Raw genomic sequence first — 57,671 nt, 5'->3', positions numbered from 1 at the left:
TTTTCTTTTTCAATGTTTTCTTTTACCTATAGCATGGATGGAATGCCGAGTGGAAACTTTGGCTTTTGGCAATTAACACCTGTCTTATTCATGCTAGTTTACGGCCTACTGCTCATAGCTATTCTAATTTGGAATGTGTTTCAAGGTGTTAAAGTATTGAAGTGAATGTTTACGAAATCGTTCATTCGGGAAGAAAGTAAAATATGCTTTGTTTAGGGGTGAGCAGTAATGAATATTGGAAAGTTAGTAAAAACCGCCATTAAGTTGGCACCTATCGTTTATCCGATTGTCCGAAAAGTAATGAAAGAAAAAAAAGCAACCAGCACGACAATTCCAAGAAAATAATTCGACAGCCTGCAACCGTTTTTTAAGTTTGCAGGCTTTTTTGTTCAGCTCATTATGATATAGTATGATATAGAAAAGAATGAACGGAAGAAAGGATTTGAACTTAATGATTGCAAAAACTGAACAGGAAATTGAAGCGTTAAAAAAAATCGGTAAGATTGTCGCTGAAATTAGGGAAGCGATGAAAGAAGCGACTGTCCCTGGTAAAACGACGAAAGAAATTGATGAAATCGGTGGTCGCCTGTTCGAAGAAAAAGGTGCCATTTCAGGTCCTATCGCAGAATATGATTTCCCTGGTTTTACATGCATCAGTGTTAACAGTGAAGTTGCACACGGCATGCCTGGTTCCCGTGTCATAGAAGATGGGGATCTCGTTAACATTGATGTCTCAGGGTCCTGCAATGGTTATTTTGCTGACACTGGCATTTCATTCGTTGTCGGTACACCCGATGAAAAGAAACAACAATTATGCGATGTGGCTAAAAGTGCATTTGAACGTGCAATGACGAAAGTTAAAGCAGGTTCTAGCTTAAATCAAATCGGTAAAGCAGTTGAACGTGAAGCAAAAGACCATGGCTTAAAAGTGATCAAAAACTTAACTGGCCATGGCATCGGCAAAGCGTTGCACGAAGAACCTTCGCATGTACTTAATTATTATGACGCTTGGGATAAGACACTTCTACAAGAAGGTATGGTTCTTGCAGTTGAACCGTTTATTTCTGAAAAAGCAGATCATATTATCGAATCAGGAGATGGCTGGACGTTCATCACACCTGACAAATCACTTGTAGCTCAAATCGAGCATACAATTATCGTCACAAAAGGCGAACCAATCATTTTGACACAACTATAATAATTAGAAAAGGTCTGTTTCTAGAAATCCAAAGTACTCGGATTTCCAAACAGACCTTTTCTTATTTCTTTTTAGGAGCAGCAATTGTTTTTGAATTTCCTTCTGCTAAGTGGCCTTTATACCACACTTTTTGAACCGTTTTAATTCCCTTAGTCAACTTACGGTAATCCCGCTCTTCTGGGTATGACAACAATGTCAATACTTCCCCGTCTCCGCCTGCCCGTCCTGTTCTGCCTGAACGGTGTAAATATTGTTCAACCGTATGTGGCACGTCGATGTGAATCACATGCGTTAACCCATCAATGTCTAGCCCCCGTGCCGCAAGATCTGTTGCTATCAAAATTTTCAACTCGCCTTTACGGAAACTATCCAGTGTTTGCTGTCTCTCAAATTTCGTCATTTCTGAATGAAGAACCGCAATCGGTGCTTCGTTATATTTGAGCTTCATTTCTTTCATGCGAAGCTGATCCACATTATTAATAAATGCAAGAGCACGAATTCCCTTCAAATAAGAAATCCCGCGCAGTACATCCGTTTTATCCCTTGCATCTGTCTTCACAAACGAATGGACGACCTTACCCGATTTCGGCATTTCTTCAGCGCCAACTTGGATACGAATTGGGTCATTCATAAATTTGCTAGCGACAATTTCAATTTCATCCGTAATTGTTGCAGATACGGCAACAACTTGTCTTTCCGGATTTGCCGCTTCAATCATATTTTTTACAGTGACCCGATGATCGCGCGCTAAAAGTTGATCGCCTTCATCAAGAACGATGTGACGAATATCGTGCATTTTCAACTTTCTGACCTTGATAAGTTCAGCCAAACGGCCGGGCGTCCCAACAACAATCGTTGGCTTTTTCTTCAATTGTTCAATCTGACGCTGCATATTAGCTCCGCCAATTAGTTGCGTAACCGTAATATTTGTTCCTGTCACCCATTCTCTGATAACGTTGACGATTTGCATCGACAGCTCCTGCGATGGTGTTATTACAAGCGCCTGCGTCTGGTTTTTATCGCCATCAACCAACTGCATAAGTGGTAAGACAAATGCAAGAGTCTTACCTGATCCCGTCGGCGACTCAGCAACGATATCTTTACCTGCCAGCATTTCAGGGATCATTTTCTCCTGGATTGGCATCTCGTACTCAAACTTCCATTTTTCTTTAAACATTTCGTCCATATTTTCTAAGAAGGACATCATTATCCCCACTTTCACTCTATTCCTTTCAGTTTATCATAATAGGCTCTGCTACACTCTATTTCTGACAAAACTGATTAAGGTTTTCTCCGTGCGTTGACACGCTGTTCGAACGCGTATGCATAACCAATTAATTTAGGTTCAGTAAATGCTTTCCCTGAAAATGTAATACCAAACGGTTCACCTGCCTTGGAATAGGCTGCTGGAACGGTAACAGATGGATAACCGGCTGCTGCTCCGAAACTGCATCCATGATCTTGTGGAAATACTAGTGCTTGAATAGTATGCTCATCAAATGCTTTGCCAAGTGCAATGTCTCCAGCCAGATGACGATTACGAAGAAGTGCCTCAATATAAGCACGTTCCGTCAATGTTCCGCTTGTTCGCTCCACTTTTTCCAGCATTACTTGACCGAATTTTAATGTTTCTTCTGCATGTTTATTGTTGAAATCGATAATATCGGATAATGTTCGAATCGGATTGGTTACCGGTGTCTTTCCCAAATACGCATTCAAGGACGCTTTGAATTCGTAGAGAAGCACGTTATAGCCAAGATCATTTTCCATTGTTCTTAAGTCTAAATCATCTATTATAACGGCACCCGCCGCTTCAAGTTCTTTAAGCGCGGCATCAAAAAGGTTCAAACGTTCCGTAGATGCTTCTCGTTCAAAAATAGTTCGTGCAACGCCGAGACGGACACCTTCGAGCGCTCTTGTATCAAGAACAGACGTCCAGTCAATTCCTTCTAAACAGGATGCCCCTGCTGTTACAGGGTCTTCTAGATCCTCGCCAATCAGTAGACTGAATGTAATTGCTGCATCGTGTACCGTCCTTGCCATAGGTCCCGGAGTGTCCTGTGTGCTCGAAAGAGGAATCACTCCTGTACGGCTAATTGTTCCTACAGTCGGCTTAATACCGACAAGCGAATTCTGCGCTGACGGATTAAGGATAGACCCCGTCGTCTCCGTACCGATTGCCACAGCTGCCATATTCGCGGCAATACCTGCACCAGCTCCCGAACTCGATCCTCCAACTTCAAATAAACCATATGGATTATTCACTTGGCCTCCACGTGAACTCCAGCCATTGGTCATCCGATCGGACATAAAATTTGCCCACTCTGTCATATTCGTCTTTCCGAGAATTATGGCTCCCGCATCACGTAATTTCTTAACGAGAAAAGAATCTTCAACCGCATAGAAATCCTTAAGCGCAAGTGACCCGCAGCTCGTATGCATCATGTCACGAGTCCCCATATTATCTTTCAATAGAATCGGAATACCGTGAAGAAGTGAACGTATCCCTTTTTCGCGTCGTTCCACGTCAAGTGCTCTTGCAATCTGCACAGCTTGTGGGTTCAACTCAAGCACTGCATTTATATTTTTATTCCTATGTGAAATTGTGTCAATATACATAAACGTAAGCTCTTCAGCCGTTAACTCTCCGCTACTCATTTTTTCCTGCATGGCAGAAATTGTTGCCTCATCTAGCCACTCGCTTTGAAGTTTTTTCAATTTGTCATCTAGCATCGGATTCCCCCACCAATCTGAATCTTATGGTACTAGTTTACCTCAATTGGGTAAAGTTAATCTTCAATCTGGGTAACTTCATCACCATTGATTCTTCTCGTATCCTCGGAGACTTGAAGCGGGGAGCTTACTGCCCGTTAATGCGGAATATACATAAACAGTGACATGCAAATACGCAGGCTAGATGGAGTTGTTCAAGCAGACACGGTATTATGTAGTGGCGTTTAACCCATTATTTTTACTCCTTCGATCGTTCCATTTCAAACATAAAAACCGTTAATTTTTCACATCAGCAACCATATATGCGATAATTAGAATAGCAATTGGATGAGATAATTTCTGTCCTATTCATGGAGGGATTTAGGTTGACGATTTTCTTAACAGGTTCTACTGGTTTTCTTGGTGGTAAATTACTAAATAACTTACTCGAAACAACTGATCATACATTATTCGTACTTGTTCGGGATATGGAAAAGGCTGAACGACTTGTGGCGGGTCTTTCTGGGAATGCCGCTACCAGAATCAGGCTTTTAAATGGCGATATTACACAACCACTATTCGGACTTTCTGACGATGTCATTCAAGATTTGAAAGGCAAAGTCGACCTTTTTTATCACATCGCTGCTCTTGTAAAATTCGATGAGGAATTACGTGAAGAGCTCTTTGCGGTCAATTATGGTGGCACAGAGAACGCACTAGAATTAGCTAAGTTATTCAAAGTAAAACAATTCATTTATATCAGCACCGCTTATACAGTGGGGAAACGCGCGCATGGTGTAGAATCACTCTATCCAATCGATGCAAACGTTCATAATCCTTATGAGGAAAGCAAAGTAAAATCCGAACATCTTGCCCTTTCCTATTCGGATTGTATGGATGTATCCATATTCCGTCCTTCAATTATTGTTGGTGATTCAGAAACAGGCGAAGCCGATTCCGAGTTCACTCTTTACGGTTTTATGCGGGCACTTGATGTGTTCAAGCGTCGTATTGCTAGATCTGTTGACAACGCCAATGTTATTTACCGTGTCGTCGGTAGTAAAAACGCAACATCGAACTTTGTTCCAGTCAATTACGTCGCTGATATTTTAGCATTGGCTGCAAGTAAAGCACAAGCCGGCAAGATTTACAACATCACAAATCCCTCGCCTGCGACAAATTATAATCTTCTATCACTCATTAAAAACGCACTCGATTTTCAGCAATTAGAAATCATCGAGAATGCAGAACCAGGAATGCTGACAGCTGACGAAGAGAGGCTGAACGGCATGATTAGCGTATTCAATGCCTACTTATCTCGTTCATTCGATTTCGATGACAGCAACACACAGCGGCTTATCGAAGGAACTAATATCAGGCATTTGGATATGGATGAACAAACGACGCGATTGATCATTGAAGCTTATTTCGCCGTTTCAGAGTGAAATTTCATGAAAACAAAAATGGACTAAAACCGTAACAGGTTTAGTCCATTTTTTATTGTGCAACCAGTTACTTAATTCTAATACTTCAACCTGTATACTATGTCACTTAGATCCTATTTTCTAAATTACGAGCAGTCGTACTCTTTTCAACATCCTTGTTTTCTTTAAAGGTTCCTAACGTTTTATCGAATGAAGTATGAGTGACGCCAAACCAGTAATTTTCGTTTTTAAAATGATGCAGAAGATGGTGCTTCTTAATATTTTTCCCCATATTAGTACGCGGTTGTATTGGCTTATGGGCGACATAATGTTTCCATTCATAATAGAGGAAGTAAGCCACCAAACCCGTCGCGAATGCCACCGCTAGGCTCGCACTCCCCGTTACAAGGAATACAATAAGTCCATAAATGATAAATCCTGGAATGCTGAACCATAACGGCAAAAATAATAATTTCAAATCATCCGGATCGACATGATGATCATAATGTAATCGCTTGATCATCTTCAGCATGAACGGATTTTCCGGGGTTTTAATATGAAATAAAAACCGATGAATAATATATTCACTTGTTGCATACGTCATAATTCCCACAGCTAAAGCAACCCACGTCCAAATATCGAGTATATGTGGCACGGTTAAAGAAGCACAAATTAACAAAATAAGCAGCATAACCGTGACGTCAGGGAAAGTTCCAAATTCCTTTAAGTATTTCTTCATTTACAATCATCCCCTTTTCTTGTAATTATATATAAATAATTCGGAAAATTCAATGTAATAAAAAATCCCCTATACGTTTCGCATAGGGGATTGTTTTATTACCAAGTACTATTTTTATATTTTCGATAATAATTAATTTGTCTAGCGAATAAATACAGCTTACGCTTGAAATGGCGGTCTTTTTTATAAAACAAAGGATTGCCGTATTTACCTGCTCTAAGCAATGCTTTCACATCTTTGAGTACTTCTTGGTTTGACACAAATTTCTTCAGCACGATTTTAGGTACGACAGTAAACAGGAATTTCTCATTCAGTAGGGTTAGCTCTTTTTGTTGGCCATGAATGACGTCATCGACTAGATACTTCGCCATATTATGTCCGCAAGCCGTAATATAGTAGCTTGATCGTCCTTGTCGTATATTCACCTCGAACACTTTGAACTTACCGTCCCGCTCGTCATACTTCAAATCAAAGTTCGCGTAACCGACGTAATTCAATGCTTCAAGGAAGCCTTTTAGTTTCAACATCATCTCTTCATTATAGCGGGTGATAAGTGCTGTATAATTCCCTATTGCAGTAACGGTATGCTCTTGCAACACGACTTGTGCGAAAGTTATCAGCTCAGCCTTTCCATGACTGTTCATATAGAATACAGAATCCCACATATATGTATCGTCCCCTGGGATATAGTCCTGGATAATGAGATCCTCTCTATAGCCGCCCGCTTTAATCGTTTTGATAACGTTGTGGATTTCATCATATGAATCGACCTTATACACTTTTTCCATGCCCGCAAACGGATTCTTATAGTACTCGACACCGTTGCTTGGTTTGATAATGATTGGGAACATGACCTTTTCTGTAAATGGCTTTTCATCTTGGCAAGAATAGTAATATGTTGCTGGTGCTTCGATACCATGTTCGGCGCATAACTTATAGAAATTCGATTTAACAAGCACATCGTTCATAAGTGGTTCCGAAATATAATTAAATACAAAATGACTTTTCAGCTCGTCCGCATTTTCAATAATCATTCGGACGTAAAGATCATTCGTTCCAATGAGTAACATTTTTTTCCCTGGTTCCGCATACTTCTCCGCAACCTCTTGCAAGAAGCTCACGAATACTTGTTTTTCAGGCAGTTTCGGATTGAGTTCTATCGTCTTTATAATTGAGCTTAAACTGGTGAATGATAAAGGTTCTTTTCCTACTAGAATTGGGTTGATCCCATACTCTTCATGGAATGATATCGCCATGTTGTAAGCATTCATGTCTGTTCCGATAATGATTGGTATGAAATTATTATTTGTCATTTTGTCCTCCAACTATCTTTTCTACTCATAAGTGTATGGCTCCTGTTTTTCATTGTCAAGAAAGCGCATTATGGGCTGGGCCATAACAAAATCCAGTACTTCCCCGAAAGGCTAGTACTGGACTGCTATTCACACTATGGATTACTCCAGTACCAGTTGAATGGGTGCCTCGACCGGCCATATTGAATAATCAGTAATGATGCCGTCAACATCGTATTGATAAGCTTTGTCCACCCATCCCTGATTTTTCGTAGACCAAACTAATACTTTTCCACCTTGATTATGTATTTGATTGACCACACGTTTATTGACATATGAGACGTTAAAGTTAATGTACGTCGCAAAGGATGTCAGATCACTTATCTTTTGGGATGACAGAGATTGAATGGATGGTCTCATGAGTAATGCCACTTCTAATTCAGGAAGCAACGTGTTCATCTTTCTCATCGATTCGATATCGAAAGATTGAACTATAATGCCGTTCAAATCCTTATATTCACTTAACAAATCTACTACTTTCTCTTCGATGCCCGGATACTTAGATGGTTTCTTAATTTCTATTAATAAACCAACTTCCCCATAAAATTCATCGAGCAACTCATTTAAGGTAATGATTTTTTCGCCGGCAAATGCAGTATGAAATTTCCCTCCTGCATCTAGCTCTTTTAATTCGGCAAGCGAGAAATTTTTCACATAGCCAGAACCGTTTGTTGTCCTGTCCACTTTGTCATCATGGATAATTATTAGCTCTCCATCTTTCGACAAATGCACATCACATTCTAAAAAGTCTGCCCCAAGTTCTAGCGCTTTCCGAAAAGCGGACTGCGTATTTTCCGGAGCAAAATTGGAAGCCCCACGGTGCGCAACGCTAATCATTCCGTTCATTTCTATATGATTAAAAGGTCGTGCTTCGTAACCAACTAGAAGTAACATACATATACTTACAAAGACGAACAATAGCTTCTTTTTCTGTATCTCCCCCATAATTAAAACCTCACACCAAATGACGAATACCGACTATTCTAATCATTCTTTTTATTTATTATAGCATATGTGCAAGGTCCTGTAACTGTTAATTCCTACTAGGCTTAAAGATACAAAAAGTTCCAATAGAAATATACGTTTTTTTATATAAATACACAGATTTGTATAATCCTATTTTATTTAATAAGGAAAAGGAGCTGTGAAATATGGCTACAAAACCACCTCGATTGCAGCCGGGAGATACTGTTGGGATTGTTACATTAGGTAGTCCATTGGCAGCAAGTAGAATAGATGAAGGGATAACAACTTTGCAAAATATGGGATTTAAAGTTCTTGTAGGCGAGCATGTCTATTCAGCGAATGGATTTATTGCAGCGACACCCCAACAAATGGCGTCAGATTTGATGAAGATGTTTCAGAATAAAGAAGTGAAATGGATATTGCCTTCGAGGGGCGGCGTTGGTGTAGCAAGTATACTCCCCTTCCTCAACTTTTCTATCATTTCTCAAAATCCCAAAATTGTCTCAGGCTACAGTGACATAACAGTACTCCTGAATGTACTGTACGAATATGCGAACTTAATTTCATTTCATAGCCTTCTCCTGCTAGACTTCAATTCAAATACTCCAGCATATAACTTTAATCAGTTCTTCTCAGCAACCACAACATTAACCGCACCTTGGGGAATCATAAATCCGCCTGGTATGTTACTCGAAAGCCTGGTTCCAGGAAATGTAACCGGCCCCGTAATCGGAGGTAATCTTACTTCTTTCATAGGCACATTAGGAACTTCTTATGAAATAAATACGGAAGGTAAAATTATCGTACTTGAAGAAACGCATGAACCAATTAACAAAGTCTACCGGTATTTGAATCATCTTTTATTAGCCAAGAAATTTGATGATTGTATAGGGATAATAATGGGGGAATGTACGAATTGTCAGGATGCATACGGAAAGTCTTATCAAGATCTTATCAACGAATTTCTAGTTCCTTTAGGTAAACCACTTATGTCCAATCTGGCAACTGGACATGGCCTATATAAAGCAGCGATACCTATCGGTGCGACCTTGAATATGAACACTTTTAACCGTACATTGACTGTGATGGAGCCGGCTGTAAGCCAGCAATAACATATGTCTGAATTCTAATTTCAACTTATTTAAAATGGTCACAGCATGAATTCATTCTACTTCAAATACTATCGTTAATAATGAATAGTCCATGTCGATATTTATAACGCGAACATTGGATGAAATCTCATATTGGTCACGGATTATTATAGAACATCCCTTTCAATAAACATTATGCCTTACTTTGCATGTAAAAAATGCCAACCACTCAGTCTAATAATTGATTTGAATTCAACTACCCCCCTATTTTTTTAGGGGGGTAGTTGAATTTTTTAAAGTTATTCCGTGAAATTACGGAAGTTGTTCTTCAGCCATCATTACCTGCTAAAACAATAAGTCCCCCTATCTGCATACGTGCATTAACCCACCGCGATATTTCAAGGAAAATGAAGTCCGTTAACCAAGTCGTAGTTAGCGCCTTGGTTAACAGTTTTAGAAAAAGTGTGTCATTCGTCGATAATGGGACATAATAAAATTAATATCTATGACGGTATAATGCAATGGATAAAGTTTAAACATCCTTATCCACTAGCGCCTTACTGTGAATACTCCCAAAATTATCATTAAAACCGGACTTTCCAAATGGAGGTAACCCAATATACTTAGCATAATACTTGTAAGCGCTTTAAATTACCCTTGCATTTACTGATTACTTTTTTTATAATAAATATGAAAATCATTTACATACAGGAGGTACCAATGATGAGTAGTTTCTTCGAGAAAGCACAACAATTTGGTAAATCATTTATGCTGCCCATAGCTGTATTGCCCGCAGCAGGTTTACTTTTAGGGATTGGCGGTGCTTTATCTAACCCCAATTCAATAAAAGCTTATCCATTTTTGGACGTATCTTGGCTGCAATCCATTTTCACCATTATGGCAAGTGCAGGAAGCGTCATATTCGCAAACCTTGCACTTTTATTTGCGATAGGTGTAGCGGTTGGTTTAGCCAAAAGTGATAAAGGAACCGCTGGACTTGCAGGAATGCTCGGTTTCCTAGTCATGAATGCAACTATCTCAGCATTATTATCAATCATGGGAATTCTCAATACTGAAAATCCCGCATCTGTTGGACAAGGATTAGTACTTGGTATTCACACGTTAGAAACAGGTGTCTTTGGCGGTGTAATGGTTGGTATTTTAGTCGCTTTTCTTCATAATCGTTATAATAAGAAGCAACTTCCTCCATTTTTAGGTTTCTTTAGCGGATCACGATTTATTCCTATCATTTCTGCATTTGCATCTATTTTTCTTGGGGTGCTAATGTTCCTAATTTGGCCATTTATTCAAGCTGGTATTTTTAAAATGGGTGGATTAGTAGAGGCAACTGGTTACATTGGAACATTTATTTTTGGATTTGTGTTACGTTTATTAGGTCCATTCGGTCTTCACCATATATTCTATATGCCTTTTTGGACGACTAGTCTAGGCGGTTCACTCGTTATCGATGGACAACTTATTGAAGGAACACAGCGAATCTTCTTTGCACAGCTTGCTGATCCTACCCTTGAAAAGTTTTATAGCGGAACATCCCGCTTCATGTCTGGACGCTTTATTACGATGATGTTTGGACTTCTTGGGGCAGCTTATGCAATTTATCGCACAGCAAAACCTGAAAACAAAAAAATAGTGGCAGGATTAATGGGATCTGCTGCATTAACATCCTTCTTAACAGGTATTACAGAACCCATTGAATTCTCATTCTTGTTCATTGCTCCTTTACTTTATGTTTTACATGCCTTTTTGGACGGATTAGCCTTTATGATGGCTGATATTTTCCAAATTACAATAGGGCAAACATTTTCTGGAGGATTTATCGACTTTGTCCTATTTGGAATTTTACAAGGTGATGCGAAAACAAATTGGATAATCGTTCCACTAATCGGTATTCCATGGTTCTTTGTTTATTACTTCTCATTTACATTCTTTATTAAAAAGTTCAATTTCAAAACGCCTGGTCGCGAAGATGAAGACCTAAAAATTACGCCAACAATGGAAAACACAAGCGAAAGAGCACAAACAATTATTACTGCATTAGGCGGCGCAGATAATTTAACAGATGTTGATTGCTGTGCTACTCGCTTGCGTATTAGCGTCAATGACCCAAGCAAAGTTGATGAAGCACTCTTGAAAGAAACAGGAGCAAAAGGTGTTATTATGAAAGGTAAGGGTGTCCAAGTCGTTTATGGACCGCATGTTACCATTATTAAAAATGAAATCACAGAAATAGTTGGTGAGTAATTATGTTGAATAAAATTAAAAATGGGCTTGTTGCTTCATGCCAGGCCCTTGAGGATGAGCCTCTTCATAGTTCGTTTATTATGGCAAAATTAGCGCTTGCTGCCGACCTTGGCGGAGCTGCTGGTATTCGCGCAAATTCTTTGCGCGATATTCAGGCTATAAAAAAAGAAGTTTCTTTACCTGTTGTGGGAATTGTAAAACGCGATTATCCTGATAGTGATGTTTTCATTACTGCGACAAAAAAAGAAGTCGATGAATTAATTAAATCTGGCTGCGAAATGATTGCTATGGATGCTACATTACGTCAACGTCCAAATGGTGAGCAGTTAAAGGATATTGTTGATTATCTAAAAACGAATCACCCACATATCCAATTAATGGCTGATATTTCAACTTTAGAAGATGCACTCGAAGCGGAACGTTTAGGATTTGATTGTGTTTCTACCACTCTTTATGGCTATACAAAAGAAACCAGCGGATGTAAACTTTATGAAAATGATTTTGAGTTCATTAAGATCGTTCTAAATAACATTCGCATTCCGGTTATAGCTGAAGGTAATATTCTTACACCTGAAATGGCAAAAGTAGTAATATCTCTTGGCGCTTATTCCGTTGTCGTGGGAGGGGCTATTTCAAGACCCCAGCAAATTACTAGGCGGTTTGTAGACGAGATCAAAGGAGTGTAATGAATGGTTACACTATTGAAGGAAATTCAATCTAGATATTCTTCTTTCTCCGAAAAAGAAAGAGGTCTAGCCGATTATTTTCTTTCCTCGCCAATTGAGGCTTCACAAAGCAATATTAAAGATATTGCTGCCAAGACTGATATTTCTGTTGCGACGATTACACGTTTTTGCAAAAAGGTTGCTTGTAGAAACTTTGTCGAGTTGAAAATAAAATTAGCGCGAGAAGCATATCAGGTAGGTAATGATAAGGTTGACTCAAAATTAAAGCGGCAATATGAGGATATTCTAAATGATATTCAAGGACTAAGTGGAAAAGATTCGTTAAATGAGGTTATGCAACTCATGCAAGAAGCGAATAAATTGTATATTTATGGATTAGGCAGTTCAGGACTTGCTGCGCAAGAGTTAAATTATCGTTTAAGTAGAATGGGCTTTGCATCAGAAGCTGTAACCGATCCACACTTAATGATCATTAGGAGTACACTAGTCCAAGACGGTGATTTACTTCTAGCATTCTCTCGCTCTGGACAGACCAGAGATTTATTACATTCCATTAAAGAAGCTAAAAATAATGGCGCAAAAATCGTCTCGTTCACCGCTTATGGCGATACTCCGCTAACCAAATTATCCGAAGCCGTATTATGGACGATACACCCTTTACGTACCGGATATATATCTACTGGTTTGGATTTGAGTGTTCTTTATTTGATTGACCTGATTAGCTTATTTTTATTAAAGGACCAAAAAGTTAAAGAAACATACGAAAAAACAGTAACTGCCATTTCCTCTGAAGCATATATCGAAAGTAATTAGTAAGTTTATAATTTGAGATTAAACCAAATAAGGTATCTGGTTCTAAAACAATTCGGGATTGTTTTTAGAACTAGATACCTTTATTCTATAAAGTTGATCTTCAATCAGAGGGGATTTTCTTCATCCCCCACTGATTCTTCTTATGTCCTATACGCCCGACTACGTTAACCGCGTGGCCATAACATCACAGACACACCAATTATACAAATTAAAGCACCAATCCAATCAAATGTATCCGGCATCTTTTTTTCGACTCCCCATCCCCAAAGGACAGATAGTACAATGAATACACCGCCATAGGCAGCATACACCCTACCGAAAGTCGGGAACTGTTGGAAAGTGGCAATCACCCCGTACATCGCTAAGACAAATCCTCCAATGAGCCCTAGGTAAACTGACTTCCCTTCCCTTAGCCATTGCCAAATGAGATAACCTCCACCTATTTCCGCTAGCCCCGCAAACAAAAATAGCAGTATTACTGTAATCAAAATATAATCCCCTTTCAAAAATCTTAATTCGCAGGCTATGAAATTTTTTATATAGCGAAAGAAATCAGTAGTAACATAGCTAAAAGGGCACCGTGCTAGTTACTGGCAACAATTTGGACAATCTCTAGGAGCACATAGGATATGAAGATTCCCTGTAAGGCGGCTTCGCACAATTTTCATAGAAAAAGAATTAATTATAAAATCCATAGGTAACAGCTTATACATTATATCGCGGCAATGAATAACCTATAGTATGTAGTGGTTAAGCCACCATAAGGAGGTTTTTATTGTGCCACAGAGAGGAAATGGACGATTTCGTTTTTGTGTTTTTCCAGGTTATAACTGGTGTGGGCCTGGTTGTAGTGGACCCGGCGCTCCTATTAATGAGGTAGATGCAGCTTGTAAAGCACATGACGATTGTTACCGCAGGGGCGGATGTCCATGTGAATGTGACCGTGAATTCATTCGTTGTCTACGTCAAAATATAGATCCATGCACTAAAAAAGGTAGGCACGCCCGTATGCTCTATAATTATATGAAGTTACAAACATTATTTACTTGCAACTTTTATAGATAATAGATGTTATGGCGGCTTACGGCCTAGTTTTCACATGTCAGGTGACTGACCAGCTAAAAAAAGGTACTAGATTCTAAAACAACACTAGATTGTTTTAAAACCAGGTACCTTTTTCAAAGAGACATTGAATGCCCATACCTCGCCAAATACTCTTCCTTCTCTTTATAATCCGGCATAATACTTCCAACACGTCTCCAAAATGATCGATCATGGTTCATATGCAATAAATGACAGAGTTCATGGATTATCACATAATCAATGACTTCAATTGGAGCCATGGCTAGACGATAATTAAAGGTTAGCTTTCTATCCGAACTACAACTACCCCACTTGGCTTTAGACTCTACTATTTCAATAATTTTCGGCTTAACTTTCAGTTGTTTTTCATATATTTTTATCCGTTCTCCTACAATCTTCTTACAGCTATTGATATAGAACTTCTTTAGATTCCTTTTAAGCACCTCTTCATTTAACTCGCTACTATCTATTAATTCATGAAGATGACACTCTTTCCCAAGGTATAAGAACTTCCCTTGAGCATGATACTCTCTTGCCTTAGGGGTTTCTCGAGCTACATCAATTTCATGGATTTTCTCTAGTATTCTTTTCCCGTTACTCTCTATTGCACTGACAATAATTTCTTTGCTTGTGTCTTTGGGAGCTTTAACAGTTATAAAACCAAATGAATCAATATGAATGGATAGCTTCTTCCTATTTCCATACTGAACATCAACTTTAATCATTTTATTTTCAATTTCAACCTTCATATCTAGCATCACCTTTATACATTTATTCCTAACCCTTGTTTTTAACTTATCCACTATTTTCTTTCTATTCTTAGCCACAATCCATCGATTCATTCCCTGATACATTCATCTTAGTGGGTATTAACCATTCTGGCAACAAACGCTTCGTAGAATAAGATAGTTTAGCTCAACTTGATAACGCCTCAGCAAAGCAATACGAAAGTATTCCTCCATTAGGAATCCGCACTTCAAATCCAGACGCGTTAAAGATTACCAAATAACGCCCCTCCCCGGAAAACTTCCCATTTGAGAAGAATCCTAAGAGCCAAAAATAGCTACATACTGATTTTGCAAAACAAATCTATTATCATTCCATCCTAATGTGTTCATAATATACCCTAAAGAATCTGCATTATATCTTCCCGCAATTTTTTGATAAGCTAAAAGCTCATAAACTTTATTTGAATCAAAATCTACTGGATATAAACCGCTCAAAGGGTTCACAAAACCAGTTATTGGTTTTTTCAATTTTCCATTCCCATAATATATTTCAGATAAATACTCAGCACCTCTTGTAGATATGTCGATAATGTACTTTTCATTATTCACCTTGCTGACAATTTCAACTTTATAATTGTCTTGATACGTAACGTCATATTGGTATCGATCATTATATACATTAAAATCAAAAATTAATTTTGCTTTATTGCCAACAAAGGAAACAACATAATAGTACATTGTTCCACCACTACCACCTGTAGCAATACTTATTAATATATCAGCTACACCATCCCCAGTAAAATCACCTAAGAATAAGGAAGGATTATAGCCAACATTTTCCCGCAGCGGGATACTTGTTGACACACCTGTTCTTCCATCCTTAACATGAAGGGTTATATTTTGTGTAAATGGACTATCTGGAGTCTTTATTCCAGTTAAATAGACATAATCACTTACTCCATCTCCGGTAACATCTCCCTGAGCAAACGCAACAATACTGGGTTGACTCCTACTAGCTGGTGAGTTATAAATATTCATAACGTTCCCCTTTTCATTATGCCTTTATTTATATCTATCCTATGGTTTAACGGAATGTTTGCTACAAGTTGTATAACATTTCACATGTGTTGATTAACCAAAACCAACCAGTAAGTAACTTAATCCTCCCTTGGCCACTACTTGTATGGTTGCGCTTTTGGATTGCTTTGGATTGAATGACTTCTATTACAATTACCGAGATATCTGGATGTGTAGGGATGCGAATTTGTCGCATCCCTACACACTTTTTTCCGTTAATCGTATGGTGGTCCTTCATCCGTCGCTCTCCAAATGTATAAGTTCAAGTAGTGCTGAAGTTTTTTGGGACGAAAGAATAGCTGACTTCCTACCTGGAGAAAAGCCGCCAAAAATGCAATTTTGGCGCCTGATGCTTTCTCTATGGTTTTTTCTTTTTTATTTTAAAGTAGTGTCACCTTCTATAAGGCATCACATGATTAGATGTATACTCTTTGTTAAAAGTCAGTAAGAAGCACATTATATAACGTGTATGAGTGCCCGAAATTGCATATTCGGGCACTTACACTCTCAATAGAATGTCATCTACTCTTTACTTTCAAAACAACCGCATTTTTCACTTGATCATTGTAGGAACGCGACAGGCAACTATTCGCAACAGTATTACTGAAAAGAGTGTTGCTAGAAGTGACGTAGTCACTTCTAGCAATACCTGCCCCACAGTAAAAATGTCATAAATAGTTAGCCGCAAGCGAGCAGGAAATGGTCCAGTGAAAATGGAGGATATCAAGCCCTCCTCACCAGTATGTTATGTGAGAAAATGGTTAATTGGCAGACGTAATAACACTTTAAAGAATATAAATTTCCCATTAAATTCAGAACTTTTTTTGAACTCAGCACCTTTCACTTGCAATTGCTTTAGAATAGGGGTAAAGTTTGTCTAATTAGAAATTCACTTATTTCAAAATTTTTGAAGTAAGGATAGAGGCGCAAAGACCATCAGTACACAATCAGAGGATAATGAGATCCTATGACAATTGTGGAAAGGGGAATTTGCCGAAGTGGAGAGAATCTCATTTTCTTGAAGCTGGTTCTGTGTTGAATAAACACAGGATTGTCATATAGGAAACTATATGGAGGGCTATCTTATGCAAAGAAATAATTTATTATTTCTACTGCAACAACGAGCCCTCGTTGTTGCTTTTTTGCGTTAATTCACTAACTGCCCTTCTTCCTCTATTTTTTTAAAATAAATTATAGGATGTGGAGAAATAATGAATTTCGGACAAGTATTAACTGCAATGGTGACTCCTTTTGATGAAAATGGTGAAATTGATTTTCAAGCTACAAAAAACTTAATTAATTATTTAATTGCTAATGGAACAGATGGCTTAGTGGTATCTGGTACAACAGGAGAGTCTCCGACGTTAACGGATGATGAAAAATTGAATTTATTCAAGTTTACAGTCGAAGTTGTGAATGGGAGAGTTCCAGTAATTGCTGGTACAGGCTCGAACAACACGAAAGGATCAATTGAGCTAACAATACTTGCAGAAGATGTAGGTGTCGATGGTATTATGCTTGTTGCCCCATACTATAACAACCCATGCCAAGAAGGATTATATCAACACTTTAAGACAATTGCGGAGGTCACATCTTTACCAATTATACTTTATAATGTTCCCGGACGCAGTGTTGTCAACATATCTGTTGAAACAGTCATTCGCCTTTCAAAAATCCCAAATATCGTTTCTATTAAAGAAGCAAGCGGTAATTTAGATACGATGGCCGAAATTATTACTGATACACCTGAAGATTTTTCAGTGTATAGCGGTGATGATGGTTTAACGATTCCAGTTTTATCGATCGGTGGAGCTGGTGTCATTTCTGTAGCATCCCATGTTTTAGGGAATGAAATGCAAACGATGATTGGACATTTCAAAAGTGGCAACGTCCAAGAGGCAGCTAGGGATCATCGCAGACTACTGCCAATAATGAAAGCACTTTTTGCTGCCCCAAATCCATCACCTGTAAAAGCAGCTTTGATTTTAAAAGGAATCCCTGTCGGTGGTGTCCGCCTACCTATGATTCCTTTAAACGATGAACAACTAAGTTCTCTGCAACAAGCACTAAATATCCATGAAAAAGTAACTATTTAAAAAGGTTGTGAAAAGTTCCAGGTTCTAAATCAATTCACAAATCAATAAGAACCTGGCCCCATCACTTTTTATCCTTGTCTAGGATCCCTTATTTTAAAGTTAACTGGATTAATACTTGCTGATTGTATTTCTGCATTATACAAATGGGCATTTCAGCTAGTTTAAGTGGGAACTTTTCACATCTATCAGTAACCATCACTGTCAAAAAAAACAAATGAAGGCACAGAGATTCAATAGAGAACCTCTGCGCCTTCATTTGTTATTTAATGTCCCTTTGCATGCTAGCTTTCATATCGGATATTTACTTCGAAAGCTTATGTTCTTGGATAAAACCTTTTAAAATTCCGCTTAAATTAGGGCTACCCACTTCATCTAAATCATAATGTACACGCGTATATGGTTTATTAATAGAAATGATTCGAGATAAATCCATCGGTGTTCCAATGATCACGGCATCACAGTCGGCATTATTGATGGTTTCTTCAAGATCTTTCAATTGCTGTTCGCCATACCCCATTGCTGGAAGAACGTTTTGAATATGTTGATATTTGTTAAACGTTTCAATTAATGAACCTACTGCAAATGGACGTGGGTCAATCATTTCCTTCGCACCTAAGCGCTCAGCCGCAACTGTACCCGCACCAATTTTCATCTCTCCATGTGTCAACGTAGGACCATCTTCAACGACTAATACACGTTTACCAATAATACTTTCTGGGTTATCTACAGTAATCTTTGACTCAGCTTTAATAATTGTGCTAGTAGGGCTTGCAATTTTGATATTGTTTTCTACGATTTGAATGGCTTCTGCTGTTGCACTATCAATTTTGTTAATGATAGCAACATCGGCTGTTCGTAAACTAACTTCACCAGGATAGTATTTCAACTCATGACCTGGACGATGCGGATCCAAGACAGTAACCGCTAAATCAGGCTTGAAGAAAGAGAAATCATTATTTCCTCCGTCCCATAAAATAACATCACAGCCATCCGGATCATTTTCAGCTGCCGCTAAAATATCTGCATAATCAACACCAGCATAAACAATATTTCCACGGTCCACATGTGGTTCATACTCTTCCATTTCTTCGATTGTACAATTATGTTTCTTCAAATCCTCCACTGTCGCAAAGCGTTGAACACGCTGAGCATTTAAATCGCCATAAGGCATTGGATGTCTCACTGCAACAACTTTTAAACCATGCTCCAATAATGTTTCGATAATTTTACGTGACGTTTGGCTTTTCCCGGTTCCAGTTCGCACAGCACAAACCGAAATAACCGGTTTATTGCTCTTTAACTGCGTGCCTTTTGGTCCAAGTAGCGTGAAGTCAGCACCCGCTGCATTCACAATCGCACCAACGCCCATCACAGCATCGTAACTTATATCGCTATAAGCAAAAACACATTCATCAACTTGTAACTCTTCAATCAGCTTTGGTAATTGGTCTTGTGAATAAATCGGAATTCCTTCAGGATATAGTTCACCAGCTAATTCACTTGGATATTTTCGTCCATCTATATCAGGTATTTGCGTTGCTGTGAAAGCAACAACGTTATACGCTTCATTATCACGATAAACCGTATTAAAATTGTGGAAATCTCTTCCTGCAGCGCCTATAATAATTGTATTTTTTCTTTTCATCAGTATTCACTCCTATAATTGCAACGTTTTTATAATTATAACCTTTAGTGCATTTTAATACAACATTTTTTTAATATGCAAAATATAAAAAAAGATACACCACTATTCCCGATGTATCTGCTCTCTTTTGGCTTCTCTTAAAAGGTACCAGTTACCCAAACTTTAAATTTAGACCCTTAGCAAGCCACGGAAACCCCTGGCGGCATAGTAGGAATCCGCTCCATTGTGATACACAAAGATTGTATCGTAGCGATAATCACAAAAGATGGCCCCACCTAGCTTTCTAATATCAGCTGGTGTTTGCACCCAGCTCGACGTTTTCAAATCGAAATTTCCAACTTCCTGCAGCTCCCGGTATTGTTGTTCCGTTAAAAGCTCAATGCCCATGTCGGCAGCCATATCAATAGCATTATTTTCTGGTTTATGTTTTTTCCTTGATTCCAGCGCTTCAAGATCGTAACAAACACTTCTGCGGCCTTTAGGGCTTTCTGTTGAACAGTCATAAAAAATATATTCGCCCGTCTTTTTGTCATGACCAACAACATCCGGTTCTCCTCCGGTTATTTCCATCTCATTAAGCGACCACAGTTTTTCAGTATTAGCTTCCAGCTTCTCTTGGACTTTAGCCCATTCTAGTTCTGTATGGCGATTCATATTTTGCTCAAAACGAGCTTTCAATGTTTTGAGTAATTCGTCACGTTGTTCAAGTGATAACTGCTTGTTTCCCTTGGTCATATTGATTTCCTCCTAACTTTTTCATCCCTACTAATTATGTACCATATCAATTAGCTTAACCCTACTGGAACTTCAATTCCTTGTCTGCGCTCATTGTCTCATGAATTCCACCAATTTGTGCCATCACAAATGTTCGATATATGGTTATGATATTTGCTTAAACCATTCAATATAAAAGGTGAAGAATCAAGTTAAAATTGATTCTTCACCAGTCACATAATACTTTATTTCAAATCTCCAACCAAGCCACACACTCCACATGACTCGAATGTGGGAACATATCAACCGGCTGAATTTCCTGCGTGCGATAACCGCCATCTTCAAGTATACGTAAATCCCGTGCAAGCGTACCAGGATTACATGATACGTAGACAACACGCTTCGGTTTATATTCCAAAATCGTTTTCAATAGCTCTTCGTCGCAACCTTTACGTGGCGGATCGACAACCAGCACGTCGAATCGTTTGCCGTCTGCATACCATTTCGGAATGACGACTTCAGCGGGACCTGCTTCAAAATGAGCATTACTGATGCCGTTCAATTCCGCGTTACGCTTAGCGTCTTCGATCGCTTCAGGAACGATTTCGACGCCGTATACTTCTTTCGCTTTTTGTGCGATGAACAATGAGATTGTACCGATACCACAATACGCATCGATGACCGATTCTTCTCCCGTCAGCTGTGCGTATTCTAGTGCCTGTCCATAAAGAACTTCCGTCTGTTCAGGGTTCACTTGATAGAAAGAGCGTGCAGAAATTTCGAAATCGATGTTGCCAATTGAATCGACAATAACCGGTTTTCCGTATAGTAAAACAGTTTCATCGCCTAAAATAACGTTCGTTCTCTCGGTGTTAAAGTTTTGCATAATTGACGTTACATTTGGAACAACTCGTTTAATAAGTTCTATGGCTGCATCTTTTTGTGTGAATTTCTTTTTGCGTGTTACTAAAATAACCATCACTTCACCTGAAGCACGTCCTGTACGGACAATTAAGTGACGAAGCAGACCAAGGTGAGTTTTTTCATCATAAGCATCTACACCAATTGCGTGTAGCTCATATTTCAACATAGCCATTAGGTCATCTGCCTCGTGACTTTGGATGAGACAGATGTCTGTGTCGACGATGTCATGTGTACGCGATTTGTAAAATCCAGAAATAACTTTACCGTCGCGCTCACTGAAAGGTATCTGTGATTTATTGCGGTAGCGCCAAGGATCGTCCATCCCTTTTACTGGGTGCACTGGCACATGCGGTAGTTTTCCAATGCGATCCATAACATCGCGTACCGTTTTACGTTTTTGCACCAGTTGGCCTTCGTAAGACAAGTGTTGCATCTGGCATCCTCCGCATTTTGAGAACACATTACAAGGCGGTTTTACACGGTCAGGCGATGCTTTTGTAATGTTTAACAGTCTGGCAAAACCGTAACTTTTCAATGTTTTACCTACTTGTATATCAACTTCTTCACCTGGCAGCGCGCCAGGGATGAAAAGCGGATAGCCATCCACTTTGGCTACACCCGAACCATCGTGCGTTAAATCTTCTACGTAGACGTTGAGACGGTCGTTTCTATTTACACTATATGACATTATATTTTCCTCCAAATTTCAGATGTCTTTAGTTTACCATGCTAAGGCTGAAAAAACAGATGTCGCGAGGGCATCTATTAGACAATCCGTGTACTTTACGGTGGGAAATGGTTGATCAGCACTCACATTTGATCGCTCAACTTGCTTATATGCTTGGTCGCCATACTTATATGATCGGTCGCCCCTCTTTTTAATCGTACAACAAAAAAACAGACGCCATAATCGACGTCTGCTCTCCTTTACTTCTCGTTTTCAATCTGTTTCTTTACAGCCCCGTCCATCGGTCCAATAACGAACGCAACGACGAGTCCCCCAATGAGGACGATGAAGGGTGCATAAAACATTAGAAAGTGATTCATGTTCTGTTCCTCCTTATGCGTGGTAGTCGCCTTTTCCGCGGACGTAGTCTTTATCGAAAAGGAATAGGCGCATGAGCAAGTACAACGACGGAATCAGTAGCCCAAGTCCCATGATGAACACGACAATGAGCGAAATGGCCATGGCTGGATTCGTGAAGCTGTCGTAAATCGTCAAGTATGGGTACAACAAGTATGGATAATGGGACGCACCATAGCCAAAGAAGGCAAATGCGAACTGCCCTACAAGTAACAGGAAGGCGAGTCCGTAATTACGGCGTTTCCAGATTAACCACAGCGTTCCGATAAACATAAGGAACGATATGAGGAACATCGGCCAAAAGTTTTGGATATTGCTGTAATGTTCGGGATTATGATTTCTGAGTTCAACAATGATACCACCTGCGGTAATAATCGTTGGCAATGCCCAGATAAGCGCATATTTCCGAATCATATTTGTCGCTTCCGTGTCACGTGCTTTATTCGCATACCAGGTCAAGAATACCGCCGATATATAGAGCGTTGCGGCGATGCTCAGCACAACTATCGCCCACGTTAACGGACTGGTGAACAGTTTCCAATAATCGAGAACGGGATTACCGTTCACCATGTCGATAAATCCGCCTTCAGAAATGGTTAATACGATGGATAGTGATGCTGGAATAAGTATTCCAGCAAGACCGTACATAAACGAATATCCTTTGTGTCCACGCGCGCCATACGTCTCAAATGCATAATAGGAACCACGGATGGCCAGTAAGATAATCCCGATGCTGACGGGGATTAATAGCGTCGTTCCATAATAAAACGCTGTTTTCGGGAAGAATCCAATGATCCCGACAAAGAAGAACACCAAGAAAACGTTTGTTACTTCCCATACAGGCGATAAATAGCGCTGGATGATATTCGTTAAAATATGCTGACGGCCAGTGAGCGTGCTGTAAGCATTGAAAAAACCTGCTCCAAAATCAATGGCACCAATCAGTATATAACCGAAAAGGAAAGTCCATAGAACGGATATGCCAAGTATTTCGAGTGTCATAGCACGTCGCCGCCTTTCTCCGTATCACGATCTTCAATTTCACGTTCAACTGGATTATTGCGGAACATTCTTCTCAGTACAACTACACTACCGACCCCAAGGACTAGATAGAGCAAGCAGAACAGAATAAGCATCGAGTCAACATGTCCGCTCGTTGTAGCGGCGTCCTGCGTTCGCATGATACCTCTTAGAATCCATGGTTGTCTCCCCACTTCAGCGAGCCACCAACCTGCTTCAATCGCTACTATTGATAGCGGACCGCCGAGTACGATAAGCCAGCGGAACCATTTCGTCGAAACCATTTTCCAACCTCGTTGAACACCTAACCAAAATACGCCGGAGAGAAGGGTCATCCAAATACCAATCGACACCATTATGTCAAATAAATAATGGATATAAAGGGGCGGAACTTCATCCTCAGGGAATTGATCCAAACCAGCTACCTCTTGCGTAAAGCTACCGTGTGCAAGGAATGATAATGCGTACGGTATTTTGATGGCGTATTTAACTTCTCCATCTTTGAGAACGCCGTACATGATTAGCGGTGCATTTTCACTCGTTTCAAGATGCCATTCAGCGGCAGCCAGTTTTTCAGGCTGATACTCCGCTAAATATTTCCCTGAGAAGTCACCGATGATTGCTGATGCAATTGCAAACACAAGGCCGACTTTCATCGTTAGATATAGTGCTTTTTTATGATATTCGTGATTCGAACCTTTCAACAGACGGAATGCCGCGATCGCTGCAAGCACAAAAGCAGCTGTCATATAAGAAGTCGCAACAACATGTGCCACTTTCGTAGGCATCGCCGGATTAAACATCGCAAGAAGCGGATTGACGTTAACAAATTCACCGTTAACGATATCAAATCCTCTTGGTGCATTCATGAATGCGTTAACGATTGTGATGAATACCGCAGAAAAGGATGCACCGATGGCAACCGGAATAAGTAACAGAAAATGTTTCTTCTGGTTCTCAAATCGATCCCATGTATATAAGTAAATGCCAAGGAAGATGGCTTCGAAAAAGAACGCAAATGTCTCCATAAATAACGGCAGTGCAATAACGTTCCCTGCAAGTTCCATGAAATTAGGCCATAACAAGGATAATTGTAAACCAATCGCTGTTCCTGTTACGACACCAACGGCAACTGTAATGATAAAACCTCGTGCCCAACGTCGTGCAAGTAAAATATAATGATCATCGTTTTTCTTTATGCCAACCCATTGTGCAATCATAATCATCAGCGGTACTCCGACGCCGATAGTTGCATAAATAATATGGAATGATAAAGTCGTTTCGGTTAAGACCCTTGAAAAAAAGACTGCTTCTTCATTTCCCATCTTCTTATCCCCCTTTAACTTCCAAAGATTTTACCACCAATTGATAACAGCATAATTCCTGCAATAATAAATGCAAGCCACATTAGTCGTTTTTCATGTATTTTGTACACTGGCACCACGTCCTTTCAAATTCATCTTGATTCTATTGTATACCCTCTATACCACCCATTAGTTACGTTTAAAACGATTTACATGAACTATTTGTGACTAGTAGCAAAGTATCCACTTGTTAATGGACAGAATATTGTGTATCATTAATAAACTAAGATGAGGTGAACACAATGAGGTTAAAACGAAAAGTATTAGCTTATATTACAAAAGGTGAAGGTGCCGAACGTCAAATTCTTGTGTTCGAGCAAAAAGATAATCCAGATGCCGGCTTGCAAGTCCCTGGTGGTACAATCGAAAAGGACGAGTTATTGTTAGATGCATTGTACCGAGAAATTGAAGAAGAAACAGGTATACAGCGTAGTAATTTAGAGTTAAAAGGAAAAGTAAATAAAACAAACTATTTCCCTGAACATAAGCATGTCATCTATGAAAGAAATATCTTTCATCTTGCATATATTGGCGAAGAACATGCTAAATGGGAACATCGCGTAGACGGAGGCGGAAAAGACGACGGTATGACATTCTGTCATCGCTGGGTATCCGTCAAAAATCTACCTGAACTTGCTGCCAATCAAGACCAGGCAATTGAATTCATTTAGAAAAATAAGCTGTATGGATGTCCACTAGTGGCATCCATACAGCTTATTTTGTCCAATCCGCTAAATACCTAACCCTGGCTACTCTTTACGACTCTACAGAAGAGTCCACTAGATCTATTCGATCCTCTTTCCGAATTTCACCCATCGGAACAAACATCTCAATATGTCTGTAAAGATTTTCAAACCTCGCCGGCAATACGCCACCGTATTCCCCATCCAGGTTTAGAAGAACCTTTTCATTTGATGTCACTGTAATCTTTTCTGCTTTAGTTGAAATCACAAGCGGATCATCAAGATGCTCACCTCTGAGAGCAAGTGAAACAACACGTATGAATTCAGCGATATTACACTTTTTCAGGATGAGCAAAGTGAATTTCCCATCATTAATGCTTGAATCAGGGGCAAGTTTTTCAAAGCCGCCGACTGAATTCGTTAAGCCGACAAGAAACATCATTGCTTCATCATCAAACACTTCTCCATCGTATTCAATCTTGACGTGAGTTGAGTGGATTGACGGCAACATCTCAATACCTTTTAAATAATACGCAAGCTGCCCAAGTACCGTCTTCAATCTGCTTGGGACGTCATATGTCAATTCGGTCAATCTCCCGCCACCTGCAATGTTAATAAAGTGGCGGTCGTTCATTAAACCGACATCAACAGGAATCGTTTCTCCCCGAATGATAATATCTACCGCTTCGTTAATATCACGAGGAATGCGCAGCGCACGTGCAAAGTCGTTCGTCGTTCCCGTAGGAATAAGACCTACCTTAGGACGCTTGTCGAATGGACTTACACCCGCGATGACTTCGTTCAGTGTACCATCCCCACCCGAGGCAATTATAAGGTCAAAACCAGATTTAACAGCATGTTTAGCCGCCTCTGTTGCATCTCCTTCACACGTTGTCGCATGACAAGAGGTTTCATAACCGGCTATTTCAAGCTTCTCGAGTACCTCACCCAGGTGTTTGCGGAATGCTTCGCGTCCCGACGTCGGATTATATATAATTCTTGCTCGTTTCATCCGGAATTCCCTCTATTCGTACATATGTTTTTTATTGATAAGCAAAAATACTTCAATTATAGTACACGCACTTTGGCGCTTAAGATTGTTTCTGCAATACTGGTAAGAAAGTTTTACGGATGTCATCGTATACAGTTAACCAAAGTTCAGGTTTAGATGTATATTCAGCAGTAATTCGCTCAATGAACGCCTGCTGCTTTTCTTTATACGTTGGTGAATCCGCTGCGGGTAAGTCTTTACGTAGCTCCAAAACATACTCTTGGATAGCTGCCGCCCGCGGTCCCCATTTCGCCTCGACTTCCCCATCTTCCCCTAGCAACAAGTAGACAGGTATCGATCTGCCGCCGTTGGTCAGATGCTTGTCGATTAAGTCTGTATCAGCATCACGGTAAGCCGTGCGTACGTCAAGTTCCGCGGCTTCCGCTATTCTTCGAAGAACCGGATTATTCATCATTGCGTCGCCGCACCAATCTTCCGTAATTACTAGGATATTTGGTTTCTTTACTTTTAACAGCTCGATGAATTCATCATCTGCAGGCACTTCGAATTGTTCATAAATGCGAAAACTTTCTTCTTTATGTTTTTCCATCTTATTCATATACAGTTCGAGTGAAATGGCTTCATCAAAGTATTGTTTTTCAGTTTTCATTAACTATCCACACTCCTTTTCTTCAATTGTACGTCGTCCCTTCCCGCGAATCAAATTACGAGATTAGAAAAAGACGCTCTGTACAGTGACTTGAAAAAGTCTTATACAGAGCGTCTCGTTTTAAAAATAAGAAATAATAAGTTTTTACCTTAAATGGTGTCTAGGCTCCAGGCGCCAGACGCTTTTCTCATTACCTTCTCGCGATTTCCTCGAGAAGGATTTTATTGACGAGTGGCGGGTTTGCTTGCCCTTTCGTCGCTTTCATAATTTGACCAACGAGGAAGCCAACTGCGCGTTCTTTCCCGTTTTTATAGTCTTCGATTGATTGTTCATTTGCATCTAGTATTTCGGTGACGATTGTACGAAGCGTGCCTTCATCAGAAATTTGGACGAGTCCTTTTTCTTTAACGATGTCTGCTGCGTCTCCGCCGTTGTCGATCAATTCCTTAAACACTTTTTTCGCGATTTTCGATGAAATCGTACCATCTGTAATCAATTTGATCATACTCGCAAGACCTTCAGGCGTTAATGCCGTCGCATCAAGTTCTTTTGCCTCTGCATTTAGGTAAGCCGAAACTTCACCCATCAGCCAGTTAGACGCAAGTTTCGCATCCGCTCCAGCCGTAACAGTTGCTTCAAAGAAATCGGACATATCTTTTGTCAATGTCAAAACCATCGCATCGTAAGCAGGTAAATCAAGATCGTTGATATAACGTTCTTTACGAGCATCCGGAAGTTCTGGTATTTCAGCACGAACACGCTCAATCCACGCTTCGTCGATATGAATATCTGTCAAGTCAGGTTCAGGGATAAAACGATAATCATTCGCTGGGCCTTTGACACGCATAAGAAGTGTTTTACCTGTTGCTTCATCGTAACGACGTGTTTGTTGCTCGATTGAACCGCCAGATAACAAGACATCTACTTGACGATCGACTTCATATGCAATTCCTCTGCGTACAAAGTTGAATGAGTTCAAGTTTTTCAATTCCGTTTTCGTACCAAATTCCTCTTGTCCAAACGGACGGATTGAAATGTTGGCGTCACAACGGAGTGATCCTTCTTCCATACGGACGTCGGAAACACCTGTATATTGAATGATTGCTTTCAATTTCTCAAGGAAAGCATACGCTTCTTCTGGGGACCGTACATCAGCTTCTGTCACAATTTCAATTAGTGGTACACCTTGTCTGTTTAAGTCGACAAGTGAGTGACCTTCATCGGTATGTGTCAATTTCCCTGCATCTTCTTCAAGGTGAACGCGTTCAATACGAATCTTTTTCTTTTTACCGTCAACTTCAATTTCGACCCAACCGTTTGCACCAATTGGACGGTCATCTTGAGAGATTTGGTAAGCTTTCGGATTATCGGGATAGAAGTAATGCTTACGGTCGAAATTAGTGATTGGCGCAATTTCACAGTTAAGTGCCATTGCAGCTTTCATACCGAAATCAACTGCAAGTTCGTTCATCACCGGTAATACACCCGGATAAGCCAAGTCAATAACATGAATGTTCATATTTGGTTCGGCACCGAAATGAGCATGAGATGGAGACATAATTTTCGTATCTGTTTTAAGTTCTACGTGGACTTCAAGTCCTACTACTGTTTCAAAGTTCATTATTATTTCCCCTCCCATATGACTGGAGTTTGTGTATGGAAATCAGTCGCTTGTTCGTAAGCATGTGCTACTTTGTAAAGTGTCGCTTCATCGTAATGTTTCCCGATGATTTGAAGACCTAGTGGAAGTCCATTCGAAAAGCCGCATGGAACCGAAATTGCCGGTACACCCGCAAGGTTAATCGGAACTGTCAAAATGTCGTTTGCATACAGCGTCAACGGATCTTCAAGCTTTTCACCAATCTTATAAGCCGTTGTCGCAGATGAAGGTCCGATGATTACATCGTATTTCTCAAATAGATTCGCAAAGTCCTGCGCGATGAGTGTACGAACTTTTTGTGATTTCACATATAAATCTTCGTGATGAGCTGCACCTAGTGCATACATACCGAATAAAATACGTTTTTTCACTTCGGTACCAAAGGCTTCAGAACGTGAACGTGCGTATAGTTCTTCAAGATTCTGGACGCCTTCAGCACGGTAGCCATAGCGAATACCGTCAAAACGAGCCAGATTTGATGATGCTTCAGATGAAGAAATCACATAGTAAACAGGAGATGCATACTTCGAATGCGGAAGTGAAACTTCTTCCCACTCAGCACCAAGTGATTCGAGCACTTTGAGCGCTTCCATCACTGCATTTTTCGCTTCTGCAGATACGCCTTCACCTAAATACTCTGCTGGAACACCAATTTTCAAGCCTTTAATGTCGCCAGTTAGCGCAGCTCTGAAATCAGGTACTGGCTGAGGAGATGTAGATGAATCTTTAGGGTCTAAGCCTGCAATTGCACTTAGCAATAATGCATTGTCTTCAACGTTGCGCGTAATCGGACCAATTTGGTCTAATGATGATGCGAACGCAACAAGACCTGAGCGTGATACGCGACCATATGTTGGCTTCATACCGACAACGCCACAAAATGCAGCAGGTTGACGGACAGATCCGCCTGTATCTGAACCAAGTGCAAACGCAACTTCGCCAGCTGCTACTGCTGCCGCAGAACCACCTGATGAGCCTCCTGGAACGTATTCAAGATTCCATGGATTATGTGTTGTCTTGAATGCAGAGCGTTCTGTTGTTGACCCCATGGCAAATTCGTCCATGTTTAGTTTCCCGATTGTTACCATGCCTGCTTCATTGATTTTATCAACCACTGTCGCATCGTAAACGGGTACAAAGTCTTCAAGCATCTTACTTGCAGCAGTCGTAACAATGCCTTTTGTAACGATATTATCTTTTAGACCAATTGGTAAACCGAATAATGGTCCGCGTCCGTCCATTGGCAGCTTGTCCAATTCTTCTGCTTTAGCAAGTGCTTGGTCTTCATTTGTCGACAAGAAAGCTTGTACCTGTCCATCCATTTTTGCAATACGGTTTAGTGATTCTGCCGTCAGTTCTTTGACAGATACTTCCCGATTATGTAATAGCGACTGAAGCTCTGTTGCCGTCTTTTTGAATAACGTCATTTTTCTTCCTCCTTAAATCCATTCATCAAAGGATAGTCGGCACTTTGATTTGTCCGTCTTCGTGTTCTATCACGCTCTTCAACATCTCTTCCCTGTCAAGCGCGTCTGTCGGAATATCCTTACGCAATACATTGTAAAGCGGCAGTGGATGTGTCATTGTAGCAACCTGCTCAGTGTCCACTTCTTGTAGCTTATTGGAAAATCCAATCAGGTCTTCGAGTTGCTCAGCGAACATTTCTGCCTCAGCGTCTGTCATAGCAATTCTCGCTAGACCTGCGTGACGTTTCACTTCATCAATCGTCAATTGTGTCATTGTTTTTCCTCCTCCTCTTTGAATTGTACGGTTAATCATATCATCTTCCTATTATGATGAAAAGTTATGTTGATCAATAGCCATAAATATGAACGAATGGCTTCGCGTCACCAGCCTCTTTTACGATTAATGCCTCCGGTCCATTGACGGACGTTATACTAACTTCTGTATGCACATTTGGGAAATATTTATTGACAAGTGTTGTCATATATTGCGTGAAGCCAATCGTTTCACTTGTACCAAAGAATTGGATTGGCACTTCTATTTCGAGTGATTTTAAGTTGCTGTCTTTATAAAACCCTGTGCCAATGACGTTGACGAAACTCGGGAAATACGCATCAATATCTTGTTTGAAGTTATCAAATGTAGTATTCATATCCCGGTATGCGCCAGTCTCTGAAGAAGCCGGGAACACCACATACTTCTCTATTACTTTTTTCCAGCCTGTCGGTGCCGACTGCCCTTTTCCAGCGACGGCTGTCGCAAAGTAGGTGCCTGGAACAATGGAGTTGCGGCTTTCTTGTTTAAACAATCCGACAACAATCGGGATATCTGATAGCCCTTCCTGTGTGCGGAGACGACGAACGACTTCTTCTGCCATTTTCATGCCTTGCTGTTCAAGTACCTCATCCGTTATTTTGGTCGCTTTTCCACTTCTTGAATAACTGGTTGAGTTGAGTGCTAGACCGACCGAAATACCGGCAAGACGAACTTTCTTTTCATCCGTCATAACGAGGTAGTTCTGTTCGACGATATGGGCCAGATAATTCGGCGCTACTTCCGAGGCTGTATCTTCGCTCATGCCTTCCTTGATGGGTGGATTCAAACCGGCCTCATTCGCAGAGCTTCTTGATAACCAGGCACTGGCAGTCCCCTTATCAATATGTTGCCCTTCCTGGAAGTAATGATTTTTCGGATTGAAATGCTGATTGGAAATACGTAACAGCCCTTCCTCGGCTTCCTGCATATCGTATTTTGTATAGATATTGTTAACGATAAGACCACGGCTCGCACTTTTCTTGAAAGGGATAGGCGTCTTGTAAAACTCCTCTTTCAATCGGACATCCGGTATCATGACAGTCTCTTCAACGCTTTCCTCGTTCTCCTGGATGACTTCTTCTTTCTCTGTTCCGAATGAAGGCAGACATCCTCCAAGTAGAAGAATGGCCGCGAGTCCAGGTAATACACCTAACTTTCTCATCATATAATTACTCCTTTTCGCCAAGCGCTTCAATCAACTGTGCTTCATTCCATACAGTGATTTCGAGCTCCTCAGCTTTTGCCAATTTCGAGCCGGCATCTTCTCCCGCGATTACGAGATCTGTCTTTTTACTTACACTGCCGCTCACTTTTCCACCGAATGCTTCGATTTTCTCTTTCGCTTCGCCGCGGGTTAAAATGGATAGTTTTCCTGTTAGGACCACAGTCTTGCCAGAAAACAATCCGTCTGTTGGGGCGTCTTGCCGCCTGCGTCCTTTATAGGCAGTATTCAATCCGTAAGACTCCAGCTTTCGAAGTACTTCAAGAACTTTTTCATTGCTGAAATAGGTCGTAATTGAATCTGCTACCTTATCCCCGATTTCGTGGATGGTTAGAAGTCGCTCTGCATCGGCTACCATTAAATCGGCAAGTGTTCCGAACTCCTCGGCAAGTATGGCCGCCGCTTTTTCACCTACATGGCGGATTCCAAGTCCAAAGAGCATTTTTTCAAGTGAATTTTCTTTCGATGCCTCAATTGCATTAAGTAGATTTGAGACGGATTTTTCACCCATTCGTTCAAGTTCGATCAATTGCTCCCTTGTTAGCGTATATAGATCCGATACGTCGTGGACAAGATCTGCCTTGTACAATTGGTCGACTACTCGTTCACCAATTCCTTCGATATTCATCGCACCTCGGGACACGAAGTGAATGATTGCTTCTTTCATCTGAGCTGGACATTGCGGATTAACACAACGTATCGCCACTTCCTCTTCAATTCGGACAAGTTCCGAATCGCAAACAGGACAGTTCTTCGGCATTTCAAAAGGCACTTCATCGCCAGTACGTTTCTCCACAATTGCAGCGACTACTTCCGGAATAATATCTCCCGCTTTACGAATAATAACAGTGTCACCGATTCGAACATCTTTTTCTTTAATGAGATCCTCATTATGCAGTGATGCGCGTCCGACTGTCGATCCTGCGACAAGTACTGGTTCAAGTATTGCAGTTGGGGTGACTACACCTGTTCTGCCAACACTAAGCTCTATATCCAGCAATGTTGTGACGACTTCCTCAGCAGGAAACTTGTAGGCGATTGCCCACTTCGGACTTTTCGCTGTAAATCCAAGCTGTTCCTGATCCTCAAAGTTATCGACTTTAACAACAATCCCGTCGATTTCATAGTCAAGAGCAGAGCGGCTTTCCCCCCACTTCCCGACATAGTCAATCACTTCTTCAATTGTGTCACATCGCTTACGTTCCTTGTTCGTTTCGAATCCAAGTGCAGCGAGGTGATCCAGTGAATCCGAATGACTATCCTGTCCATATGCACCACCGTCGCCGCCGATACCATAAACGAATATCGCCAAATTTCGGCTCGCCGCTATTTTAGGATCGAGTTGACGAAGTGAACCCGCCGCTGCGTTACGTGGATTGGCGAATGGTTCTTCACCCGATTCATCGCGCGTTGCATTCAATTTCACGAACGATTGCTTCGGCATATAGGCCTCGCCCCGTACTTCAATCGCAACAGATTCTTGCAGTCGAAGTGGGATTGTCCGGATTGTTTTCAAACTTGCCGTGATATCTTCCCCGACCGTGCCATCTCCGCGCGTTGAGCCTTGCACAAACTTTCCGTCGACATATCTAAGCGAAATCGCAAGTCCATCTATTTTGAGTTCACAAATATACGAAACGTCGTGTCCTGCTGCAGCCTTAACACGCCTGTCAAATTCTTTTAAATCCTCTTCATTGAACGCATTCGATAGACTAAGCATCGGAAACTCGTGGACGACTTTTCCGAATCCCTTTAGTACCTCGCCACCTACCCGCTGCGACGGTGAGTCCGGGTAAATAAGGTCAGGATTTTCCGCTTCAATCGACAACAATTCCTGCATATATTGGTCATAGATTGCGTCAGAGGTAAGCGGTTTATCGAGCACATAATAAGCATGGCCATACTGATGAAGCAGGTTATTCAATTCTTCCACCCGTTTTTCGAGTTCAAGTCGATCCATCGATTTTTTCTCTCCTTCAACCATCATGCTTTTTCAATTGGTGCAAATTTTGCTAAGAGACGTTTGACCCCGATTGGATTCGGAAATGCGATGTCCAGTTCGACTTCTTCGCCTGTCCCTTTTACGCTGACAACCATGCCGGTTCCCCACTTTTTGTGGACCGCTTTGTCGCCCGGGCTCCATCCCATTTTGTCTCCGCCACTTGTGTTATAGACAGGCTTTTTAACTGCAGATCGTACAGCTGCTTCATTGCGTGCCTTGGATCCTCCTCCAATGGAGAATCCAGAATTTCTTGAAACAATTTCTGTAATGTCATCCGAAATTTCTGCGATGAAACGGGAAGGGCTGTTATAGCTCGCACGTCCATATAGCGTACGATATGATGCGGAAGTGAGATAGAGTTTTTGCTCCGCACGCGTGATACCCACGTACGCAAGACGCCTTTCTTCTTCCATCTCCTCATCATCGCCCATTGAACGGGAGTGTGGAAAGACGTTTTCTTCCATTCCGATGATGAAGACAACAGGGAACTCAAGACCTTTTGCTGCGTGCATCGTCATAAGGACAATTTTCTCTGTAGATTTGTTCTCTTCTTTATCAAGTGAATCTATATCTGCGATGAGTGCAAGATCTGTCAAGAAGGCGAGTAATGATTTGTCACCAGTATCCTCTTCTGCCCGTTTTTCAAAAGCTTCTGTGACGGATAGGAACTCTTCGATGTTCTCTAGACGACTTTCTGATTCAATCGTCTTTTCACGGTGAAGCATTTCGCGGTAACCCGATTTATCAAGTATTTGCTCAACAAGTTCAGTTACTGATAAATATTCCTTCATTTGAGTGAATCCAACGATAAGCTCTCGGAACTTGGCAACTTCATTTGCAGCTCTTGACGTGATACCCATAAAGTCAACTTCTTGTAATGCGTCAAAAATAGAGCGGTCGTGTTCAATTGCAAAGCGCGCCATTTTATCGAAAGAAGTAGCACCGATACTTCGCTTTGGCTCATTAATAATTCGGGCCAACGCAAGATCATCATCATTGTTAGAGATGAGTTTTAAGTAAGCAAGCAAGTCCTTGATTTCTTTCCGTTCATAGAACTTCGTGCCGCCAACAATCGTGTAATCGAGATTCGATTTCACAAGATATTCCTCGATAACGCGCGACTGAGCGTTCGTACGATATAGAACAGCGAACTGATCTAGCTTTAATTTCTCCTGCTCTTTCAATTCAATGATTTTACCAACAACAAACTGCGACTCATCTTTTTCATCGCTCGCTTTATAGACATAAATTGAATCGCCTTCTTCATTGTCTGTACGAAGCTTTTTATCATAGCGACTCTTGTTATTTGTTATGACGTCGTTCGCCGCCTGTAAGATGCGTTGCGTCGAACGATAGTTTTGCTCAAGCATGATCATTTCAGCATTTTTATAGTCTTTTTCAAAGGATAGAATATTGCCGATGTCCGCACCCCGCCATCTATAAATAGATTGGTCAGAGTCTCCAACAACACATAAGTTTTTAAATTTAGCCGCCAGCATATTAACAAGTCTGTACTGTGCGTTATTTGTATCCTGATACTCATCAACATGAATGTATTGGAATTTGTTTTGATAAAATTCAAGGACATCTGGTACACGTTCGAATAAAACGAGTGTCATCATGATTAAATCGTCAAAATCGAACGATTGGTTTTGGCGCAATCGTTTTGCATAGCCATCGTAGACATCTGCAATTGTTTTTTCGTAAGGGTTGTGGGGGTTGATTTGAGCGCGGTACATTTCCGCATCAATACATTCGTTTTTCGCTGAGCTGATAGCGTTCAGCATTGTACGCGGTTCGTACTGTTTTGCATCAAGGTTCAACGTTTTCAAAACGCTTTTAATAACCGACAATTGATCGGCTGAATCGAGAATCGAAAATGATTTTGAAATTCCGATTCGATCGCTATCGCGACGCAAGATCCGAACACACATTGAGTGGAAGGTAGAAACCCACATCCGCTCGCCTGTCCCCGCACCAAGCAGTCCATCGATACGGTCACGCATTTCACGTGCTGCCTTGTTAGTAAATGTAATCGCTAAAATATTGGAAGGATAAATATTTTTCTCAACGACGAGATAGGCAATCCGGTGTGTCAGGACACGTGTTTTACCGGAGCCAGCACCCGCCATAATAAGAAGTGCACCTTCTGTTTTTTTCACTGCACGTGCTTGTTCTGGGTTCATACCTATAAGTAAGTCTTCTGCTATTTTATTCATCTATTTATCGCCCTCTCGGAACATTTGTTCTTTTATTATACACTGATTTGGTCTTAACGGGAAACCCGTTTCACCGCGTCGACTGTTGCCAGGGCCGCCTTGAAATCTTCATAGATGACGTTGCCAACGATAATCGTATCAGCGATTTCAGCCATCTTTTTAGCATCTTCAACAGTTCTGATGCCACCACCGTAAAAAAGACGTGTTTTTTCAAGCACGCGTGATGCTGCTTCTACTACCCTTGGATTACCGTACATACCGCTGTATTCTAGATAAAAAATAGGTAATTTGAAAAGATGTTCCGCCATGCGAGCATAAGCGATGACATCCTCTTCGTCCGGTACTTCTGTCACGCCGGTCAATTTCGCCGCTTTACAGTCGGGGTTCATAATACAATACCCCTCTGCTTGAATTTCATCCCAATCCATCATATGACCATATTCACGGAGCGCGGAATGATGGAGACCATTAATCCATTCTACTTTCGTTGAGTTAAGCACCGTTGGGATGAAATAATAATCAAAACCCGGTGTCACTGAGTCAACTGTCGATATTTCAAGTGCAACTGAAACGGAATACCTTCTGATGCGGACGAGTAAATCGAGTACGTTATCTAGTGTCACTCCATCTGTACCACCAACAATAATCCCATCTGTTCCTGACTCTGCAAGGAGTTCCAATTGCTCGTCTGTTACCGCTTTTTCAGGATCTAATTTAAAGGCATGACGCCATGTTGTGAAATCCATGTTTGACCACCCAATCTTATAATGTTCGTTTCTCTAGTATAGCAAAAAAACCGGACAGATTCTTTCCCTGTCCGGTTCTCCCTAAAAGCGTAAGGCGCCTGCCTAGATAACACCTAGATGCATTTGGCATCTTGGGGTTACTTATTTGGTCTCGACTTGCCCTTCATCCACTTGCGGGTAAAGGCGTCCAAGTACTTTTCCATACCCGCCAGAGCCATAATCCACACAGCGCCGCACCCTTGAGATTGTTGCAGTACTGGCACCTGTCTCACCTTGTATCTTATCGTACGTCTTCTTCATCATAAGCATTTGTGCCACTTCGAGACGTTGGGCGAGTGACTGCAATTCACTTATCGTGACGAGATCGTCAAAGAATTCATAGCATTCATCGAGGTCTTTTAATTCGAGCATTGCCTTAAATAGTTGGTCCGTCTGATGGCCACGGATTTTGTCAATTTGCATACGTCTCCCTCTCTCTGAATGAATTTCTTAAGGGGTATATGTGACAGACGTTCCCATTCCAGGATGAGTAGAAACGACGTGAATCCATGTTTTACCCGGAACTAGTTCTGCGGGAACACCATTTTCCATAGGTGTCAGGATTCCATCTATATTTTTCCACTCGATTTCCTTTTCAATACCAGCGTGGAATAGCATACCTTTACCGCCCGACTCAATATCGACTGACTGTCTGCCGACGTTATCAATTGTACGATGAGCTGTTTCGAATATAAGTATATTGGATAGCTCCACTGGTTTTTCATTGGATTTATCGACTGTTTGTATCCCTTTTACCATTCTATTATACGTTCCTTTTTCAGCATCATAAGAATAAGTACTTGTAAAATCCGGATCTGTTCCATAACGAACAACGAGCATTGATGCGATATCTCCTATTTTAGCATCTTCTATCGATTCTAGGAAAGAAAATGCCGGTTTCACTGACAACTCTGTCGACGAATTGGTCTTCTCCATACCCGCTAGCACATTATCCTTCGTTATATACGAATTATGCGGAGCTCTTCGTTCCTTAGAGCGATTGAACAGCGTTCCATCATATTGCATGCCGTTTATATTATCTACAAAACGGTCTTGCAGCATTTGTTTGGCATCAGGGCTATATCCGTGAGCCACGTAAAATGCATCAAGGCCTTTTGAGATATGCACAAAGTAATCCCTAGCACTGCGGATAGGGCCGATTTCTTCAGGAAGTTCACTTTGGAATAATGCCAAAAGCCTTGTGATATTGCCCTCTGCTGCTAGTTCATAGACAATATCAGCATCACTAATACCTGATTGCGGCCTTGCTAGCGGATGGTTATTAATCGTCGCAAGAACAGCGCGATGGGTACTTTCCTCTTCTGATAGAACACCAGTGAACGGTGCTTTATACAAAGTTGGGCCCTGTACAGGTTCTTCTTCAACGACTACTTCTATCTCTTCCTCTATCGGCTCGGGTATGTCGTCCTCCGCCTTCTCTTCTTTCGAACACGCCGCAAGCAGCAATAGTAAGATCGCTATAAACAATAGCCATCCCCTCATTTTCTTCTCCATCTTTGCCTCCTATCTTCCGGTTGCCGGAACAATAATTTCTTTTTTCATAACATCATACATTCCCATCTGCGTGATACGTATGTACGGCAAATGTGTTGATTGTAGGAACAGCAACGTGTAGACCGCATCGCCTTTCGTATAACCGCGTTCTGCAAGCGCCCTTTTCAATTCTAACTCTTGTTCAATCAATTTATGAACCGGCTCCGCCGATAATCCGCCGCCGATTGGCAGCGGAAGAGTCGCGACGATTCCACCGTTTTCCGAGAGCACCATACCCCCGCCAATTCGTTTAATTTCCTTGAAGGCATTGTGCATTTCTTTTTTATCCTTACCGATTAAGATAAAATCCCCTGTATTCGAATACGAAGAAGCAAAGCCTTGAATCCCTGTTGCGAACCCTTTTATAACTGCGTTGACATGCCATTTTCCATTCCTATCAAGAAGCATCAGGAAACTTTCATCGTGATCATCCGCGAGTTTATCGCCATTTGTGTCAATCGTCACATTATATGGTTTTGTAATGACGTCGTTGAGCATTTCGATTCCAATCGGGTTGTCAAATATGAAATCCGATTCATCAAGATCAAATTTCGGTGCGAACGCTTCAACAAATGACCAATCAATGGCGGGGAAATGTTCAGTCGATTCATTTTCACTTTTCAACCATTTCCCTTTGGATAAAACATCCGTCGGTACTGGGTTGTATTCATCCTCCAGGATATTTAGCGTTGCATAACGACCCGTGGCAATAAATCCGTGTAAATCGGTCATGTCATGATAGCGCGCAACGTTATAAGATGCCATCTGGTATGCATCAATTGGCGGAACTCCCGCTTCAAGCGCGGCACGGATACACTTATCCATAACGCCATCGAGGTGGAATGAAGGTGTCGAACCATCAGTAGTCATCATCAAGTGATCGAACACATTTAATTCTTTGGCAACAATGTCTTTTAATAAATGAGGGAGATCTGGGCGAATAGACGAATAGCGAAGGGTCACTCCATACCCATGCAGCAGCCGTGCCTCTACCTCTTCTACCGTCATCGCTTCATGATCACCGTCTGTTCCAAGAAGACGCATCCGTGCCAAGGTCCGCTCAGAAGCGCCAGGGAAATGCCCTTCGATTTTCTTGCCCCCTATTTTTGCAGCATTTACAGAAGCGACCATGTTAGGTTCACCAGTCATCAGCCGCGGCCAACCTGTCAATTCCCCGCCCACCAACACTTCTGGACGTTCAATCCACTCTTTAATAGACGCTAGATTAAACAATTCAGCCTCATTCTGTAGAATCGTCTGCGAGTCAAACCGCGCCCACCAGTAAAACGAAAACGGCAATTTATTCAATTCATCAAGCAACGCAAACGATGTTTCATTTTTAAGTGACATAAATAAAATGAGATTATCCGAAATAAATGTCGTTGTCCCAAGTCGAGATGCATAATCTGCAAACGTCCGTGGGTTGTACAACTGAAACGGATGCACATGCGGTTCTATATAACCAGGAACAATTTTCTTCCCCGTAGCATCGAAGATTTCGGCACCTTCTGTCATTGCCGGCATCTCTTTGCCAGCGTAAACAATCCGGTCACCAGCAATCCAAATGTTTCCTGTCACCCATTTTTTATAGATTGAATGTAAATATTCTGCGTTGGTGATAATGAGGTCCGGCGCTTTCTTACCGTCAATCATATGTAGTTGGTTTTTTATTTCTTTAGGCTCCCACATGATACACTCTCCCTTTAACTGAACTATTCATACTATTTATCGTAGCATAGCATTGAGGAAATAAATAGGGAGTTCGGTAGACACTTTTTGTTATTTCGGACAAACAAGGAGTTCATATTGAGGCGGGCGTTGTGAAGTTTACATTGAACGTTATTAACTTTTGATATTCTGTTGTCTACTTTTGAGGTAACGTTGCATGCTTTCTCCACTTTGTTGTTTAGTTTACGCGGCGCGTTGTTCACTTTCAGAGATACGTTGCGAACCTTTCCCTCAGTAAAAGGTTTCCACCTCCTTTTGACGAAATAGTACAGTACTACAATCGATTGGATTTGATAAAATGACCGCCAAGATGCAGTTTGATAAAGAGATGGCCGCTGAATATGATCGAGGTGTACGCCGGACGTTGCCTACCTACGATTCAATGTTTAAACTTGTACAGGCTTATCTTCGGGCAAATATAACACAACAAGAAAGTGTATTAATAATTGGAGCGGGTGGCGGCAATGAACTTGCCACATTAGGACCTGCTAATCCCGAGTGGACATTTACGGCAGTGGACCCCGCGCCGCCAATGCTTGATTTCGCGCGAATGAAAGCAATCGATTTGAAGATGGATGACCGTGTGGAATTCGTCGAAGGAACTGTCAATGATGTGACAGATGAGAAACTGTTCGGGGCTGCAACCTGTATGCTCGTCCTTCACTTCATTGAAGATGTCGATGAAAAAAGCAATCTACTTAAAAAAATAAGACACCATCTATCACCCGGCGCCCCATTCGTTATGGCATCCATGTACGGGAATCCGAGCGACCCCTCATTTAATGAGCTATTCGCTCTATGGAAAGCGTACTGGTTGGATTCAACAAATTTAACTGAAGCAGAGGTAAATGAAATGGAGAAAACAGTAAGGAAGCTTTCCTTTATTCCTGAAGAGGAGATTGTCCGTTTGCTAAGGGAAGCTGGATTTGGGAACATTGCTAAGTTCTTCACGACGAATATGTTTGGTGGGTGGATTTGTAAGGCGGAGTAGGTGGTCAATAAAAAATCCATTGAATCCGCTGCGGCGCTTGGGGATGCCTCCCACGATAAGCCTGATAGAAAATCACTATCAGTCTTATCGCTTCAGCTACCCCAGTAAGGCGCCTTCGCTGGAGAGTGGATAGAATCAATCCATTCTTTTTTTCTTGAACACAATGCTTGTCAAAACAAAAACACCGATAATCCAAAGCGCAATGATGCCAAAATTCAACCAAACTCCACCAAGTCCAATTCCACTTTCAACCTTGACTGCAATGGCCGCAAGTTGTGTATTCGGCGTATAATCCATCACTTTCAATATAGGATATTTGTCTGCAAACATCGTAGCCATCGATCCAAAACCGAACACAATCATAAATGGCATAATAATAACAGAAGCTTCCATAACCGATTTAGCAAGTAAGCCAAGGAGCGTTCCCAGTCCGATGAAGAAGATAGAAGTGAACAGGATTGCGATGGCTATAACAACAATTTGCTCTGGGTGATAGCCCGTTAAAAAAGCCCCAATTATAACAATAATCATCATCGCTATTAAGCTCAACAAACTTTTACCACCGAGTATTTCCAATGTCGAAGCAGGCGACAACATTAATCCGCGAAGGGTATTCTTCTCTTTCTCTTCAGCAATTAAACAGCACTGAATAAATGATCCCACAGTAACCATTGCGATATTAATAACCATATAATGCCCATCAATCGCAATATCATCACTCATCTTGCCCATGACAAATGCAATAATCAGCGGCATAGACGCTGTAAGCGAAACAGCTGAGTTTCTTAATATATCTTTAAGGTCTTTCTGAAAGATAGCATTTACACGTTTCATTGAAAAAGTCATGATAATTTCCTCCCTGTCACTTCGACGAAAATATCGCCTAATGTTGGTTCGTTTGTATGAATGGACACAACATTGTTTGACGACATATAATCGAACATCTTCCCGGCATCTTCAGCTGTGCTCTTCAAGACGACTTTCTCATTGTTTTTAAGCTCTACAGTCATTGTTGAATCCGAATACTGTTTTCTTAACTTCCCTGGTTCATCCATAAGTCTAATTTGGCCTTTGTTTAAAAATGCGACCCGATCACAGAGCAATTCCGCTTCATTCATATCATGAGTGGTAAGGAAAATTGTTGTCCCCCGTGCTTTTAATTCACGCAACCCACTATGAATATGTTGTGAATTCACTGGATCAAGCGCCGATGTCGGTTCATCAAGGAATAATAGTTCAGGTTCGTGTAAAAGTGTTCGTGCCAGCATCACACGCTGCAGCATTCCTTTTGACAAATTCGAAACAACCTTTTTCTTTTCTTCTGTTAGATTAACAAGCGCTAACACATCGGCAATCCGTTGTTCCGATACTTCATACAGCACACAATAAAGCTTCAAGTTATCGTAAATGGATAGCCTACTATACAATCCACTGTTATCCGTCAGCACTCCGATTTTCTTTCTCGATTCACCTTTTTTCATCCCTGAAACCGGTTCTCCAAAGACGGCCGCTTTTCCGCTCGTTTGGTTTAATTGACCCGTCAATATTTTAATCGTTGTTGTTTTTCCCGAACCACTTGGGCCAAGAAATCCAAAAATCTCTCCCCTTTTAACGTAAAAACTGACGTCTTCAAGTGCCGTCTCGTTTGCGAAAACTTTCTCCAATGATTGAACTTCGATGATTTTTTCCATTGTACTCCCCCTAAAATGTGCAAGTCGTTATTTTGTTGCTACACCTTTAGATTAGGTCGTTTTCAAAGAAAAAACATCATATTTGCCGTGAAAAGAGCCTTTTCGGGGGTGAATGGAGCTTATTTCAGGCCCAACATCACTTTCAATTCAGCCATTTTTGTTTTCGACAGTGGGATATTCGACTTTTTTTCATCATCTAAAATGAGACTGTAACTGTTCCGTGTCCATGTAATTACCTCGCGAACTTTTTGAAGGTTTACGATATAGGATCGATGGCAACGAAAAAATCCGAAATGCTGCAATCGTTCTTCAAGCTCATTCATCGTGAACATCGTTGGAAATGCTTCCCCGTTAATATGGAGTGAAGACTGTCCATCGTTGCTTTCAATATAATCAATTTCAGGTGGATCAAAGAGAACAATTTTCTCATTTACCTTCGTAGGTATTTTTTCAAATCGGACTGGTTGTATTTCTGTTTTATCTATTTCAGCGCTCGCTTCCAAAATTGAAGGTATGTCCTCTTCAAGTTCCCTAGCTATTTGAATTTCATGCAAACCACTTTCATCCAACTTAAAAACTTTATCCGATAAAATGACTGCACTCTCCATATTTCCCGTTAATATCAGTACACTCTTACCTTTAGCCCGCAGCTCTTCCAGCATAATAATTAATACGCGCTGTGTTTCGATATCGATGTTTTGGTCGGGTTCTTCATATATGAACTGCTCAGGATTTTGAATGAGGAGCTTCGCAAATTGGATCCGTCTTTGCTCCGAGTGAGATAATTTCTTTATCCTTACATTTCGCTTCTCTTCAAGGTGAACTTTTCGTAAAATCGTTGCAGTAGATATATCTGCGCTATAAAGTTTACGGTAAAAATTGAGCTGTTCAGCAACCGTTAAACGCTCGTATAGCCCTTCATTCAGAAATGAAAAACCGATGTCTGAAAGAGTCACCTTTGAAATCTCGACATCATTTATGTATATTTCGCCGTTTAAAATAGGTATTTCCCTAGTAAGCATCTGTAAAAGCGTATTGCGCACATTAAGACTGGAGTAGATTGCCGTTACTTGATTACTACCACTATGTAAGTTGAATTCCGGAAAAATGAGTGAATCATTTAATCTTTTCTCCACGCTAGTAAATTGCAAACCCATTGTCTCTTCACCTTTCTGTTAAAGCATCACCTTAAGTATAAATAACCTGGTAAATTTTGCAACTATACATTCGGCACTACTTATTTAGAATTAACTAGGTTGTATACGTCGTCAGTATAACGAACAAATCTAGCGCAGGAGCGACAAGTGTGAGCCGATGCAATAAGACCGACAGCGATCTTCCTGACGGGCTTAATGCTTGAGGCCATCACCAAGCGACTAAGCGGCTTCAGAAGAAAATTCCATTTGTTAAGTACCGACTATATACGTATTCTACAAGTCTCTCATTTCTTTATTACTGGATTGGGTGTTTCGTAAACATGAAAAGACCACTAACTCATTACTAAGTTAGTGGTCTTTTCATTTATTCAAACGTACGCCAGCCAATGTCCTGCCTATAAAAGAATCCGTTCCATTCTAATTGAGACAAGCCTTTATAAACCTCAACCTGCGCTTCTTTCAATGAATCTGCTTTCGCTGTAATTAGGAGTACACGGCCTCCATTACCAACGAAGCCTGCACCATTCGATTTTGTACCTGCATGGAAGACTTCTAAGCCTCGTGCTGATAAAACATCAAGATCAGGTAATTCTGCCCCTTTGACTACATCTCCCGGATATCTATCTGCGGCGATGACAACGCCCAACATCGCTTTGTCATCCCACTTCAAGTCATACGGTTTACTAGCCATAAGTGCGGTCATGAATTCACCAAAGTCGGATGCCATTCGTGGAAGGACAACCTGCGTTTCAGGATCGCCGAAACGTGCGTTGAACTCAATTACTTTCGGACCCTTGTCAGTCAAAATGAGGCCAGCATATAAAATACCTGTAAACGGAGTCCCTTCTGCAGCCATTGCTTCAACGGTCGGAACAACGACTTTATCGTATGCTTCTTTCACAACTGCATCCGAAATTTGCGGAACGGGTGAATAAGCGCCCATACCACCCGTATTCGGTCCTCTATCGCCGTCATACGCACGCTTATGATCTTGTGCGACAACCATCGGGTAAATCTGTCCATCATGGACAAATGACATGTAGGAGAACTCTTCACCGTCCAAAAACTCTTCGATAACGACACGTGATGAAGATTCACCAAACTTCTGGTTGCCAATCATATCGTCGACTGCTTTAAGCGCATCTTCCAGTGTCATCGCAACGATAACGCCTTTTCCTGCTGCAAGTCCGTCTGCTTTAACGACAATTGGTGCACCATTTTCTCGGATAAATGCTTTTGCTTCTTCTGCATCGGTAAATGTTCCGTACGCAGCTGTTGGAATATCATACTTCGTCATCAGCTCTTTGGCGAATGACTTACTTCCTTCAATCAGCGCCGCGGCTTTCGTTGGACCAAACGCCGTTAATCCGCGATCAGTAAAGTAATCCACAATTCCTTCCGCAAGCGGCTGTTCAGGACCAACAAATGTCAGGTCCACATGATTCTCTTTTGCAAATAAAGCAAGCGCCTCAAAATCCAGCGCATCGATTTGCACACATTCAGCATCATTTATCATGCCATCATTGCCAGGTGCTACAAAAACTTTATTTACTGAAGGGGAGACATTGAACTGTCTGGCAATCGCATGCTCGCGGCCGCCGCTCCCGATAACGAGTATATTCAATGCAACTCTCTCCTTAATGTTTGAAGTGACGTACGCCTGTGAATACCATTGTAATACCGTATTCGTTGGCTTTTTTAATCGAATCTTCGTCTTTCACTGATCCGCCTGGTTGAATAATTGCCGTAATGCCCGCTTTCGCTGCCGCTTCGACTGTATCGTCCATTGGGAAGAATGCATCAGATGCAAGCGCTGCACCTTTAGCGCGTTCGCCTGCTTGCGTTAGCGCTATATTCGCTGCTCCAACACGGTTCATTTGCCCTGCACCAACACCAAGTGTCATATTGTCATCAGTGACGACAATTGCATTGGACTTCACATGTTTCACAACAGCCCAACCAAGTTTCATCGCTTCCCATTCAGCTTCGGTTGGCTGACGGTCTGTCGCAACACGAATGTCTGCATCTGCAAATCCGTACGCATCAGGCTCTTGCATAAGCAATCCGCCTTCAACAGAGACTGTATTCCATTTGTCTTTTTTATGTTGATCAAACGAAATTGTCATCAATCGAATATTTTTCTTCTTCGTCAAGATCTCAACTGCTTCGTCCGTGAAAGCTGGTGCAATAATAATTTCAAGGAAAATTCCTGCTAATTTTTCAGCAGTTGCAGCATCTACTTCACGGTTTAATGCAATTATACCGCCGAAGATAGACGTCGAGTCTGCTTCATATGCTTTATTGAACGCGTCGAAAATTGTTTCGCCTGTTCCAACTCCACATGGATTCATATGTTTCACCGCTACTGCAGCTGCCTTATCAAATTCTTTAATGATTTGGATAGCCGCGTTCGCGTCTTGAATATTGTTATATGAAAGTTCTTTGCCGTGTAATTGTTTCGCGTACGCAATTGAGAAATCAGAACCAAGCGGACGGCTATAAAAAGCTGCTTTTTGGTGTGGATTTTCTCCGTAACGAAGCGGTTGTTTTAGTTCATATGTATACGTAACCTGCTCCGGGAATTCTTCGCCTGTAAGGTCAGTTAAGAAACCGGCAATAAGTGCATCGTATGCCGCTGTATGACGAAATACTTTTGCCGCCAGACGTCTACGCGTTTCAAGTGTTGTTTTACCATCTGCTTTGATTTCGGAAAGTACTTGATCGTAATCTGTTGCATCTACAATAACTGTAACGTATGCATGGTTTTTCGCAGAAGCACGAAGCATCGCTGGTCCACCAATATCGATATTCTCGATTGCATCTTCATTGGTTACATCCGGTTTTGAAATCGTTTCTTTAAACGGATACAAGTTAACACAAACTACGTCAATCGGTTGGATGCCGTGCTCTACCATTTGCGCAATGTGAGAGGGATCGTCTTGTTTTGCAAGAAGTCCTCCGTGAATCATCGGGTTGAGCGTTTTCACGCGACCTTCCATAATTTCAGGGAATCCAGTTACTGCATCGACTGCCGTTACTGCGACGCCGTTGTCCGCAAGATGTTTCATTGTACCGCCTGTTGATAGCAATTCATAGCCGAGACTTTCCAATTCCTTTGCAAATTCCAAAATACCGTTTTTGTCTGACACGCTAAGCAATGCACGTTTTTTCACGAATAAAACCCTCCAATTAGTATATAAGGATAGCAGTCTAAAATCGCGACTTCCTGTCGCAACGACTGCATGACCTGCATCCTGCCGGCCCCAGCCTTTATCATTACTGGCTAAAAATATTATTTAACGTATCTTTATATAAACCGTGTTCAACAGCATGAATCGCCTCGGCCGTTTTGTCTTCATCGCCGTCGACAACATCAACTGCACACTGTGCAAGAATCTGTCCTGTATCCATTCCTTCATCTACCAGATGAACGGTGACACCCGTCACTTTCACGCCATGCGCAACTGCTTGTCCAATCGCATCTTTTCCAGGAAACGAAGGCAACAATGAAGGATGAATGTTGACGATGCGAGAAGGATAAGCCGTCAATAGTACCGGACCAACAAGACGCATATAACCAGCAAGAACCAGCCACTGCGCCCCGGATTCCCGAAGTGCATGAAGAATTGCTTCTTCGTATGCATCCTTCGTTTCGAAATCTTTTGGACGGAACGCTGCGACTGGAATATCACCTTTTTCAGCACGTTCAACCACAAATGCCTCCGGTTTGTTCGTCACCATGAGGACTATTTCAGCGTTCAATTCACCTGTTTTACATGCTTCTTCAATCGCCGCAAAATTACTGCCGCTTCCAGACGCGAAAACGGCAATCTTTATTTTTGGATTCATTCGGCAAGACTTCCGTCATGTGTACCTGTAAATGTGACGCCTTCTCCTTCAATCACACGTCCGATAATGAATGCTTCTTCTCCATGCTCAGCTGCAATTTTAAGGGCAACATTCGCTTGTTCTTCAGGGAGTGCAACAACAAAACCGATACCCATATTGAATACGCTGTATAGATCTTTATCTAACAGTTCGCCTTTTTCTTTCAGCATCTTGAATACTGGAAGTACAGGCCATGAACCAAGGTCAATTTCTGCTCCGAATCCATCTACCAACATACGTGGTAAGTTTTCATAGAATCCGCCGCCCGTAATATGGCCCATTGAATGGACATCGAGTTCGCTATGCATTTGAAGAACAGGTTTCGCGTAAATTTTCGTCGGTGTAAGAAGTGCGTCTCCAACCGTTCCAAGCTCTTCGTACCCGGCGATTAAACCGTCAATTTCACAGCCTTGGTCTTCAATTACAATTTTACGGACAAGTGAATATCCGTTCGAATGAATACCGCTTGAAGCGATACCAACAAGAACGTCACCAGCAACAACTTTTTCACCCGTAACAATTTTACTCTTTTCACATGCGCCAACTGCAAATCCTGCAAGGTCATACTCATCGACTTCGTAAAGTCCTGGCATCTCAGCCGTTTCTCCGCCAATTAATGCCGCACCAGATTGAACACAACCATCTGCAATTCCTTTAACAATCGCTTCTACCTTTTCAGGTACGGCTTTTCCAAGCGCGATGTAATCAAGGAAGTAAAGAGGTTCTGCGCCCTGTGCGACAATATCGTTAACACACATAGCAACACAGTCAATACCAATCGTGTCATGCTTATCTGCCATGAACGCCAGTTTCAACTTTGTACCAACACCGTCTGTACCGGAAATAAGAACCGGCTCTTTATAATTAAGTGCGGATAGATCGAACATGCCGCCAAAACCGCCGAACGTTCCTGTAACACCAATACGTGCAGTACGCGCAACATGGGATTTCATCCGTTCAACTGACTCGTAACCAGCTTCGATATTTACACCTGCGTTTTCATAAGCCTTCGACATGTAAAAGTCCCCCTATCAAACAATTTCTTTCTTATGTGGCAAAACTGTATCCGAATAGATTTCTGTAGGATATTCCCCTGTAAAGCATGCAAGGCATTGTCCACAGTTCTTTGTTTTATCGGGACGTCCAATTGCTTCGACCATTCCCTCAGCAGACAGGAACGTCAGTGAATCTGCACCGATAAGTTCTCGGATTTCATCAACCGTCCTGTTTGTTGCGATCAATTCTGAATCCGTACTGATATCTACGCCATAAAAACACGGACTGACAAGCGGCGGAGACGCGATCACAACGTGAACTTCCGTCGCACCGGCTTCTTTTAACAGATTGACAATCCTTTTAGACGTGGTGCCGCGAACAATCGAATCATCCACCATGACGACTCGTTTACCGTTCACAACTTGACGCACTGGAGAAAGTTTCATCTTCACGCCTTTTTCACGCATCTCCTGTGTCGGTTGAATGAACGTTCGCCCGACATAACGACTTTTGATCAGCCCTAACTCATACGGAATTCCACTTTCTTCAGAAAATCCAATTGCGGCTGAAATACTTGAATCCGGTACACCTGTGACGACGTCTGCTTCGATATGCACTTCGCGTGCAAGGCGTTTGCCGCAGCGTTTACGCGCCGAATGAATATTAATACCATCAATATCCGAATCCGGACGTGCAAAATAAACATATTCCATCGAGCACATAGCCGAATCTTCAGCTGGCGCAAAGCGGTCCGACTGAAGACCTTTATCATTAATAATGATGAGTTCCCCCGGTTCTACCGAACGAATCCATTCTGCGCCGATAATATCGAACGCACATGTCTCAGATGCTACGACCCATGCATCGCCTATTTTCCCAAGGGATAGTGGACGAAGACCATTCGGATCCTGCGCGACCATTAACCCATCATCTGTCAAGATGACAAACGCAAACGCACCTTTTAACATCGACAATGCTTTTTTCACGCGATCACGCTGCGTTAAAGAACCGCTGCTCTTCTTGATTAAATGCGCTAGCACTTCCGTGTCAGAATTCGTTTGAAAAATACTACCTTGGCGTTCAAGATGCTCGCGTAGTTCGACCGCATTCACAATGTTACCATTGTGAGCGACCGAAAGACTTCCAGTTGTTGAACGGAAAACGAGCGGCTGAACATTTTCGATTCCGCGACCGTTCTCTGTAGAATAACGCACTTGCCCAATTGCAGCATTTCCTTTTAAATCATCTATCTCGTTACCAGAAAACACTTCATTGACAAGACCTTCGCCTTTGATCACATGAAATTTCTTGCCTTCCTTCGTAACGATACCGGCTCCTTCTTGACCCCGGTGTTGTAATGCGTGCAGACCATAATAACTGATCTGCGCCGCGTCTTCATGACCCCAAATGCCAAACACACCGCACTCTTCGTTTAGGCCTCTGAGTTCAGCAAGCATTGGATAGCCCCTTTCCATGCAGAACGGAGTTCATCCACCGTCCCGTCGATTAACATGCCATTTTCACCATTAATAACGATACGGTTACTATCCGTAACTACACCGATTTTAATCGCATCTGCCACAGTTTTTTCGAAATCTGCTGCATTTTCTTCTTTTACAGTCACAAGGAAACGTGATTGCGTTTCACTGAATAATGCCGTTACTGCTGATCCAGAGACTGTAACGCCTGCCCCAAGACCTTCCGTACCAAATGCTTTTTCACAAAGCGCTACTGCAAATCCGCCTTCTGATAAATCAGTTGCAGATTGAACAAGTCCTGCTTGGATTGCCGTCAAAAGCTCTTTCTGACGTGCTGCTTCAACTTCTAGGTCAATTGCCGGAGCTTGGCCGAAAATCTTCCCTTCCATCATTTGTTGCAATTCACTACCGCCGAAGTCAAGTGACGCTTCGCCTATGACATAGATGACATCGCCCGCACGCTTGAATTCAGTAGTCGTTACTTGTGATAAATCATGGACAAGACCAACCATACCAATCGTTGGTGTCGGATAGATTGGAACACCATTCACTTCATTAGACAAGGAAACATTCCCGCTTATTACAGGTGCATTCAACTTGCGGCATGCATCAGAAATTCCGTCAGCTGATTTCTCAAGCTGCCAAAACACTTCCGGTTTGTCAGCACTACCAAAGTTTAAACAGTCTGTAATTGCAATTGGCTCCGCACCTGAACAAATGAGATTACGCGCTGCTTCAGCAACTGCAATTTTCCCGCCTGTTTCTGGGTCAAGATAGACAAAACGCGAGTTACAATCGGATGTCATTGCAAGGCCTTTATTCGTTCCACTGACACGAATGACACCTGCAGATGAGCCTGGTGCAACGATGGTATTTGACCTAGCTTGTGTATCGAACTGGTTATAGACCCATTCTTTCGATGCAATCGTTGGACGTTGTAATAGATCTTTAAGTGTTTCATTCAAATCAGTCACGACAGGTTCTGTCATTTTCATCGCTTGGAATTCTCTAAAATAAGCAGGTTCCTCAGATTTCTTATGGTAAACCGGTGCGTCTTCTGCAAGTGCATCAGCCGATACTTCTGCAACAACTTCACCTTTATGAAGTAGACGTAGCATTTTATCGTCCGTTACTTTACCAATCGTTACCGCTTCGATATTATATTTTGCAAATAAATCCGTTACTTCTTGTTCACGGCCTTTTTTCACGACGATTAGCATACGTTCTTGAGATTCTGACAACATCATTTCATAAGCTGTCATTCCCTCTTCACGTTGTGGTACTAGGTCAAGGTTTAGCTCAACGCCATAGCCTGCTTTTGACGCCATTTCAGCCGCAGATGAAGTAAGTCCCGCCGCACCCATATCTTGAATCCCTATTAACGCGTCTGATTTTACAAGCTCAAGGCATGCTTCCATCACAAGTTTTTCAAGGAATGGATCTCCAGCTTGCATTACAGGCAGTTCGCCCTCTTTATCAATCGACACTTCGGATGAAGACATCGTCGCACCATGAATCCCGTCACGTCCTGTTGTAGCACCGGCATACATCACACTATTACCGACACCTGAAGCAATCCCTTTTTGAATGTCTTCATGATTTAACAAACCAACAGCCATCGCATTTACGAGTGGGCGTTTAGAGTAACAATTATCGAACTGAACTTCGCCGGCAATAGTAGGAATACCAATTGCATTTCCGTAACTCGCAATCCCTGCAACCGCTTCTTCGAATAAATACCGGTCACGCGCATCTGATAGATCGCCGAAACGGAGAGAGTTAACGAGTGCTACTGGGCGGGCACCCATTGAAAATACGTCACGCAGAACCCCACCCGCACCTGTTGCTGCACCGATGAACGGTTCAATCGCAGAAGGTGAGTTATGAGATTCCATTTTGAATACAGCAGCCTGATTATCGCCAATGTCGACGATTCCCGCTCCTTCTCCCGGTCCTTGAAGAACACGCGGTCCATCAGTTGGGAATTTACGAAGTACTGGTTTAGAACTCTTATATGAACAATGCTCAGACCACAATGCTGAGAATAGACCTGTTTCCGTATAGTTCGGAAGGCGTCCTAACATCCCTACGGCACGTTCAAACTCCTCGTCTGTCATTCCCATTTGGCGGTATAATTGTTCATCTTTAATTTGTTGTGCGTTCGGTTCATGCTTGGCTGACATTATTTTCACTCCACCTTTTTAAGATTGAATTGAATAGAGGCAATCCATCTGTTCCTCCGATGATTTCCTCAACTGCACGTTCAGGAAGGGGCATCATACCGAGTACATTGCCTGTTTCGTTCAACACACCAGCGATATCTGCTGTGCTGCCATCTGCATTTCCGTCCGCATATGTAAAGACGATACGGTTAGTACTTTCCAATTCTGCTGCCGTCTTTTCATCAACATAATAGTTGCCGAATTCATGAGCAAACGGAATTGTGATTTCTTGCCCGTTTTCGTAATCTGAAGTAAATGTCGATTCTGTATTCAGGACAGTCAATTTCGTCTTTCCAGACCTGAATTTCAGACCTTTATTGCGCAAGAAAGCTCCTGGTAAAAGACCTGCTTCCGCAAGGATTTGGAATCCGTTCCCCACACCAAGAACAGGTTTCCCTGTTGCCGCAAATGCTTTCAAGCTCTCGATTGCTTGTGAACTTTGCGCCAGTGCGCCTGGACGCAGATAATCACCGTACGATGCTCCGCTTGGAATAAGTACTGCGTCATAACCATCAAGATTCGCTTCTGTATGCCAGATATATTCTGCTTTATTGCCCAGAACGGTATTTACTGCATGAAACATGTCGATGTCGCAACCCGATCCTGGGAAAACAAGTATAGCGAACTTCATTTGCCCGCGACCTCCCCGATTTCATATCGGTAGTCCTCAATAACTTTATTAACCAAAAGCTTTTCGCACATTTCCTTGACACGTGCATCGATATCTGCAACTGATCCATCTACTTCTAGCTCAATCAATTTCCCAATGCGTACGTTTTCGACCTCTTTATAACCCATCGTTTGAAGCGCTTCTATCGTTGCTACCCCTTGTGGATCAACAACACTTTCACGGAGTGTTACGTATACGTTTACTTTCGTCATGTCTTTTTTCCTCCCAAATGGAATTAGATTAGGTTTCTTTTTGAAATTTTGAAATGTTGAAAAGCTGCCGTCAATTATTCAGTCAAGACGGAGCTGTTTGAAATTCGTCTCACACTTATTTTGCTCTAACCGTATAGCGCCAATTTTTGGATTGGGGTATTTCTTTATCATAAGTATTCCCCTTTATTCAGACCAAATGCCCGTAGAATCAATAACTTCCAATGTTTTTTCAATATTGTCAGTCATAATTGTGACATGTCCCATTTTACGCTTTATTTTCGCTTCGGCTTTGCCGTATAGATGGATTGACCAATCAGGATAATCCGTGACAATCTTTGTCAGTGGCGCAACATGTTCTCCGAGTACATTCACCATAATCGATGATTGCCATAGAATTGGCTTGCGAAGAGGCCACCCGCAGATGGCACGTATATGCTGATGGAACTGAGATATGTTACACGCCTCTATTGAATAGTGGCCCGAGTTATGTGGACGTGGTGCTAATTCATTAATAATAATTTCATCATTTTCTAAAACGAACATTTCAACCGCCAATGTCCCGACAAGATTAAGATGATCTGCGATTTTCGTCGCTGCATCTTCGGCTTTGGCTAAGACATTTCCATGGACCCGTGCTGGAACGATTGATTCATGTAATATATGGTGTTTATGGATATTTTCAGCGACGGGAAGGCAGTAAGATTGTCCTTTGGCATTGCGTTGAATGATTACTGATATTTCTTTCGTAAACGGAACGAATGCTTCTGCAATACATGCCGAATGTTCAAAGAGTGTTTCCGCTTCGTAAAGATCACTTTCAGAGTCAATTTTCACTTGCCCTTTTCCGTCATAGCCGCCGAATGCCGTCTTAACGATACAAGGGAAGCCAACCTCTGTGATTCTTGTTGTTAGTTCGTCAAAGGTTTGTGCCGTTACATAGTTTGCGACTGGTGCACCTGATGCTGTGATTTCTGCTTTTTCGTTGATACGGTTCTGTGTGATTCGAACAAGTTCTGCGCCCTGCGGTACGTGCGCGATTTGAGTGAGTCTTTTCAAACCCTCAAAATCAATATTCTCGAATTCGTATGTGATGACGTCACTCACTTCACCTAGTTCCTCGAGTGCAGCCTCATCGTTGTACGGTGCAACAATCCGGATATCAGCAATTTGACCACACGGTGAATCCATGACAGGATCCAGCACCGCGATTTTGAATCCCGCTTCCTTCGCAGCTAGCCCCATCATCCGACCAAGCTGTCCGCCGCCAATAATCCCTATCGTTTGTCCAGGTAAAATTGTTATCATAGTAAATCACCGCTGCTTTCCAGTGCCGCATCACGCATGTTGTTACGACGCTCTTCAATACGTTTCATTAAGGCTTTATCATGGACGCCTAACATCTGTGCTGCAAGAAGACCTGCATTCACAGCGCCTGCTTTCCCAATCGCCATTGTCGCAACTGGCACACCTCCAGGCATTTGAACAATCGACAATAAGGAATCCATTCCGTTCAACGCTTTCGACTGAACTGGTATGCCAATAACCGGGAGCAATGTTTTTGCTGCAACCATTCCAGGAAGATGTGCAGCTCCCCCAGCTCCTGCAATAATAATCTCTAAACCTTTATCTTGCGCTAGTTCTGCATATTCAAACATAAAATCAGGAGTACGATGTGCCGAGACAACTTTCTTCTCATAAAGGACTTCTAGTTCGTCCAAAATGTCACAAGTATGTTTCATCGTTTCCCAATCACTTTTACTTCCCATAATGACACCGATTTTCGGTTCCACTTATAATCCGCTCCTTTTTAAGAAAAACGTAAGGTGCCGCAACAAATGAACGCTGCCTAAGTCCGCCACGGCCTGTGACAACAAGAAGGGATGTAGTTCAATCCCTCCCCGCTGCATGACTTACATGTTGTACGCCAGCGGCAGGCAGAAGACGGACCGGCTTATGACCCCGAGGCTGAGCCAACATTTTTAAACTAAAAAGTCCTCGAACAAACCACTCTTCATATGCATGAAAAGCAGATCATTCGAGGACGTTGAAATATGCGTTAAGATGACTGCACCCATTGGTACCCACACACCTTTCGCTACCATTCCTGAAAGTCGCTTTCCCGCATAGTCCGGACATTACGGTGCCCTGGTAGAAACACTGTGGCCAATTCCACAGTATATATGGGGATTTCTAATAACTCTCTTTATTTTATCAAGAACAGAACCGTTCGTCAATGAAAAAGACGAACAATGGTATATATTACTTTAAAATCGTTCGCCTTTGAGGCGCGTTATTGTTCTGTCAGGATACCTTTAAACTTGATGACCTGTCTTACTGGCACGTATTCTCCGTTTACCTCTGCAAACAGGGGCTCTTCCTTTCGGCCTGCAACAGTATAACCTTCAGCAGTCATTCTCTTCAAACAATCTTCAATAGCCTCTTCGGCTTCCACTTCAAACCATACTGTTTTTTTACTCACTTGAACAACTTTCCTTTCCTCACGCTCTTCACCCAGAAACCGCCATGTATTGTTTTTGCCTCATATGCAATAATAAATGCTTTTGGATCTATTTCCTTAATTGCAACATAAAGTTTTAATTCATATTTTCTTGGTGTTAGTATTTGCATAGAAGTTCGTTCTCCGTCTAGTCCATTCGCTGACCAATCCGTTACGCCATATCCTTTTTCCCTCAGTATACTCGGTAATTTCAATAATTTCTCTGATGTAATTACGTTTACAGTAATATAACCAAGTGCCATCTTCTCTTCAATCATTGAGCCGATGACTACACCACAACCATAACCGACCGCATAGGCTATCACGTTCTCTATTCTATTCAGATTGTCTAGTACTAGTCCAAGACCGATAACATAGATAACAATTTCCACCACACTAACAACAGCAGCAATATACCTATACCCTTTCAGCGTCATAATCATGCGTACTGTAAAGAAAGTAACGTAAACGATATTAATTGCGAATATAATGAGCACCATTTGCACAACAAACAACCCTTTCTATTACTGCATAGTTATCATCGTATCTCTGATTGTGGATGATTTCAAGGCATTGAGAATTTGCAGAAAACTTTTATGTATATTGATTGATTCCATTGGATATAGCTCCGGCGCTTAGGGGATGCCTTCCGCTAAATCTAAAGGGATAAAGAAATAACTAGTAACATAAAGATAAACGCATCGTTCTAGTTATTGACTCCATTTGTGCCATTCAAATTGTATCAGTAGTTGGAATCACACTCTCGGTACCAAAGCACACACTGAACAATCTCTAGAAGCTATAGGATATAGGGATATTACTGATTATAAGTACCGTTTAGGGTCCTAATTGCAAGTTCCGCTTTCTAATACCAACTTCCCACCTCTTATACTAACATCGGAATTCTAATGGCAACTCTGCTTGTTAATTGCCTTTCGAACTAAGTATTAAAAATAAATTGAACAAAAGCGCAAGCTCCTGTTACGGATGAACGCGGCCAAAGTACGCCACTTCCTGTGGCAACAAGGGGGATCTAGTTCAATCCCCCCAGCTTCATAACCTACATCCTGTAGGCTCGCGACGTCGTGTCGCACAAGGAGTGATCTAAATTCAATCCCTTGCCACTGCATGACCTGCATCCTGTAGGCCCAAGCAGCGTCTTTGCCCGGGTAAGGATGCAGTTCAATCCTTCGAAACTGGACTGATAAGTATAAGGTACACAGCCAGAGTACGCCACCTCCTGCGGCAATGTCTGCGTGACCCACATCAGGTGGGACTCCAAGCCTCTAGGTACTAGCTTCTAGACGTAAAATCTTTACGTCCTCGCTTTTCCACAGTACGAGATTTTCATTATTTTCTAGACGTCAAAAAAAGGTCACTACCTATTGGCAATGACCTTACGCTTATATAAAAGACCAATTAAAATTAAAAATAAAAAGCCATTACCTATTGGCAATGACCTTGCGCCCGGCGACGTCCTACTCTCACAGGGGGAAACCCCCAACTACCATCGGCGCTGAAGAGCTTAACTTCCGTGTTCGGGATGGGAACGGGTGTGACCTCTTCGCAATCGTCACCAGACTATTGAGCTTATTCAC

General features: G+C 41.7%; 55 protein-coding genes, 1 rRNA gene and 2 riboswitches (1 of these 58 running past the window's edge). Of the genes, 13 read left to right on the top strand and 43 right to left on the bottom strand.

Translation table 11 applies throughout. The annotated features are described in order from the left end of the window. From I2483_RS08430 to map, 3 genes are all read left to right on the top strand, one after another. Positions 1-165, top strand: the final stretch of a protein-coding gene (locus I2483_RS08430) for a magnetosome magnetite crystal formation protein family (protein ID WP_207175270.1). Its footprint begins 177 nt before the window's first position; 165 of the gene's 342 nt are visible here — the last part of the coding sequence; the start codon falls outside the window, past its left edge; the stop codon is at positions 163-165. A 63-nt stretch (positions 166-228) separates the two neighbouring features. Continuing rightward, positions 229-345: a hypothetical protein gene (locus I2483_RS19385; RefSeq protein WP_255550356.1), complete on the top strand. Its 117-nt coding sequence runs from the start codon at positions 229-231 to the stop codon at positions 343-345. A 106-nt stretch (positions 346-451) separates the two neighbouring features. Further along, the gene (gene map, locus I2483_RS08425; RefSeq protein ID WP_186672373.1) at positions 452-1,198 is read left to right on the top strand and encodes a type I methionyl aminopeptidase; all 747 of its coding nucleotides are present in this window, start codon (positions 452-454) and stop codon (positions 1,196-1,198) included. Positions 1,199-1,259: 61 nt separating this feature from the next. On the opposite strand, the gene I2483_RS08420 is transcribed toward map, so the two are convergent. Further along, complete coding sequence (locus I2483_RS08420) at positions 1,260-2,402, bottom strand: DEAD/DEAH box helicase (RefSeq protein ID WP_207175329.1); 1,143 nt, start codon at positions 2,400-2,402, stop codon at positions 1,260-1,262. A gap of 77 nt (positions 2,403-2,479) precedes the next feature. Beyond that, positions 2,480-3,931: an amidase family protein gene (locus I2483_RS08415; protein ID WP_207175268.1), complete on the bottom strand. Its 1,452-nt coding sequence runs from the start codon at positions 3,929-3,931 to the stop codon at positions 2,480-2,482. 365 nt (positions 3,932-4,296) lie between these two features. On the opposite strand from I2483_RS08415, the gene I2483_RS08410 reads away from it, so the two are divergent. Beyond that, the gene (locus I2483_RS08410; RefSeq protein WP_207175267.1) at positions 4,297-5,355 is read left to right on the top strand and encodes an SDR family oxidoreductase; all 1,059 of its coding nucleotides are present in this window, start codon (positions 4,297-4,299) and stop codon (positions 5,353-5,355) included. A gap of 106 nt (positions 5,356-5,461) precedes the next feature. Here I2483_RS08410 and I2483_RS08405 read toward each other — a convergent pair whose 3' ends face one another. From I2483_RS08405 to I2483_RS08395, 3 genes are all read right to left on the bottom strand, one after another. Then, positions 5,462-6,073, bottom strand: coding sequence for a sterol desaturase family protein (locus I2483_RS08405; RefSeq protein WP_207175265.1), 612 nt, complete (start codon positions 6,071-6,073; stop codon positions 5,462-5,464). Between the two features lie 98 nt (positions 6,074-6,171). Further along, entirely contained in the window at positions 6,172-7,386 is a 1,215-nt protein-coding gene (locus I2483_RS08400) for a carboxylate--amine ligase (RefSeq protein ID WP_207175263.1), read from the bottom strand. A gap of 141 nt (positions 7,387-7,527) precedes the next feature. Then, positions 7,528-8,370: a glycerophosphodiester phosphodiesterase gene (locus I2483_RS08395; protein ID WP_207175261.1), complete on the bottom strand. Its 843-nt coding sequence runs from the start codon at positions 8,368-8,370 to the stop codon at positions 7,528-7,530. A gap of 206 nt (positions 8,371-8,576) precedes the next feature. Between I2483_RS08395 and I2483_RS08390 the strand changes: the two genes are divergently transcribed. From I2483_RS08390 to I2483_RS08370, 5 genes are all read left to right on the top strand, one after another. Further along, a complete protein-coding gene (locus I2483_RS08390) occupies positions 8,577-9,503 on the top strand; it encodes a S66 peptidase family protein (RefSeq protein WP_207175259.1) in 927 nt (308 codons plus the stop codon). 263 nt (positions 9,504-9,766) lie between these two features. Further along, the gene (locus I2483_RS08385; RefSeq protein ID WP_207175257.1) at positions 9,767-9,973 is read left to right on the top strand and encodes a hypothetical protein; all 207 of its coding nucleotides are present in this window, start codon (positions 9,767-9,769) and stop codon (positions 9,971-9,973) included. Between the two features lie 232 nt (positions 9,974-10,205). Beyond that, a complete protein-coding gene (locus tag I2483_RS08380) occupies positions 10,206-11,744 on the top strand; it encodes a PTS transporter subunit EIIC (RefSeq protein WP_207175255.1) in 1,539 nt (512 codons plus the stop codon). A 2-nt stretch (positions 11,745-11,746) separates the two neighbouring features. Beyond that, entirely contained in the window at positions 11,747-12,430 is a 684-nt protein-coding gene (locus I2483_RS08375; protein ID WP_207175253.1) for an N-acetylmannosamine-6-phosphate 2-epimerase, read from the top strand. Between the two features lie 3 nt (positions 12,431-12,433). Next, positions 12,434-13,243 (top strand): MurR/RpiR family transcriptional regulator, encoded by an 810-nt coding sequence (locus I2483_RS08370; protein WP_207175251.1) that lies wholly within the window; start codon positions 12,434-12,436, stop codon positions 13,241-13,243. Positions 13,244-13,407: 164 nt separating this feature from the next. On the opposite strand, the gene I2483_RS08365 is transcribed toward I2483_RS08370, so the two are convergent. After that, complete coding sequence (locus tag I2483_RS08365; protein WP_207175249.1) at positions 13,408-13,731, bottom strand: YnfA family protein; 324 nt, start codon at positions 13,729-13,731, stop codon at positions 13,408-13,410. A gap of 289 nt (positions 13,732-14,020) precedes the next feature. On the opposite strand from I2483_RS08365, the gene I2483_RS08360 reads away from it, so the two are divergent. Beyond that, positions 14,021-14,308: a phospholipase gene (locus I2483_RS08360; RefSeq protein ID WP_346267714.1), complete on the top strand. Its 288-nt coding sequence runs from the start codon at positions 14,021-14,023 to the stop codon at positions 14,306-14,308. 113 nt (positions 14,309-14,421) lie between these two features. Here the strand turns inward: I2483_RS08360 and I2483_RS08355 are convergent, their stop codons facing one another. The 3 genes from I2483_RS08355 to I2483_RS08345 all read right to left on the bottom strand — a co-directional run bounded on the left by I2483_RS08355 (position 14,422) and on the right by I2483_RS08345 (position 16,369). Next, positions 14,422-15,075, bottom strand: coding sequence for a M48 family metallopeptidase (locus I2483_RS08355; RefSeq protein WP_207175327.1), 654 nt, complete (start codon positions 15,073-15,075; stop codon positions 14,422-14,424). A 297-nt stretch (positions 15,076-15,372) separates the two neighbouring features. Beyond that, a complete protein-coding gene (locus I2483_RS08350) occupies positions 15,373-16,092 on the bottom strand; it encodes a VCBS repeat-containing protein (RefSeq protein ID WP_207175247.1) in 720 nt (239 codons plus the stop codon). A 61-nt stretch (positions 16,093-16,153) separates the two neighbouring features. Beyond that, positions 16,154-16,369, bottom strand: a complete 216-nt coding sequence (locus I2483_RS08345; RefSeq protein WP_207175245.1) for a hypothetical protein — start codon at positions 16,367-16,369, stop codon at positions 16,154-16,156. Positions 16,370-17,042: 673 nt separating this feature from the next. Next, positions 17,043-17,220: riboswitch (Lysine riboswitch) on the top strand. Between the two features lie 122 nt (positions 17,221-17,342). Between I2483_RS08345 and dapA the strand changes: the two genes are divergently transcribed. Continuing rightward, complete coding sequence (gene dapA / locus I2483_RS08340; protein WP_207175243.1) at positions 17,343-18,227, top strand: 4-hydroxy-tetrahydrodipicolinate synthase; 885 nt, start codon at positions 17,343-17,345, stop codon at positions 18,225-18,227. A gap of 301 nt (positions 18,228-18,528) precedes the next feature. On the opposite strand, the gene I2483_RS08335 is transcribed toward dapA, so the two are convergent. From I2483_RS08335 to I2483_RS08315, 6 genes are all read right to left on the bottom strand, one after another. Further along, a complete protein-coding gene (locus I2483_RS08335) occupies positions 18,529-19,872 on the bottom strand; it encodes a cyclic 2,3-diphosphoglycerate synthase (RefSeq protein WP_207175241.1) in 1,344 nt (447 codons plus the stop codon). 168 nt (positions 19,873-20,040) lie between these two features. Then, positions 20,041-20,607, bottom strand: a complete 567-nt coding sequence (locus I2483_RS08330; protein ID WP_207175239.1) for a DUF4256 domain-containing protein — start codon at positions 20,605-20,607, stop codon at positions 20,041-20,043. A gap of 229 nt (positions 20,608-20,836) precedes the next feature. Beyond that, a complete protein-coding gene (gene rlmD, locus I2483_RS08325; protein WP_207175237.1) occupies positions 20,837-22,198 on the bottom strand; it encodes a 23S rRNA (uracil(1939)-C(5))-methyltransferase RlmD in 1,362 nt (453 codons plus the stop codon). A 239-nt stretch (positions 22,199-22,437) separates the two neighbouring features. Beyond that, positions 22,438-22,557, bottom strand: a complete 120-nt coding sequence (cydS, locus tag I2483_RS19755; protein ID WP_481886328.1) for a cytochrome bd oxidase small subunit CydS family protein — start codon at positions 22,555-22,557, stop codon at positions 22,438-22,440. Positions 22,558-22,570: 13 nt separating this feature from the next. Continuing rightward, a complete protein-coding gene (locus I2483_RS08320; protein WP_207175234.1) occupies positions 22,571-23,596 on the bottom strand; it encodes a cytochrome d ubiquinol oxidase subunit II in 1,026 nt (341 codons plus the stop codon). Beyond that, positions 23,593-24,939 (bottom strand): cytochrome ubiquinol oxidase subunit I, encoded by a 1,347-nt coding sequence (locus tag I2483_RS08315; RefSeq protein WP_186672438.1) that lies wholly within the window; start codon positions 24,937-24,939, stop codon positions 23,593-23,595. Before I2483_RS08315 ends, I2483_RS08320 begins: the two co-directional genes overlap by 4 nt. 281 nt (positions 24,940-25,220) lie before the next feature. On the opposite strand from I2483_RS08315, the gene I2483_RS08310 reads away from it, so the two are divergent. Then, positions 25,221-25,649, top strand: coding sequence for an NUDIX hydrolase (locus I2483_RS08310; protein WP_207175232.1), 429 nt, complete (start codon positions 25,221-25,223; stop codon positions 25,647-25,649). Positions 25,650-25,734: 85 nt separating this feature from the next. Here I2483_RS08310 and I2483_RS08305 read toward each other — a convergent pair whose 3' ends face one another. The 12 genes from I2483_RS08305 to I2483_RS08250 all read right to left on the bottom strand — a co-directional run bounded on the left by I2483_RS08305 (position 25,735) and on the right by I2483_RS08250 (position 40,232). Next, positions 25,735-26,673, bottom strand: a complete 939-nt coding sequence (locus I2483_RS08305) for a diacylglycerol kinase (RefSeq protein WP_207175230.1) — start codon at positions 26,671-26,673, stop codon at positions 25,735-25,737. 79 nt (positions 26,674-26,752) lie between these two features. Further along, the gene (locus I2483_RS08300) at positions 26,753-27,322 is read right to left on the bottom strand and encodes a thioredoxin family protein (RefSeq protein ID WP_186672445.1); all 570 of its coding nucleotides are present in this window, start codon (positions 27,320-27,322) and stop codon (positions 26,753-26,755) included. A 190-nt stretch (positions 27,323-27,512) separates the two neighbouring features. Next, positions 27,513-28,943 (bottom strand): Asp-tRNA(Asn)/Glu-tRNA(Gln) amidotransferase subunit GatB, encoded by a 1,431-nt coding sequence (gatB, locus tag I2483_RS08295; RefSeq protein ID WP_207175228.1) that lies wholly within the window; start codon positions 28,941-28,943, stop codon positions 27,513-27,515. A 2-nt stretch (positions 28,944-28,945) separates the two neighbouring features. Then, a complete protein-coding gene (gene gatA / locus I2483_RS08290; protein ID WP_207175226.1) occupies positions 28,946-30,409 on the bottom strand; it encodes an Asp-tRNA(Asn)/Glu-tRNA(Gln) amidotransferase subunit GatA in 1,464 nt (487 codons plus the stop codon). Positions 30,410-30,434: 25 nt separating this feature from the next. Next, a complete protein-coding gene (gatC, locus tag I2483_RS08285; protein WP_207175224.1) occupies positions 30,435-30,722 on the bottom strand; it encodes an Asp-tRNA(Asn)/Glu-tRNA(Gln) amidotransferase subunit GatC in 288 nt (95 codons plus the stop codon). A 73-nt stretch (positions 30,723-30,795) separates the two neighbouring features. After that, a complete protein-coding gene (locus I2483_RS08280) occupies positions 30,796-31,926 on the bottom strand; it encodes a CamS family sex pheromone protein (RefSeq protein ID WP_346267713.1) in 1,131 nt (376 codons plus the stop codon). Positions 31,927-31,930: 4 nt separating this feature from the next. Further along, positions 31,931-33,943, bottom strand: a complete 2,013-nt coding sequence (ligA, locus tag I2483_RS08275; protein ID WP_207175222.1) for an NAD-dependent DNA ligase LigA — start codon at positions 33,941-33,943, stop codon at positions 31,931-31,933. 23 nt (positions 33,944-33,966) lie between these two features. Further along, positions 33,967-36,204 (bottom strand): DNA helicase PcrA, encoded by a 2,238-nt coding sequence (pcrA, locus tag I2483_RS08270; protein WP_207175220.1) that lies wholly within the window; start codon positions 36,202-36,204, stop codon positions 33,967-33,969. Between the two features lie 53 nt (positions 36,205-36,257). Beyond that, positions 36,258-36,950: a heptaprenylglyceryl phosphate synthase gene (pcrB, locus tag I2483_RS08265; RefSeq protein ID WP_207175217.1), complete on the bottom strand. Its 693-nt coding sequence runs from the start codon at positions 36,948-36,950 to the stop codon at positions 36,258-36,260. A 141-nt stretch (positions 36,951-37,091) separates the two neighbouring features. Beyond that, the gene (locus tag I2483_RS08260) at positions 37,092-37,412 is read right to left on the bottom strand and encodes a YerC/YecD family TrpR-related protein (protein ID WP_207175215.1); all 321 of its coding nucleotides are present in this window, start codon (positions 37,410-37,412) and stop codon (positions 37,092-37,094) included. A 27-nt stretch (positions 37,413-37,439) separates the two neighbouring features. After that, positions 37,440-38,504 (bottom strand): DUF3048 domain-containing protein, encoded by a 1,065-nt coding sequence (locus tag I2483_RS08255; protein WP_255550351.1) that lies wholly within the window; start codon positions 38,502-38,504, stop codon positions 37,440-37,442. A gap of 9 nt (positions 38,505-38,513) precedes the next feature. Then, positions 38,514-40,232 carry an adenine deaminase C-terminal domain-containing protein gene (locus tag I2483_RS08250; protein WP_207175213.1) on the bottom strand — a complete coding sequence of 573 codons (1,719 nt, stop codon included), beginning with the start codon at positions 40,230-40,232 and terminating at the stop codon, positions 38,514-38,516. Between the two features lie 337 nt (positions 40,233-40,569). Here I2483_RS08250 and I2483_RS08245 point away from each other — a divergent pair, with 337 nt between their 5' ends. Continuing rightward, complete coding sequence (locus tag I2483_RS08245; protein WP_207175211.1) at positions 40,570-41,262, top strand: class I SAM-dependent methyltransferase; 693 nt, start codon at positions 40,570-40,572, stop codon at positions 41,260-41,262. Positions 41,263-41,397: 135 nt separating this feature from the next. On the opposite strand, the gene I2483_RS08240 is transcribed toward I2483_RS08245, so the two are convergent. The 16 genes from I2483_RS08240 to rrf all read right to left on the bottom strand — a co-directional run bounded on the left by I2483_RS08240 (position 41,398) and on the right by rrf (position 57,654). Then, positions 41,398-42,108, bottom strand: coding sequence for an ABC transporter permease (locus tag I2483_RS08240; RefSeq protein WP_207175209.1), 711 nt, complete (start codon positions 42,106-42,108; stop codon positions 41,398-41,400). Next, the gene (locus I2483_RS08235; RefSeq protein WP_207175207.1) at positions 42,105-42,953 is read right to left on the bottom strand and encodes an ABC transporter ATP-binding protein; all 849 of its coding nucleotides are present in this window, start codon (positions 42,951-42,953) and stop codon (positions 42,105-42,107) included. The genes I2483_RS08240 and I2483_RS08235 overlap by 4 nt, the downstream gene beginning before the upstream one ends. Before the next feature lie 119 nt (positions 42,954-43,072). Continuing rightward, on the bottom strand, positions 43,073-44,110 hold the full coding sequence (locus I2483_RS08230) for a LytTR family transcriptional regulator DNA-binding domain-containing protein (protein ID WP_207175205.1): 1,038 nt from the start codon (positions 44,108-44,110) through the stop codon (positions 43,073-43,075). 364 nt (positions 44,111-44,474) lie between these two features. Beyond that, positions 44,475-45,734, bottom strand: a complete 1,260-nt coding sequence (gene purD, locus I2483_RS08225; RefSeq protein WP_207175203.1) for a phosphoribosylamine--glycine ligase — start codon at positions 45,732-45,734, stop codon at positions 44,475-44,477. A 13-nt stretch (positions 45,735-45,747) separates the two neighbouring features. Then, on the bottom strand, positions 45,748-47,283 hold the full coding sequence (gene purH / locus I2483_RS08220; protein ID WP_207175202.1) for a bifunctional phosphoribosylaminoimidazolecarboxamide formyltransferase/IMP cyclohydrolase: 1,536 nt from the start codon (positions 47,281-47,283) through the stop codon (positions 45,748-45,750). Between the two features lie 103 nt (positions 47,284-47,386). Then, entirely contained in the window at positions 47,387-47,959 is a 573-nt protein-coding gene (gene purN, locus I2483_RS08215) for a phosphoribosylglycinamide formyltransferase (RefSeq protein WP_207175200.1), read from the bottom strand. Further along, positions 47,956-49,014 (bottom strand): phosphoribosylformylglycinamidine cyclo-ligase, encoded by a 1,059-nt coding sequence (purM, locus tag I2483_RS08210; RefSeq protein WP_207175198.1) that lies wholly within the window; start codon positions 49,012-49,014, stop codon positions 47,956-47,958. Before purM ends, purN begins: the two co-directional genes overlap by 4 nt. 15 nt (positions 49,015-49,029) lie before the next feature. Beyond that, entirely contained in the window at positions 49,030-50,451 is a 1,422-nt protein-coding gene (gene purF / locus I2483_RS08205; protein WP_207175196.1) for an amidophosphoribosyltransferase, read from the bottom strand. Further along, positions 50,427-52,655, bottom strand: coding sequence for a phosphoribosylformylglycinamidine synthase subunit PurL (purL, locus tag I2483_RS08200; protein WP_207175194.1), 2,229 nt, complete (start codon positions 52,653-52,655; stop codon positions 50,427-50,429). The genes purF and purL overlap by 25 nt, the downstream gene beginning before the upstream one ends. Next, positions 52,639-53,325, bottom strand: coding sequence for a phosphoribosylformylglycinamidine synthase subunit PurQ (purQ, locus tag I2483_RS08195; RefSeq protein WP_186672478.1), 687 nt, complete (start codon positions 53,323-53,325; stop codon positions 52,639-52,641). The genes purL and purQ overlap by 17 nt, the downstream gene beginning before the upstream one ends. Beyond that, positions 53,322-53,576: a phosphoribosylformylglycinamidine synthase subunit PurS gene (purS, locus tag I2483_RS08190; protein ID WP_186672479.1), complete on the bottom strand. Its 255-nt coding sequence runs from the start codon at positions 53,574-53,576 to the stop codon at positions 53,322-53,324. Before purS ends, purQ begins: the two co-directional genes overlap by 4 nt. A gap of 183 nt (positions 53,577-53,759) precedes the next feature. Further along, entirely contained in the window at positions 53,760-54,881 is a 1,122-nt protein-coding gene (purK, locus tag I2483_RS08185; protein WP_186672481.1) for a 5-(carboxyamino)imidazole ribonucleotide synthase, read from the bottom strand. Beyond that, positions 54,878-55,366, bottom strand: coding sequence for a 5-(carboxyamino)imidazole ribonucleotide mutase (gene purE / locus I2483_RS08180; protein ID WP_186672483.1), 489 nt, complete (start codon positions 55,364-55,366; stop codon positions 54,878-54,880). Before purE ends, purK begins: the two co-directional genes overlap by 4 nt. 314 nt (positions 55,367-55,680) lie before the next feature. After that, a riboswitch (purine riboswitch) is annotated at positions 55,681-55,780 on the bottom strand. A gap of 86 nt (positions 55,781-55,866) precedes the next feature. Next, the gene (locus I2483_RS08175) at positions 55,867-56,055 is read right to left on the bottom strand and encodes an NETI motif-containing protein (RefSeq protein ID WP_186672488.1); all 189 of its coding nucleotides are present in this window, start codon (positions 56,053-56,055) and stop codon (positions 55,867-55,869) included. Continuing rightward, complete coding sequence (locus I2483_RS08170; protein WP_186672503.1) at positions 56,052-56,573, bottom strand: DUF2179 domain-containing protein; 522 nt, start codon at positions 56,571-56,573, stop codon at positions 56,052-56,054. Before I2483_RS08170 ends, I2483_RS08175 begins: the two co-directional genes overlap by 4 nt. Before the next feature lie 965 nt (positions 56,574-57,538). After that, positions 57,539-57,654, bottom strand: a 5S ribosomal RNA gene (rrf, locus tag I2483_RS08165). Between the last annotated feature and the right edge of the window lie 17 nt (positions 57,655-57,671).

The organism is Sporosarcina sp. E16_3, assembly GCF_017347125.1.
GTDB lineage: Bacteria > Bacillota > Bacilli > Bacillales_A > Planococcaceae > Sporosarcina.
Note: the sequence above shows the minus strand (reverse complement) of the source record. Positions and strands in the feature narration are given on the sequence as shown.

Excerpts from the sequence above, each read along its gene's own strand:
- I2483_RS19385 (WP_255550356.1), top strand. The coding sequence starts at position 229 with ATGAATATTGGAAAGTTAGTAAAAACCGCCATTAAGTTGGCACCTATC.
- map (WP_186672373.1), top strand. The coding sequence starts at position 452 with ATGATTGCAAAAACTGAACAGGAAATTGAAGCGTTAAAAAAAATCGGT.
- I2483_RS08420 (WP_207175329.1), bottom strand. The coding sequence starts at position 2,402 with ATGTCCTTCTTAGAAAATATGGACGAAATGTTTAAAGAAAAATGGAAG.
- I2483_RS08415 (WP_207175268.1), bottom strand. The coding sequence starts at position 3,931 with ATGCTAGATGACAAATTGAAAAAACTTCAAAGCGAGTGGCTAGATGAG.
- I2483_RS08405 (WP_207175265.1), bottom strand. The coding sequence starts at position 6,073 with ATGAAGAAATACTTAAAGGAATTTGGAACTTTCCCTGACGTCACGGTT.
- I2483_RS08400 (WP_207175263.1), bottom strand. The coding sequence starts at position 7,386 with ATGACAAATAATAATTTCATACCAATCATTATCGGAACAGACATGAAT.
- I2483_RS08395 (WP_207175261.1), bottom strand. The coding sequence starts at position 8,370 with ATGGGGGAGATACAGAAAAAGAAGCTATTGTTCGTCTTTGTAAGTATA.
- I2483_RS08390 (WP_207175259.1), top strand. The coding sequence starts at position 8,577 with ATGGCTACAAAACCACCTCGATTGCAGCCGGGAGATACTGTTGGGATT.
- I2483_RS08380 (WP_207175255.1), top strand. The coding sequence starts at position 10,206 with ATGAGTAGTTTCTTCGAGAAAGCACAACAATTTGGTAAATCATTTATG.
- I2483_RS08375 (WP_207175253.1), top strand. The coding sequence starts at position 11,747 with ATGTTGAATAAAATTAAAAATGGGCTTGTTGCTTCATGCCAGGCCCTT.
- I2483_RS08370 (WP_207175251.1), top strand. The coding sequence starts at position 12,434 with ATGGTTACACTATTGAAGGAAATTCAATCTAGATATTCTTCTTTCTCC.
- I2483_RS08355 (WP_207175327.1), bottom strand. The coding sequence starts at position 15,075 with ATGAAGGTTGAAATTGAAAATAAAATGATTAAAGTTGATGTTCAGTAT.
- I2483_RS08350 (WP_207175247.1), bottom strand. The coding sequence starts at position 16,092 with ATGAATATTTATAACTCACCAGCTAGTAGGAGTCAACCCAGTATTGTT.
- I2483_RS08345 (WP_207175245.1), bottom strand. The coding sequence starts at position 16,369 with ATGAAGGACCACCATACGATTAACGGAAAAAAGTGTGTAGGGATGCGA.
- dapA (WP_207175243.1), top strand. The coding sequence starts at position 17,343 with ATGAATTTCGGACAAGTATTAACTGCAATGGTGACTCCTTTTGATGAA.
- I2483_RS08335 (WP_207175241.1), bottom strand. The coding sequence starts at position 19,872 with ATGAAAAGAAAAAATACAATTATTATAGGCGCTGCAGGAAGAGATTTC.
- I2483_RS08330 (WP_207175239.1), bottom strand. The coding sequence starts at position 20,607 with ATGACCAAGGGAAACAAGCAGTTATCACTTGAACAACGTGACGAATTA.
- rlmD (WP_207175237.1), bottom strand. The coding sequence starts at position 22,198 with ATGTCATATAGTGTAAATAGAAACGACCGTCTCAACGTCTACGTAGAA.
- cydS (WP_481886328.1), bottom strand. The coding sequence starts at position 22,557 with ATGAATCACTTTCTAATGTTTTATGCACCCTTCATCGTCCTCATTGGG.
- I2483_RS08320 (WP_207175234.1), bottom strand. The coding sequence starts at position 23,596 with ATGACACTCGAAATACTTGGCATATCCGTTCTATGGACTTTCCTTTTC.
- I2483_RS08315 (WP_186672438.1), bottom strand. The coding sequence starts at position 24,939 with ATGGGAAATGAAGAAGCAGTCTTTTTTTCAAGGGTCTTAACCGAAACG.
- I2483_RS08310 (WP_207175232.1), top strand. The coding sequence starts at position 25,221 with ATGAGGTTAAAACGAAAAGTATTAGCTTATATTACAAAAGGTGAAGGT.
- I2483_RS08305 (WP_207175230.1), bottom strand. The coding sequence starts at position 26,673 with ATGAAACGAGCAAGAATTATATATAATCCGACGTCGGGACGCGAAGCA.
- I2483_RS08300 (WP_186672445.1), bottom strand. The coding sequence starts at position 27,322 with ATGAAAACTGAAAAACAATACTTTGATGAAGCCATTTCACTCGAACTG.
- gatB (WP_207175228.1), bottom strand. The coding sequence starts at position 28,943 with ATGAACTTTGAAACAGTAGTAGGACTTGAAGTCCACGTAGAACTTAAA.
- gatA (WP_207175226.1), bottom strand. The coding sequence starts at position 30,409 with ATGACGTTATTCAAAAAGACGGCAACAGAGCTTCAGTCGCTATTACAT.
- gatC (WP_207175224.1), bottom strand. The coding sequence starts at position 30,722 with ATGACACAATTGACGATTGATGAAGTGAAACGTCACGCAGGTCTAGCG.
- I2483_RS08280 (WP_346267713.1), bottom strand. The coding sequence starts at position 31,926 with ATGATGAGAAAGTTAGGTGTATTACCTGGACTCGCGGCCATTCTTCTA.
- ligA (WP_207175222.1), bottom strand. The coding sequence starts at position 33,943 with ATGGATCGACTTGAACTCGAAAAACGGGTGGAAGAATTGAATAACCTG.
- pcrA (WP_207175220.1), bottom strand. The coding sequence starts at position 36,204 with ATGAATAAAATAGCAGAAGACTTACTTATAGGTATGAACCCAGAACAA.
- pcrB (WP_207175217.1), bottom strand. The coding sequence starts at position 36,950 with ATGGATTTCACAACATGGCGTCATGCCTTTAAATTAGATCCTGAAAAA.
- I2483_RS08260 (WP_207175215.1), bottom strand. The coding sequence starts at position 37,412 with ATGCAAATTGACAAAATCCGTGGCCATCAGACGGACCAACTATTTAAG.
- I2483_RS08255 (WP_255550351.1), bottom strand. The coding sequence starts at position 38,504 with ATGGAGAAGAAAATGAGGGGATGGCTATTGTTTATAGCGATCTTACTA.
- I2483_RS08250 (WP_207175213.1), bottom strand. The coding sequence starts at position 40,232 with ATGTGGGAGCCTAAAGAAATAAAAAACCAACTACATATGATTGACGGT.
- I2483_RS08245 (WP_207175211.1), top strand. The coding sequence starts at position 40,570 with ATGACCGCCAAGATGCAGTTTGATAAAGAGATGGCCGCTGAATATGAT.
- I2483_RS08240 (WP_207175209.1), bottom strand. The coding sequence starts at position 42,108 with ATGACTTTTTCAATGAAACGTGTAAATGCTATCTTTCAGAAAGACCTT.
- I2483_RS08235 (WP_207175207.1), bottom strand. The coding sequence starts at position 42,953 with ATGGAAAAAATCATCGAAGTTCAATCATTGGAGAAAGTTTTCGCAAAC.
- I2483_RS08230 (WP_207175205.1), bottom strand. The coding sequence starts at position 44,110 with ATGGGTTTGCAATTTACTAGCGTGGAGAAAAGATTAAATGATTCACTC.
- purN (WP_207175200.1), bottom strand. The coding sequence starts at position 47,959 with ATGAATCCAAAAATAAAGATTGCCGTTTTCGCGTCTGGAAGCGGCAGT.
- purM (WP_207175198.1), bottom strand. The coding sequence starts at position 49,014 with ATGTCGAAGGCTTATGAAAACGCAGGTGTAAATATCGAAGCTGGTTAC.
- purF (WP_207175196.1), bottom strand. The coding sequence starts at position 50,451 with ATGCTTGCTGAACTCAGAGGCCTAAACGAAGAGTGCGGTGTGTTTGGC.
- purL (WP_207175194.1), bottom strand. The coding sequence starts at position 52,655 with ATGTCAGCCAAGCATGAACCGAACGCACAACAAATTAAAGATGAACAA.
- purQ (WP_186672478.1), bottom strand. The coding sequence starts at position 53,325 with ATGAAGTTCGCTATACTTGTTTTCCCAGGATCGGGTTGCGACATCGAC.
- purS (WP_186672479.1), bottom strand. The coding sequence starts at position 53,576 with ATGACGAAAGTAAACGTATACGTAACACTCCGTGAAAGTGTTGTTGAT.
- purK (WP_186672481.1), bottom strand. The coding sequence starts at position 54,881 with ATGATAACAATTTTACCTGGACAAACGATAGGGATTATTGGCGGCGGA.
- I2483_RS08170 (WP_186672503.1), bottom strand. The coding sequence starts at position 56,573 with ATGGTGCTCATTATATTCGCAATTAATATCGTTTACGTTACTTTCTTT.